General features: G+C 67.0%; 55 protein-coding genes (2 of these 55 only partly in view). 28 read left to right on the plus strand and 27 right to left on the minus strand.

From position 1 onward, the window contains the following. Positions 1-1,326 carry the 3' portion of a HAMP domain-containing sensor histidine kinase gene (locus tag CHRYSEO8AT_RS02975; RefSeq protein ID WP_236547402.1) on the plus strand. 390 nt of this gene lie to the left of the window's left edge, so 1,326 of the gene's 1,716 nt are visible here — the last part of the coding sequence; its start codon lies off the left edge, out of view; it ends in the stop codon at positions 1,324-1,326. Positions 1,327-1,342: 16 nt separating this feature from the next. On the opposite strand, the gene CHRYSEO8AT_RS02980 is transcribed toward CHRYSEO8AT_RS02975, so the two are convergent. Beyond that, complete coding sequence (locus CHRYSEO8AT_RS02980) at positions 1,343-1,897, minus strand: hypothetical protein (RefSeq protein ID WP_159846044.1); 555 nt, start codon at positions 1,895-1,897, stop codon at positions 1,343-1,345. 159 nt (positions 1,898-2,056) lie between these two features. Then, the gene (locus tag CHRYSEO8AT_RS02985) at positions 2,057-2,878 is read right to left on the minus strand and encodes a hypothetical protein (RefSeq protein ID WP_236547403.1); all 822 of its coding nucleotides are present in this window, start codon (positions 2,876-2,878) and stop codon (positions 2,057-2,059) included. A gap of 94 nt (positions 2,879-2,972) precedes the next feature. Here CHRYSEO8AT_RS02985 and CHRYSEO8AT_RS02990 point away from each other — a divergent pair, with 94 nt between their 5' ends. After that, positions 2,973-3,302, plus strand: coding sequence for a DUF1491 family protein (locus tag CHRYSEO8AT_RS02990; protein WP_159846047.1), 330 nt, complete (start codon positions 2,973-2,975; stop codon positions 3,300-3,302). A 36-nt stretch (positions 3,303-3,338) separates the two neighbouring features. Here CHRYSEO8AT_RS02990 and CHRYSEO8AT_RS02995 read toward each other — a convergent pair whose 3' ends face one another. From CHRYSEO8AT_RS02995 to CHRYSEO8AT_RS03005, 3 genes are all read right to left on the minus strand, one after another. After that, positions 3,339-4,340, minus strand: a complete 1,002-nt coding sequence (locus CHRYSEO8AT_RS02995) for a hypothetical protein (RefSeq protein WP_159846050.1) — start codon at positions 4,338-4,340, stop codon at positions 3,339-3,341. 51 nt (positions 4,341-4,391) lie between these two features. Continuing rightward, positions 4,392-4,910 (minus strand): GbsR/MarR family transcriptional regulator, encoded by a 519-nt coding sequence (locus CHRYSEO8AT_RS03000; protein WP_201304340.1) that lies wholly within the window; start codon positions 4,908-4,910, stop codon positions 4,392-4,394. A gap of 104 nt (positions 4,911-5,014) precedes the next feature. Beyond that, positions 5,015-5,419 carry a helix-turn-helix domain-containing protein gene (locus tag CHRYSEO8AT_RS03005; RefSeq protein WP_159846056.1) on the minus strand — a complete coding sequence of 135 codons (405 nt, stop codon included), beginning with the start codon at positions 5,417-5,419 and terminating at the stop codon, positions 5,015-5,017. A 114-nt stretch (positions 5,420-5,533) separates the two neighbouring features. Here CHRYSEO8AT_RS03005 and CHRYSEO8AT_RS03010 point away from each other — a divergent pair, with 114 nt between their 5' ends. Next, positions 5,534-6,286 carry an SDR family oxidoreductase gene (locus CHRYSEO8AT_RS03010; protein WP_159846060.1) on the plus strand — a complete coding sequence of 251 codons (753 nt, stop codon included), beginning with the start codon at positions 5,534-5,536 and terminating at the stop codon, positions 6,284-6,286. Positions 6,287-6,464: 178 nt separating this feature from the next. On the opposite strand, the gene lepA is transcribed toward CHRYSEO8AT_RS03010, so the two are convergent. Beyond that, the gene (gene lepA / locus CHRYSEO8AT_RS03015) at positions 6,465-8,273 is read right to left on the minus strand and encodes a translation elongation factor 4 (protein ID WP_159846063.1); all 1,809 of its coding nucleotides are present in this window, start codon (positions 8,271-8,273) and stop codon (positions 6,465-6,467) included. A gap of 196 nt (positions 8,274-8,469) precedes the next feature. On the opposite strand from lepA, the gene CHRYSEO8AT_RS03020 reads away from it, so the two are divergent. Together CHRYSEO8AT_RS03020 and CHRYSEO8AT_RS03025 are read left to right on the plus strand one after the other, a co-directional pair. Continuing rightward, entirely contained in the window at positions 8,470-9,627 is a 1,158-nt protein-coding gene (locus CHRYSEO8AT_RS03020) for an efflux RND transporter periplasmic adaptor subunit (RefSeq protein ID WP_236547404.1), read from the plus strand. A 10-nt stretch (positions 9,628-9,637) separates the two neighbouring features. Next, the gene (locus tag CHRYSEO8AT_RS03025) at positions 9,638-12,730 is read left to right on the plus strand and encodes an efflux RND transporter permease subunit (protein WP_159846066.1); all 3,093 of its coding nucleotides are present in this window, start codon (positions 9,638-9,640) and stop codon (positions 12,728-12,730) included. 10 nt (positions 12,731-12,740) lie between these two features. On the opposite strand, the gene CHRYSEO8AT_RS03030 is transcribed toward CHRYSEO8AT_RS03025, so the two are convergent. Continuing rightward, entirely contained in the window at positions 12,741-13,640 is a 900-nt protein-coding gene (locus tag CHRYSEO8AT_RS03030) for a LysR family transcriptional regulator (RefSeq protein WP_159846069.1), read from the minus strand. 97 nt (positions 13,641-13,737) lie between these two features. Here CHRYSEO8AT_RS03030 and CHRYSEO8AT_RS03035 point away from each other — a divergent pair, with 97 nt between their 5' ends. Then, positions 13,738-14,844 carry an aldo/keto reductase gene (locus CHRYSEO8AT_RS03035; protein ID WP_159846072.1) on the plus strand — a complete coding sequence of 369 codons (1,107 nt, stop codon included), beginning with the start codon at positions 13,738-13,740 and terminating at the stop codon, positions 14,842-14,844. Positions 14,845-14,928: 84 nt separating this feature from the next. On the opposite strand, the gene CHRYSEO8AT_RS03040 is transcribed toward CHRYSEO8AT_RS03035, so the two are convergent. Together CHRYSEO8AT_RS03040 and nhaA are read right to left on the minus strand one after the other, a co-directional pair. Further along, positions 14,929-17,568 (minus strand): TonB-dependent receptor, encoded by a 2,640-nt coding sequence (locus CHRYSEO8AT_RS03040; RefSeq protein ID WP_159846075.1) that lies wholly within the window; start codon positions 17,566-17,568, stop codon positions 14,929-14,931. 204 nt (positions 17,569-17,772) lie between these two features. Beyond that, the gene (nhaA, locus tag CHRYSEO8AT_RS03045) at positions 17,773-19,017 is read right to left on the minus strand and encodes a Na+/H+ antiporter NhaA (RefSeq protein ID WP_236547405.1); all 1,245 of its coding nucleotides are present in this window, start codon (positions 19,015-19,017) and stop codon (positions 17,773-17,775) included. 262 nt (positions 19,018-19,279) lie between these two features. Here nhaA and CHRYSEO8AT_RS03050 point away from each other — a divergent pair, with 262 nt between their 5' ends. The 4 genes from CHRYSEO8AT_RS03050 (at position 19,280) to CHRYSEO8AT_RS03065 (ending at position 22,982) form a co-directional block, all read left to right on the plus strand. Then, a complete protein-coding gene (locus CHRYSEO8AT_RS03050; protein WP_159846081.1) occupies positions 19,280-20,563 on the plus strand; it encodes a hypothetical protein in 1,284 nt (427 codons plus the stop codon). Positions 20,564-20,637: 74 nt separating this feature from the next. Next, the gene (locus tag CHRYSEO8AT_RS03055) at positions 20,638-22,098 is read left to right on the plus strand and encodes a protein adenylyltransferase SelO (protein WP_159846084.1); all 1,461 of its coding nucleotides are present in this window, start codon (positions 20,638-20,640) and stop codon (positions 22,096-22,098) included. Between the two features lie 123 nt (positions 22,099-22,221). Further along, a complete protein-coding gene (locus CHRYSEO8AT_RS03060) occupies positions 22,222-22,749 on the plus strand; it encodes a DUF2975 domain-containing protein (protein ID WP_159846087.1) in 528 nt (175 codons plus the stop codon). Between the two features lie 14 nt (positions 22,750-22,763). Next, a complete protein-coding gene (locus CHRYSEO8AT_RS03065; protein WP_159846090.1) occupies positions 22,764-22,982 on the plus strand; it encodes a helix-turn-helix transcriptional regulator in 219 nt (72 codons plus the stop codon). Between the two features lie 22 nt (positions 22,983-23,004). On the opposite strand, the gene CHRYSEO8AT_RS03070 is transcribed toward CHRYSEO8AT_RS03065, so the two are convergent. The 8 genes from CHRYSEO8AT_RS03070 to CHRYSEO8AT_RS03105 form a co-directional block, all read right to left on the minus strand. Then, positions 23,005-23,346, minus strand: coding sequence for a hypothetical protein (locus CHRYSEO8AT_RS03070; RefSeq protein WP_159846093.1), 342 nt, complete (start codon positions 23,344-23,346; stop codon positions 23,005-23,007). Positions 23,347-23,361: 15 nt separating this feature from the next. Then, on the minus strand, positions 23,362-24,525 hold the full coding sequence (locus CHRYSEO8AT_RS03075) for an acyl-CoA dehydrogenase family protein (protein ID WP_159846096.1): 1,164 nt from the start codon (positions 24,523-24,525) through the stop codon (positions 23,362-23,364). Positions 24,526-24,708: 183 nt separating this feature from the next. After that, on the minus strand, positions 24,709-26,493 hold the full coding sequence (locus tag CHRYSEO8AT_RS03080; RefSeq protein WP_159846099.1) for an acyl-CoA dehydrogenase C-terminal domain-containing protein: 1,785 nt from the start codon (positions 26,491-26,493) through the stop codon (positions 24,709-24,711). A gap of 3 nt (positions 26,494-26,496) precedes the next feature. After that, complete coding sequence (locus CHRYSEO8AT_RS03085) at positions 26,497-26,979, minus strand: MerR family DNA-binding transcriptional regulator (protein WP_159846102.1); 483 nt, start codon at positions 26,977-26,979, stop codon at positions 26,497-26,499. A 181-nt stretch (positions 26,980-27,160) separates the two neighbouring features. Continuing rightward, positions 27,161-27,580, minus strand: coding sequence for a DoxX family protein (locus CHRYSEO8AT_RS03090; RefSeq protein WP_159846106.1), 420 nt, complete (start codon positions 27,578-27,580; stop codon positions 27,161-27,163). Positions 27,581-27,778: 198 nt separating this feature from the next. Further along, positions 27,779-28,750 carry a TraB/GumN family protein gene (locus tag CHRYSEO8AT_RS03095; RefSeq protein WP_159846109.1) on the minus strand — a complete coding sequence of 324 codons (972 nt, stop codon included), beginning with the start codon at positions 28,748-28,750 and terminating at the stop codon, positions 27,779-27,781. Positions 28,751-28,805: 55 nt separating this feature from the next. After that, positions 28,806-29,003, minus strand: coding sequence for a helix-turn-helix transcriptional regulator (locus CHRYSEO8AT_RS03100; protein ID WP_159846112.1), 198 nt, complete (start codon positions 29,001-29,003; stop codon positions 28,806-28,808). Next, positions 29,000-29,221: a hypothetical protein gene (locus tag CHRYSEO8AT_RS03105; RefSeq protein ID WP_159846115.1), complete on the minus strand. Its 222-nt coding sequence runs from the start codon at positions 29,219-29,221 to the stop codon at positions 29,000-29,002. Before CHRYSEO8AT_RS03105 ends, CHRYSEO8AT_RS03100 begins: the two co-directional genes overlap by 4 nt. A 235-nt stretch (positions 29,222-29,456) precedes the next feature. Between CHRYSEO8AT_RS03105 and CHRYSEO8AT_RS03110 the strand changes: the two genes are divergently transcribed. After that, entirely contained in the window at positions 29,457-30,176 is a 720-nt protein-coding gene (locus tag CHRYSEO8AT_RS03110) for a 16S rRNA (uracil(1498)-N(3))-methyltransferase (RefSeq protein ID WP_159846118.1), read from the plus strand. Positions 30,177-30,310: 134 nt separating this feature from the next. Further along, complete coding sequence (locus CHRYSEO8AT_RS03115) at positions 30,311-31,672, plus strand: glutamate--cysteine ligase (protein ID WP_159846121.1); 1,362 nt, start codon at positions 30,311-30,313, stop codon at positions 31,670-31,672. On the opposite strand, the gene CHRYSEO8AT_RS03120 is transcribed toward CHRYSEO8AT_RS03115, so the two are convergent. Then, positions 31,669-32,412: a hypothetical protein gene (locus tag CHRYSEO8AT_RS03120; protein WP_159846124.1), complete on the minus strand. Its 744-nt coding sequence runs from the start codon at positions 32,410-32,412 to the stop codon at positions 31,669-31,671. The genes CHRYSEO8AT_RS03115 and CHRYSEO8AT_RS03120 overlap by 4 nt on opposite strands. Before the next feature lie 110 nt (positions 32,413-32,522). On the opposite strand from CHRYSEO8AT_RS03120, the gene CHRYSEO8AT_RS03125 reads away from it, so the two are divergent. The 7 genes from CHRYSEO8AT_RS03125 (at position 32,523) to CHRYSEO8AT_RS03155 (ending at position 38,274) form a co-directional block, all read left to right on the plus strand. Continuing rightward, positions 32,523-34,094 (plus strand): ATP-binding protein, encoded by a 1,572-nt coding sequence (locus CHRYSEO8AT_RS03125; RefSeq protein WP_159846127.1) that lies wholly within the window; start codon positions 32,523-32,525, stop codon positions 34,092-34,094. Between the two features lie 53 nt (positions 34,095-34,147). Continuing rightward, positions 34,148-34,405 (plus strand): type II toxin-antitoxin system ParD family antitoxin, encoded by a 258-nt coding sequence (locus CHRYSEO8AT_RS03130; RefSeq protein ID WP_159846131.1) that lies wholly within the window; start codon positions 34,148-34,150, stop codon positions 34,403-34,405. Positions 34,406-34,412: 7 nt separating this feature from the next. Continuing rightward, positions 34,413-34,730, plus strand: coding sequence for a type II toxin-antitoxin system RelE/ParE family toxin (locus CHRYSEO8AT_RS03135; RefSeq protein ID WP_159846134.1), 318 nt, complete (start codon positions 34,413-34,415; stop codon positions 34,728-34,730). Next, positions 34,727-35,476, plus strand: coding sequence for a DUF72 domain-containing protein (locus CHRYSEO8AT_RS03140; protein ID WP_159846137.1), 750 nt, complete (start codon positions 34,727-34,729; stop codon positions 35,474-35,476). Before CHRYSEO8AT_RS03135 ends, CHRYSEO8AT_RS03140 begins: the two co-directional genes overlap by 4 nt. A 76-nt stretch (positions 35,477-35,552) precedes the next feature. After that, positions 35,553-36,614, plus strand: a complete 1,062-nt coding sequence (locus CHRYSEO8AT_RS03145; RefSeq protein WP_159846140.1) for an NAD(P)-dependent alcohol dehydrogenase — start codon at positions 35,553-35,555, stop codon at positions 36,612-36,614. 130 nt (positions 36,615-36,744) lie between these two features. After that, the gene (gene phbB / locus CHRYSEO8AT_RS03150; RefSeq protein WP_159846143.1) at positions 36,745-37,470 is read left to right on the plus strand and encodes an acetoacetyl-CoA reductase; all 726 of its coding nucleotides are present in this window, start codon (positions 36,745-36,747) and stop codon (positions 37,468-37,470) included. Positions 37,471-37,569: 99 nt separating this feature from the next. After that, positions 37,570-38,274, plus strand: coding sequence for a DUF4908 domain-containing protein (locus CHRYSEO8AT_RS03155; protein ID WP_236547591.1), 705 nt, complete (start codon positions 37,570-37,572; stop codon positions 38,272-38,274). Between the two features lie 6 nt (positions 38,275-38,280). On the opposite strand, the gene gloB is transcribed toward CHRYSEO8AT_RS03155, so the two are convergent. Further along, positions 38,281-39,003 (minus strand): hydroxyacylglutathione hydrolase, encoded by a 723-nt coding sequence (gloB, locus tag CHRYSEO8AT_RS03160; RefSeq protein ID WP_159846149.1) that lies wholly within the window; start codon positions 39,001-39,003, stop codon positions 38,281-38,283. Between the two features lie 46 nt (positions 39,004-39,049). Between gloB and CHRYSEO8AT_RS03165 the strand changes: the two genes are divergently transcribed. The 5 genes from CHRYSEO8AT_RS03165 (at position 39,050) to CHRYSEO8AT_RS03185 (ending at position 43,731) form a co-directional block, all read left to right on the plus strand. Continuing rightward, positions 39,050-39,790, plus strand: coding sequence for a class I SAM-dependent methyltransferase (locus CHRYSEO8AT_RS03165; protein ID WP_159846152.1), 741 nt, complete (start codon positions 39,050-39,052; stop codon positions 39,788-39,790). A 48-nt stretch (positions 39,791-39,838) separates the two neighbouring features. Next, positions 39,839-40,363: a histidine phosphatase family protein gene (locus CHRYSEO8AT_RS03170; protein WP_236547406.1), complete on the plus strand. Its 525-nt coding sequence runs from the start codon at positions 39,839-39,841 to the stop codon at positions 40,361-40,363. Then, the gene (locus CHRYSEO8AT_RS03175) at positions 40,360-40,719 is read left to right on the plus strand and encodes a DUF952 domain-containing protein (protein WP_236547407.1); all 360 of its coding nucleotides are present in this window, start codon (positions 40,360-40,362) and stop codon (positions 40,717-40,719) included. The genes CHRYSEO8AT_RS03170 and CHRYSEO8AT_RS03175 overlap by 4 nt, the downstream gene beginning before the upstream one ends. Then, positions 40,716-41,774: a quinone-dependent dihydroorotate dehydrogenase gene (locus tag CHRYSEO8AT_RS03180; protein WP_159846155.1), complete on the plus strand. Its 1,059-nt coding sequence runs from the start codon at positions 40,716-40,718 to the stop codon at positions 41,772-41,774. Before CHRYSEO8AT_RS03175 ends, CHRYSEO8AT_RS03180 begins: the two co-directional genes overlap by 4 nt. Positions 41,775-41,844: 70 nt before the next feature. Further along, complete coding sequence (locus CHRYSEO8AT_RS03185) at positions 41,845-43,731, plus strand: ATP-binding protein (RefSeq protein ID WP_159846158.1); 1,887 nt, start codon at positions 41,845-41,847, stop codon at positions 43,729-43,731. On the opposite strand, the gene CHRYSEO8AT_RS03190 is transcribed toward CHRYSEO8AT_RS03185, so the two are convergent. Both CHRYSEO8AT_RS03190 and CHRYSEO8AT_RS03195 read right to left on the minus strand, forming a co-directional pair. Further along, positions 43,707-44,138 carry a very short patch repair endonuclease gene (locus CHRYSEO8AT_RS03190; RefSeq protein ID WP_159846161.1) on the minus strand — a complete coding sequence of 144 codons (432 nt, stop codon included), beginning with the start codon at positions 44,136-44,138 and terminating at the stop codon, positions 43,707-43,709. The genes CHRYSEO8AT_RS03185 and CHRYSEO8AT_RS03190 overlap by 25 nt on opposite strands. A 52-nt stretch (positions 44,139-44,190) precedes the next feature. After that, complete coding sequence (locus CHRYSEO8AT_RS03195; RefSeq protein WP_159846164.1) at positions 44,191-44,676, minus strand: peroxiredoxin; 486 nt, start codon at positions 44,674-44,676, stop codon at positions 44,191-44,193. Between the two features lie 126 nt (positions 44,677-44,802). Between CHRYSEO8AT_RS03195 and CHRYSEO8AT_RS03200 the strand changes: the two genes are divergently transcribed. Beyond that, positions 44,803-45,372 carry a YqgE/AlgH family protein gene (locus CHRYSEO8AT_RS03200; protein WP_159846169.1) on the plus strand — a complete coding sequence of 190 codons (570 nt, stop codon included), beginning with the start codon at positions 44,803-44,805 and terminating at the stop codon, positions 45,370-45,372. A gap of 23 nt (positions 45,373-45,395) precedes the next feature. On the opposite strand, the gene CHRYSEO8AT_RS03205 is transcribed toward CHRYSEO8AT_RS03200, so the two are convergent. The 3 genes from CHRYSEO8AT_RS03205 to CHRYSEO8AT_RS03215 all read right to left on the minus strand — a co-directional run bounded on the left by CHRYSEO8AT_RS03205 (position 45,396) and on the right by CHRYSEO8AT_RS03215 (position 48,678). After that, a complete protein-coding gene (locus CHRYSEO8AT_RS03205; protein ID WP_159846172.1) occupies positions 45,396-46,232 on the minus strand; it encodes an outer membrane protein in 837 nt (278 codons plus the stop codon). A gap of 136 nt (positions 46,233-46,368) precedes the next feature. After that, entirely contained in the window at positions 46,369-48,069 is a 1,701-nt protein-coding gene (locus CHRYSEO8AT_RS03210) for a bifunctional protein-serine/threonine kinase/phosphatase (RefSeq protein WP_159846175.1), read from the minus strand. 48 nt (positions 48,070-48,117) lie between these two features. Then, positions 48,118-48,678 (minus strand): TetR/AcrR family transcriptional regulator, encoded by a 561-nt coding sequence (locus CHRYSEO8AT_RS03215; protein WP_201304341.1) that lies wholly within the window; start codon positions 48,676-48,678, stop codon positions 48,118-48,120. Positions 48,679-48,827: 149 nt separating this feature from the next. Here CHRYSEO8AT_RS03215 and CHRYSEO8AT_RS03220 point away from each other — a divergent pair, with 149 nt between their 5' ends. After that, positions 48,828-50,057 carry an MFS transporter gene (locus CHRYSEO8AT_RS03220; protein ID WP_159846181.1) on the plus strand — a complete coding sequence of 410 codons (1,230 nt, stop codon included), beginning with the start codon at positions 48,828-48,830 and terminating at the stop codon, positions 50,055-50,057. Positions 50,058-50,110: 53 nt separating this feature from the next. Here the strand turns inward: CHRYSEO8AT_RS03220 and CHRYSEO8AT_RS03225 are convergent, their stop codons facing one another. Genes CHRYSEO8AT_RS03225 through CHRYSEO8AT_RS03235 form a run of 3 tightly spaced genes read right to left on the minus strand, consistent with a single transcriptional unit; the run spans position 50,111 to position 53,020 of the window. Then, the gene (locus CHRYSEO8AT_RS03225; RefSeq protein ID WP_159846184.1) at positions 50,111-51,778 is read right to left on the minus strand and encodes a bifunctional diguanylate cyclase/phosphodiesterase; all 1,668 of its coding nucleotides are present in this window, start codon (positions 51,776-51,778) and stop codon (positions 50,111-50,113) included. 31 nt (positions 51,779-51,809) lie between these two features. Continuing rightward, entirely contained in the window at positions 51,810-52,388 is a 579-nt protein-coding gene (locus tag CHRYSEO8AT_RS03230) for a GNAT family N-acetyltransferase (protein ID WP_159846187.1), read from the minus strand. 35 nt (positions 52,389-52,423) lie between these two features. Beyond that, positions 52,424-53,020 (minus strand): TetR/AcrR family transcriptional regulator, encoded by a 597-nt coding sequence (locus tag CHRYSEO8AT_RS03235; protein WP_159846190.1) that lies wholly within the window; start codon positions 53,018-53,020, stop codon positions 52,424-52,426. Positions 53,021-53,081: 61 nt separating this feature from the next. Between CHRYSEO8AT_RS03235 and CHRYSEO8AT_RS03240 the strand changes: the two genes are divergently transcribed. Next, positions 53,082-53,918, plus strand: a complete 837-nt coding sequence (locus tag CHRYSEO8AT_RS03240; RefSeq protein ID WP_159846193.1) for a metal-dependent hydrolase — start codon at positions 53,082-53,084, stop codon at positions 53,916-53,918. A 75-nt stretch (positions 53,919-53,993) separates the two neighbouring features. Continuing rightward, positions 53,994-54,978 carry the 5' portion of a DUF1800 family protein gene (locus CHRYSEO8AT_RS03245; RefSeq protein WP_159846196.1) on the plus strand. It continues 518 nt past the right edge of the window, so only the first 985 of its 1,503 coding nucleotides appear in the window; its start codon is at positions 53,994-53,996; the stop codon falls past the right edge of the window.

Below are 54,978 nucleotides of genomic sequence, written 5' to 3' on the forward strand. Positions count from 1 at the left end.
GGCGCCGACCGGCTGACGCGGCTGGGCGCCTTCGCCGTGGTCCTGCCGCTGCTGGCGGGCCTGATCTCGACCTGGCTGAACGGGCCGGAGGCGCAAGGCCCCCTGCTGGCGGCCGTCTCAGGCCTGCTGGCCATGGGCGCCATCATCGCCGCCATGCGCCTGACCTGGAGCGAGCGTCAAAGCCGCCTGGCCGACGCGGAAGGACAGGCCGCCCGCATCGCCGCCCTGCTGGAAGACCAGCCGGCCCTGACCCTGCTGCTCGATCCGTCCGGCCGCGCCGTAGCGACCTGGGGCAATCCGCCGCCCGCCCTGTCGGTGCTGGCGCTCAGCGAGCAGGGGCTGATCTCGGCCGTCCATGCGCCCGATCGTCCGGCCGTGTCCGCTGCGCTTGCCCGCGCCCTGTCGGGTCAGCAGATCGAGGTTCAGTTCACCCCGCGCATCGCTCTGGATCGGCGCGTGGTCATGATCCTGGGGCCGTTCCACAACGACGGCGACCGGCCCCGCCTGATCGCCCAGGCCTTCGACGGCACGGCCCAGTTCGCCCGCGAACTCGGCCTTGAGACCGCCCGCGTCGAGGCCGAGGCCCAGTCCGCCGGCAAGACCCGCTTCCTGGCCAACATGAGCCACGAGCTGCGCACCCCCCTGAACGCCGTCATCGGGTTCGCCGACATCATGCGCCAGAAGCTGTTCGGCCCCCTGCCCGAACGCTACGCCGGCTACGCCGACGCCATCCACCAGGCGGGCGGCCACCTGCTGGACCTGATCAACGACGTGCTGGACCTGTCCAAGATCGAGGCCGAACGCTACCAGCTGGTCATGGAGGCGTTCGACGCCCGCGACGCCGTGTCCGCCGCTGTCGCCCTGGTCCGGCTCCAGGCCGACGACAAGGGCGTGGACCTGGCCGCCGTCCTGCCGTCCGAGCCGGTCAAAGTCCGCGCCGACGCCCGCGCCCTGAAGCAGATGGCGCTGAACCTGCTGTCCAATGCGGTCAAGTTCACCCCCGCCGGCGGCTCGGTCACCATAACCCTGGACGCGGACGGCCCCGACCTGGACCTCGCCGTGTCCGACACCGGCGTCGGCATCGCGCCGCAAGACCTCAAACGCCTGGGCCGCCCCTTCGAACAGGCCGGCGGCGCGGATCAAAAGGCGCAAGGCACCGGCCTGGGCCTGTCCCTGGTCCGCAGCCTCACCGAACTGCACGGCGGCCGCATGACCATCGACAGCACCCTGGGCGAAGGCGCGGCGGTGATGATCCGGCTGCCGGTGATGGTGGTGGATAAGAGCGAGACGGTCGCCGAGGCGACGCCGGTTATGGTCGAGGCCTGACGGTTTCGCTTTGAAATCAGTTGCGTCGCAGGCGTCGCCTCAGAACCAGCAGACCGGAGACGATCACCGCCATACCTAGACCGACAGCGATCTCAGGCCGCAGCAGCCACAAGATATCAAGCCAGGCGGATAACCGTCGGGACCAACGCGTCGATGGCGGCCCCTCAGGGACGGGAGCAATCCCAAGGAAGCCTCTGACTTGATTGGCTGCAGGACCATTGCTGGCAAATAGGATTGAAGAGCTACAAGAGAACCCTGCCACCGAGTAAAGCCCCTTACCCGGGTAATCAGCCTCCCTATCGAACTTGTCCGGATTATCCAAAACGACGAGGTGCTCGCCGCTCATTCTTGGCGGTATGGGATAGCCATTTTCTTCAAGGATAAAGACTAGGCGGCGAGGCGACCGGCCCGATAGCCGCTCTTTGACGGTGAATGACACGAGGGCATAGTCGTGGCTTTGCATCAACTCCCGTCTCTTGAGCCACCCAAGGTCGGTAGCTTCCAGCCATCGTTGCTTTGTCTCATCGAACAATGGCGACGAAATAGGCTTATAAGCGGTGATATCACCCACAGCGACCAAATCCGCTGTCGCCACGTTTCTAGGCGCAAGGTCTGTCTCAGCAATACAGGCCAAAGATGAAGAAGCGGAGCCAGCCCAGATCAGTCCGGCAGTCAGAAGGGCGAGACGGGGTGGTGGTTTAACTGACCATAAGCTCACAAAAGCTGCCCCTTAAACCTGCCCCATCGCCAGGAAGGCCCGACCCGCCGCGAAATCCCCGGCCTCGAAGGTGGAGCGGGCGATGCTGCCGTCGCGGAACAGGAATTCGACGGTGAAGACCTCGCGCGGGTCCAGCGCCGACAGGCTGTCGGCGGCGGCGGCGGGGAACAGCCAGGCCTGACCGGCCGGACGGCCTTCAGACAGCAGCATGGCGTCCGCGCTGGTCACCCCGGCGGCCCAGAAGGCGCGGCGCTGGGCGACCGGCGGCAGGTCGTGCGCCAGCCACGGACGCGGCGCCACCGTATGGTCGCGCATCACCACCCGCACCCCGGTCGGACGCGACCTCCCCTGCCAGGACACGACGGCCGCCAGTTGATCCGGCCGGTCCATGCCGCCCACGACTCCGAACCGCACGGGCGAGGCGCCGGTCACGGTCGCCTGCATCAGCCGCCAGGTCGGGCGGGCGTAGGCGGCGCGGTCCGCGCTCCAGCGCCGGCGCTCGCCGGGAAACTCCATCTTCGTCACGCGCGACCAGCCGGAAAAGGCGGTCTGGACCCGGCCGCTGACCGTCTTCAGATCGGCGGAACCGCACGGCGTCGATCCCGCCCGCGCCCGCGCCCGCTGCGCCGTCTCGGCCAGCTGCCGGTCGTTGGCGCCCGCACGCAGAGCCGCGCCCCGCGCCTGATAGGCGGCGGCGGTCAGGGCGGCGGTCAGTTGCGGGTCGAACAGGCCGCAGCGGTCGTTGGCGGCCAGCACGAAGCTGCGCTCATAGAAGCGGTCCTGCGGCGCGGCGAGCGCGACCACGGGCGTCGCCGCGATCAGCACGGCGGACATCAAGGCTCTGGCGCGCCGGGGGGAAAGGCCTATCCTCATGAGCCAACCCTAGCCCGCCAGGGTTGGGGTTCCGTGTTCGAGCAGGGTTAGCGAATTGCTTCTTTCCAGCGACCTGTGGGTCAGCGCCCTGATCCGCCGCGCCCAGATCGAGGGCGCCTATGCGACCGTGGTCAAGAAGGGCGACGAGCGCGCCGGCTCGGTCATCGTCAAGGCCTATGACACCTCCACCCGCACCGCCCGCCTCTACACCGAGGCCTTCGGAACCGACGGCGATCGCCTGTGGATCCAGCCGGTGACAAGCGACAGCGAAAGCGAACTGGACGCCTACATCGCCCGCCAGCGGGGGTATGACCCGGATCTTTGGGTGGTCGAGATCGAGGACCGGCAGGGCCGGCACTTCATCACGGAGAAGGTGCAGGCCTGACGCTGGCCCGCCCTCGGCTGGCCCATGTGCGGGCGTTCAGGTCCGGCGCAGGGCCGCGTCGCGCTCGGCTCGCGTCTTGATGATCGTCAGCACATTGTCCTGAATATCGCCCATCATCAGTTCGCCCCACAGCTTGGCGTACAGATTGACGTGGGTCTTGGCGACATACCGGGTCGTCAGAGTCACTTCGGTCAGGTCCGGTGAGATCGGACGCAGAACATAATCGCCGGAATCGATCTTCAGGAACTCGCCATCCGGCGAAATATGCTTGTCCGTGTAATCCTGAACCGAGCTGTTGGTGAAGTTGAAGTCCCAACCCAGCTTGCGGCCGGGCGCCCAGGTGACGATCCGTTCCTCGAAATTGATGTGATCGCCCCAATAGGCCGTCCGAACCGCACCCACGCCGGAACCCACGACGCTGGACTCCCGGGGCCGGGGAATGCCGATCATGTTGTGGCTGATGGTCCAGCGCCCCTCATGGTGGCCTATGTCGCGGCTGGACACGGCATAGGGCCAGATGTCCGCGGGGGCGGCGCGGACCACGATGGTTCGGCTGAGCGAGACGGTTTCATGCGGCGTGGGTAGCTGCGCCTCGACCATGGCGGCCACCAGGGGAATGATCAGGAAGCTGGATTGCAGGGTCCGGCCCTGGCGATGACGCTGTGAGCGCATCACGAATGCGCCTGCCCAGCCGCTTGCAAGCCAGACGGGCGACAGCATGACGATGCAGATGACGCCCTCATGCAGAACATAAAACGACGCCAGGCAGACGATGAGGCCCAGGACGATAGGCATCAGCCAATAGAAACCGACCGTTCGCGTTCGATCCGGATCGCCGATGTAGCAGATCAGCGCGCACAGGGCGGCGGGGAGCAGGGCTAAAAACCAGAGGCTGGCGAACCAGATCGAACCCGTTCGGGACGCCGAGAATAGAAGAAAGGCGCTAAACGCAATCGCCAGCGCCAGGGCGAACCCCGACAGGAGACGCTTGCGCAGGTAATTGCGCGTTCTGACAGCCTGGATGTCTTGCTCGGTCATGGCAATCTCGTCAGTTGTTTCTGCAATAAGAGAAATCCGAGGGTAAATGAATCAGGCCCCGCGATCCCGTGGGCCGACGAACTTGAGCAGGCCGACGACCTTGGACCCCATGCGGATCAGCCGCATCAGCGTGTCGGGGGGGACGCCAAGCATCTGTTGATACCAACCGTCGACGGTGTTGACGAAGCCTTGCAGGCGCTCCAGCCGTGCGCGGACCTCGGGGCTGACACCCGATCCATGAGCATCGACGCCGGCGACGGCTTCATTGATGGCCACGACCATGGGGTCGATCTCGCGCGCCTTTCGCCCCTGTGCGACCTTTGTGGCCATCTGCCAGAGGTCGGTTTCCGCCTGATAATGATCCCGACGATCACCCAGCACCGGCACGCGGTGGATCAGCTTCCAGGTCAGCAGTTCCTTGAGGCTGTTCGAAACGTTGGACCGCGCCAGCCCCAATGTCGTGGCGATGTCCTCGGCCGTCAGTGGACGTTCGCTGAGATACAGAAGCGCCTGGATCTGAGCCACCGAACGGTTGACCCCCCATTGCCCGCCAAGATCGCCCCAGCGCAACACAATCTGTTCGACAGCGAGTGGAAGCGGCCTGTCGTTCGTTTCTGTCATGACAGAAATAAACGACAACCACCGTCTTGAGTCAAGAGGGCGACTGCCCCGCCCTACCCCTTGCGCCCATCGAACTCGGCCCGCGCCGTCTCGATACGGTCGATGTTCTTCTCGGCCCAGGTCCAGACGCCGCAGAAGGCTTCGGCCAGGGTGACGCCCAGGTCGGTCAGGCGGTATTCGACCTTGGGCGGAATGACCGGGTGGACGGTGCGGACCACCAGGCCGTCGCGCTCCATCTGACGCAGAGTCTGGGTCAGCATCTTCTGACTGATCCCGCCGACCAACTCGCCGACGCGGGTGAAGCGCTGTTCGCCATGTTCGGCCAGGACCTCCAGGATCAGCATCGTCCACTTGTCCGCCACCCGGCCGATCACGTCGTTGACCAGGGCCTCGACGCGGGGATCGGCGTGCTCGCCAGTCTCAGGGTGGGCGATTCTTGCAGGCGGAACGGCCGTCATGTCCAAATCTTTCGCTCGGGTAAGTATGGCGACTTTTAGTGCCTACTTTCCAATGGAGAGCGTCAGGCATACCTCGTCTGTCGCAATGACGCACCCCCGTCAGGAGAGACACCCATGAACACCACCGGCAACACCATCCTGATCACCGGCGGCGGATCCGGCATCGGCCGCGCACTGGCCGAGGCCCTGCACGCACGCGGAAACCAGGTCGTCATCACCGGCCGCCGCGAAGCCGCGCTGAAAGCGGTGGTCGAGGCCAATCCGGGCATGGCCTGGGCCGCGCTGGACGTCGCTGATCCGGCCGCGATCCGCGCCTTCGCCGCCCAGGTCGTGCGCGATCACCCCGCCCTGAACGTGGTGATCAACAACGCCGGCATCATGCAGGCCGAAGACCTGAAGGCCGAACCGTTCGACCTGGATGTGGTCGACGCGACCGTCACGACGAACCTGCTGGGCCCTATCCGCCTGACGGCGGCGCTGCTGCCGCATCTGCGGGCTCAGGCGGCGTCCACGGTGATCAACGTGACCTCGGGCCTGGCCTTCATCCCGCTGACGGCGACCCCGACCTACAACGCCACCAAGGCGGCGATCCATTCCTGGACCCAGTCCCTGCGGCATCAGCTGGCCGACACATCGGTCGAGGTGCTGGAACTGGCCCCGCCCGCCGTCGCCACCGACCTGATGCCGGGCCATGCGGAGAACCCCAACTCCATGCCGCTGGCCGACTATACGGCCGAGGTGATCGGCCTGATCGAACGCGGCGAGACCCCGCGCGGCGAGATTCTGGTCGAACGGGTCAAGCCGCTGCGGTTCGCGGAGGTGAATGGCTATGAGGCGGTTTTCGAGCGTCTGAACGGCGGCGCGTAAAAACTCTCCCTCCCCGTCCCGGGGAGGGTGGTCGCGCAGCGACCGGGTGGGGGCGGCCAGGCAAGGCATCTCAGATTTCGTTTGAAGTCAGATCGGTGCGCCGTCGCCTGGCCGCCCCCACCCGGCTTCGCCTGCGGCTCAGCCCCCCTCCCCCGCAGGGGGAGGGAAAATTATGAGATCAATCGTCGTCCATCTTCAGGGCGGCGATGAAGGCTTCCTGCGGGATTTCGACCTTGCCGAACTGGCGCATCTTCTTCTTGCCGGCCTTCTGCTTCTCCAGCAGCTTCTTCTTGCGGGTGGCGTCGCCGCCGTAGCATTTGGAGGTCACGTCCTTGCGCAGGGCGCGGACGGTCTCGCGGGCGATGATCTTGCCGCCGATGGCCGCCTGGATCGGGATGACGAACAGGTGGGGCGGGATCAGTTCCTTCATCTTCTCGACCATACCCCGGCCGCGCGTCTCGGCGCGGGCGCGGTGTACCAGCATGGACAGGGCGTCCACCGGCTCGGCGTTGACCAGGATGTTCATCTTGACCAGGTCGCCGACCTTGTACTCGGTGATCTCGTAGTCGAACGAGGCGTATCCCTTCGAGATCGACTTCAGCCGGTCGTAGAAGTCGAACACCACCTCGTTCAGCGGCAGCTCATAGACCACCATGGCGCGGCTGCCGACGTAGGACAGTTCGATCTGCTGGCCGCGTCGGTCCTGACACAGCTTGATCACGCTGCCGAGGTATTCGTCGGGGGTCAGGATGGTGGCCTTGATCCACGGCTCGGAGATGGTCTCGATCTGCATCACGTCGGGCAGGTCGGCGGGGTTGTGCAGGTCCAGTTCAGACCCGTCGCGCAGGCCGATCTTGTAGACCACCGACGGCGCCGTCGCGATCAGGTCGAGGTTGAACTCGCGGCTGAGCCGCTCCTGAATGATCTCCAGGTGCAGCAAACCGAGGAAGCCGCAGCGGAAGCCGAAGCCCAGGGCGGCCGAGCTTTCCATCTCGTAGGTGAAGGAGGCGTCGTTCAGGCGCAGCTTGCCGATGGCGGCGCGCAGGTCCTCGAAGTCGGCGGCGTCCACCGGGAACAGGCCGCAGAAGACCACCGACTGGACCTCCTTGAAGCCGCGCAGCGGTTCGGCGGTCGGCTTCTTTTCATCGGTGATGGTGTCGCCGACGGCGGCGTGGGCCACTTCCTTGATCTGGGCGGTGATGAAGCCGACCTCGCCGGGGCCGAGCTGGTCCACCGGGGTGTTCTTGGGCAGGAAGACGCCGACGCGGTCGATCAGGTGGGTCGAGCCGTTGCGCATCATCTTGACCCGCATGCCGGTCTTCAGCACGCCGTCGAACACCCGCACCAGCACGACGACGCCCAGGTAGGGGTCGTACCAGGCGTCCACCAGCATGGCCTTCAGCGGCGCGTTCACGTCCCCCTTGGGCGCCGGCAGTTTGGTGACGATGGCTTCCAGCACGTCCTCGATGCCGATGCCGGACTTGGCGCTGCACAGGACGGCTTCGGAGGCGTCGATGCCGATGACGTCCTCGATCTGGGCGCGGACCCGCTCGGGCTCGGCGGCCGGCAGATCGACCTTGTTCAGGACCGGGACGATCTCGTGATTGTTGTCGATGGCCTGATAGACGTTGGCCAGGGTCTGGGCCTCGACGCCTTGCGAGGCGTCCACCACCAGCAGCGAGCCCTCGCAGGCGGCCAGCGAGCGGCTGACCTCATAGGCGAAGTCCACGTGGCCGGGCGTGTCCATCAGGTTCAGGACATAGTCCTGGCCGTCCTTGGCCCGGTAGTTCAGGCGCACGGTCTGCGCCTTGATGGTGATGCCCCGTTCCTTCTCGATGTCCATGTTGTCGAGCACCTGCTCGGACATCTCGCGCGCGGTCAGGCCGCCGGTGTGCTGGATCAGGCGGTCGGACAGGGTCGACTTGCCATGGTCGATGTGCGCGACCACGCTGAAGTTCCGAATGTTCGAGATAGGGGGAGTCGTCATCCGCGCGCCCCTATCACGCGTAGAGGGCGGGGGCCAGCCGCACGGCCGATCCAGCCCGCGCCTTGCGTCACATTAAGCCTTGGCAATAAACCGTTTCGGCGTTTGAGAACGGCTCGCGGACGCGGTATGCAGCAGGCCTTCTTCCCCACCGGCGCGAGCCGGCGATCCGCTTCGCCAGCAACCGAGGATTTCCCCCGTGTCCAAGACGACCCGAACCGCTTTTAATGTCAGCGCCATGGCCCTGTCGGCCTTCCTGCTGGCGAGCTGCGGCGGACATGGCGACGAAAAGAAGGACGAAAAGGCCGGCGGCGGCTCGCGCCAGACCATCAGCGCGGCGACCGTGGCCCAGACCAACCTGAACCGCACCGTGACCGCATCGGGCACCGTCTCGGCCTGGGAAGAGGTGCCGGTGGCGGCCGAGACCGGCGGCCTGACCGCCGTCGCCGTCTATGTGGACGAAGGCTCCTACGTCCGTCAGGGCCAGCCCCTAGTGCAGATGAACGACGTCCTGCTGCGCGCCCAGCTTCAGCAGCAGCAGGCCCAGGTCCAGCTGGCCCAGGCCAATGTGTCGCGTGACGACGCCGCGCTGGATCGCGCCCAGCAGCTGAAGGAACGCGGCTTCCTCAGCCAGGCGTCGCTGGACACGGCGCTCGCCAACCAGCGCGCCTCCAACGCCAATCTGGCGGCCGCGCGCGCGACCCTGGCCCAGACCCAGACCCAGCTTTCGCAGGCCACCATCCGCGCGCCCGTCGGCGGCCTGATCATCAGCCGCAGCGTGACCAAGGGTCAGATCATCTCGGCCGGGACCGAACTGTTCCGCATGGTGCGTGACGGCCGGCTGGAACTGGACGCCCAGGTGCCCGAGACCGAATTGGCCCTGATCCGCGCCGGACAGTCGGCGACCGTCTCCTCCAGCGAGGCCGGTCAGACGACCGGATCGGTCCGCATCGTCACGCCCGAGGTGAACGCCACCACCCGCCTAGGCCTGGCGCGCATCTCGCTGGCGCCCGGCGCCCAACTTCGTCCCGGCATGTTCGCCCGCGCCGACATCGCCGTCGGCGACCAGCCGGCGACCACCGTGCCGACCGGCGCGGTGCTGTATCGCGAGAACAAGCCGGGCGTCTTCGTCGTCAACGGCGACAGCACGGTCCACTTCCAGCCCGTGACCGTTCTGTCGCGCACCGAGGCCCAGACGGCGGTCAGCGGCGTCGCCGTCGGCGTCCGCGTCGCCGTGGACGGCGCCGGCTTCTTGAACGAAGGCGACCGCGTCAACGTGGCCCAGGCTGTTGGCAATACGCAGGCCGCGCCTGCCGCCCAGCCTGCGGCCCCGGCGGCCCCGGCGGCCAAGAAGTAGGACCGACGCCATGAACCAGATGTCGTCCTGGGCGATCAAGAACCCGATTCCGATCATCCTGCTGTTCCTGCTGCTGACGCTCGGCGGCGTGGTCGGCTTCATGGGGATGCGGATCAACTCCAACCCCGACATTGACTTCCCCCTGGTCGCCGTCACGGCCGCCCGCCCCGGCTCGGCGCCGGCGGAGATGGAGGTCCAGGTCACGCGCCTGATCGAGGATTCGCTGGCCGGCCTGTCGGGCGTGCGCCACATCACGTCCAACATCACCGACGGCGTGTCCTCCACGACGATCGAGTTCGAGCTGGGCACCGACACCGACCGCGCCACCAACGACGTGCGCAACGCCATGACCGGCCTGCGCGCCAGCCTGCCCCAGGACATGCAGGAACCGGCGGTCCAGCGCATCGACATCACCGGCGACGCCCTGATCACCTACGTCGTCCGTTCGCCGACCATGACGCCGGAAGAGATCAGCTGGTTCATCGACAACGAGGTCAGCCGCAGCCTGCTGGCCCTGGGCGGCGTGGGCGAGGTCAACCGCTCCGGCGGTGTGGACCGCGAAATCCGCGTCGAGCTGGATCCGCAACGGCTGGCCGCCTATGGCGTCACCGCCGCCGAGGTCAGCCAGGCGCTGAACAACGTCAACAACAACCTGCCGGGCGGCCGCGTCACCATCGCCGGGTCCGAGCGCGCCGTGCGCACCCTTGGCGCCGCGACCTCGGTCGAGCAGCTCAGCGGCACCCTGATCCCGCTGGGCGACGGCAAGACGGTGCGCCTGGATAATCTGGGCAAGGTCGAGGACAAGTGGAGCGAACCGCGCCGCCTGGCCCGCTACAACGGCCAGGAGGCCGTCACCTTCAACTTCCTGCGCTCGCGCACCGCCTCCGAGGTCAAGGTCGCCGAACGGGTCCGCGAAGAGGTCAAGAAGCTCGACGACGCCCACCCCGAACTGACGATCAGCCAGGTCACCGCCAGCGTCGAACAGATCGAGGAAAGCTACCTCGCCTCGCTGGAGGCTCTGCTGCTGGGCGCCGTGCTGGCGGTCATCATCGTCTTCATCTTCCTGCGCGACTGGCGGGCCACCTTCATCGCGGCCATGGCCATGCCGATGTCGCTGATCCCGACCTTCGCCATCCTGGGTCCGCTGGATCAGTCGCTGAACGTGGTGACCCTGCTGGCCCTGTCGCTGACCATCGGCATCCTGGTCGACGACGCCATCGTGGAGATCGAGAACATCGTCCGCCACATGCGCGACGGCAAGCCGCCCTATGACGCCTCGCTGGAGGCGGCCGACGAGATCGGCCTGGCGGTCGTGGCCACCACGGCGACCATCATCGCCGTCTTTGCGCCGGTCGGGTTCATGCCCGGCATCATCGGTCAGTTCTTCAAGGCCTTCGCCCTGGCGGCCTGCGTCTCAGTGGCCTTCTCGCTGCTGGTCGCGCGGACCCTGACGCCGCTGATGGCGGCCTTCATCCTGAAACACACCAACCACGAGGACCGCGATCCCTTCTGGATGTCGGGCTATCTGAAGGCGTTGCGCTGGTCGTTGGGCAACCGCTGGAAGGTGTTGATCCTCGGCGTGCTGTTCTTGGTCGGCTCCGTCGCCACGGCCGTTGTGGCCAAGATGTCGTTCGAGTTCATGTCGCCCGGCGACGTGGCCCGCGCCGCCTTCCAGGTCGAACTGCCGCCCGGCTCGACCCTGCGCCAGACCGACGCCGTGGTTCAGCAGGTCACCAAACGGCTGGAAGCCCGCCCCGAGGTCACCTCGGTCTACGCCGCCGTCGGCGGTCAGGACGTGACCCAGGCCAATGTCTATGCCGACATGGTGCCCAAGGGCGACCGCGACCTGAGCCAGCAGGCCTTCGCCCGCGTCATGGTGGACGAGCTGAAACAAATTCCCGGCGCCCGTATCCGCGCCGGCATCGCCCAGTCGGGCGGTGGTCCAGGCGACGGCACCAGCTACACCTTCTCGATCCTGAGCGATAATCCCGACGCCCTGAACGCCGCGGCGCGCAAGGTCGAAGAGGAGATGCGCGGCGTTCCCGGCCTGGCCAATATCGTCAACTCGGCCGCCATCGCCCGTCCCGAAATCCTGGTCACGCCGCGTCCCGACGAGGCGGCTTTAGCCGGCGTCTCGGCCGGCGCCATCTCCCAGGCCGTGCGGGTCGCCACCATCGGCGACGTGGATCAGAACCTGCCCAAATATAACCTGGGCGACCGCCAGATCCCGATCCGCCTGCAACTGACGGAAGGCGCGCGCGAGGATCTGACCGTGCTGGAGAACCTGCGCGTGCCGGGCAACGGCGGAAACTCCGTGCCGCTGAGCGCCGTCGCCGACATCCAGTTCGGCGCCGGCCCCGCCACCGTCACCCGCCAGGATCGCTCGCGGATCGCCTCGATCAGCGCCGAGCTGGACGGCATCGCCACCGGCGCGGCGGGCGCAGCGGTCAACCGCCTGCCCTCGGTCCAGAACCTGCCCGCCGGCGTGCGCCAGGTGCCGGCCGGCGACGCCGAGTTCATTCAGGAAATGCTGACCGGCTTCGCCATCGCCTTCGCCTCAGGCATCCTGCTGATGTATGCGGTTCTGACGCTGCTGTTCAAAAGCTTCGCCTATCCGATCACCATCATGGCGGCCCTGCCGCTGGCTATCGGCGGCGCCTTCATCGCCTTGGCCATCGGCGGCGCCAACTTCTCCATGTCGGCCCTGATCGGGGTGCTGATGCTGATGGGGATCGCGGCCAAGAACTCCATCCTGCTGGTCGATTACGTCATCATGGCCGAGCGGGACGGCATGCCGCGCCACGAGGCCATCATGGACGCGGCGCACAAGCGCGCCCGCCCCATCCTGATGACCACCTTCGCCATGGGGGCGGGCATGGTGCCCATCGCCATGGGGGTCGGGGCCGATGTCCAGTTCCGCTCGCCCATGGCCATCGCCGTGCTGGGCGGACTGATCTCCTCGACCTTCCTGTCCCTGCTCTACATCCCCGCCATCTTCACCATCGTAGACGACATCGCCGGCTGGGGCCGCCGCATCCTGCACCGCAAGACGGCCGGGCAGCGCGAGCTGGCCAAGCCGAGGCAGGATCCCTTGGTGGAGTAAGGGCTGGGGCTCAGCCAGGCGCTGCGGTCTTCATCGCGTCGATGAAGACCCGCAGCGCGGGCGGCAGATTTCGGTGCCCGGCGTAGTAGAGATAGTTGGACGGAAGCTGCGGCCGCCAGTCGTCCAGCACGCTGATCAGCGCGCCGGACGCGAGCCAGGGCGCCGCCTGGGTCTCGATCACGCAGGCGACGCCCAGCCCCGCCATCGCGCCCTCGCACAGCATGTCGATGTCGTTGGTGACGAAGCCGCCAGGGACATCCATCGTCGTCGTCTGGCCGTCTCGCTCGAAGGTCCACCGATAGATCGAACCCGCCGTCGGGAGGCGATAGTTCAGGCAACGATGGCGCTCCAGATCGGTCGGGCTCATCGGGACGCCGGCGGCGTCAAGGTAAGCCGGCGAAGCGACCATGATGATCCGCACGCCGTCGTCCAGCCGCACCGAGACCATGTCCTGTTCCAGCGACGGCAACCGCCGAATCCCGGCGTCGAACCCGCCCTTCACGATATCGACCAGACCGTCGTCCACGACCAGTTCGACGGTGATCTCTGGATAGACCTCGGCCAGTCCCCTCAGGCGAGGCAGCACGAGGCCGAACGCCGCCGACCTGTGGGCCGTCACCCTGACGCGCCCGGCGGGTTTGGCCCGGTCTGCGTTCAAGGCGACCAGCGCGTCGGTCACCTCGGCTATGGCGGGCCGCAGGCTGGCCAGCAGCCGGTCGCCGGCCTCGGTCGGCGCCACGCTGCGGGTGGTGCGGTTGAGCAGACGCAGGCCCATGCGCGCCTCCATCAGCCGCATGCGGTGGCTCAACGCCGACGCCGTCACGCCAAGAGCGACGCCGGCCTTCGTAAAGCTGCCGGCCTCGACGATGGCCGCGAAGACCGCCAGATCGTTCCAGGTATCGCGATCCATTGATGAGCATCACTCAAAGGGGTTCGTAGCTGACCGATACTACCGCTCAACCATGGCACGGTCCAACTTAGGCGGGCAATCCGACAGGAGCCTTTACGTGAGCCTTGCCCAATACCGTCCCCTCGGCCGTTCCGGCCTTATCGTCAGCCCGCTCGCGCTCGGCACGATGACATTCGGCGTGGCGCGCTGGGGCATGGGCCGCCCCGCCGCCGAAGCCGTGTTCGACGCCTATGTCGAGGCGGGCGGCAATCTGATCGACACCGCAGACGTCTATGCGGGCGGCGCGGGCGAAACGATGCTGGGCGAGATCATCGCGGATCGCGGCGTCCGGGATCAACTCGTCATCGCCACCAAGTCAGGATTCGCCGCAGGCCATGGCCCCCATGCGGGCGGCAACGGCGCCAAACACATCCATGCGGCGCTGGAGGGCTCGCTGCGCCGGCTGAAGACCGACTATATCGACCTGTACTGGATCCACGTCTGGGACTCGGTCACGCCGCCCGAAGAGCTGCTGGAAACGATGTCGGCGCTCGTGAGGTCTGGCAAGATCAGATACTGGGGCATGTCGAACACCCCGGCTTGGTACGTCGCGCGGGTCGTCACCCTGGCCGCCGCCAGCGGACGGCCCGGCCCCATCGCGCTGCAGTATTTCTACTCCCTGGTCAGCCGCGAGATCGAGGCCGAACACGTGCCGCTGGCCAAAGATACGGGCCTGGGCGTCATGCCATGGAGCCCCCTCGCCTACGGCCTGCTGACCGGAAAATACGACCGGGCGACCGTCGAGGCGGCGCCGTCACGAAGCGGCGGCTTGCCGAACGAAGCGGCGAACCCTGACGGCGTAACACAGGGCGGCGCCCGTCTGGATGGCGCCAATCCGTTCGGCGACACTCTCTTCACCGACCGCAATTGGAAGATCGTCGATGTGCTCAAGAGCGTCGCCTCCGAGATCGGGGAGCCGCCCGCCAAGGTCGCCCTCGCCTGGGCGCTGTCGCGTCCGACCGTCGACACGGTCCTGATCGGCGTCAGCCGTGTCAGCCAGCTTCAGGACAACATCGGCGCCGTCGGCCTTCGCCTGTCCGAGACGCATCTGGACACCCTGAACAAGGCCAGCAGGCCGGACCTTCCCATGCTGTACGGCCTGTTCAGCGACGAGATGCGGCGACAGGTCGTCTTCGGCGGCGCCGAGGTGTCGGCGCGCGCTTAATCGCTTCAAGCGAGGCGACCGCAAACAAAAGGGCCCGCCGGTTTCCCGGTCGGCCCTTCGTCGTTCAGCCTCGTGGGCTGACGATCAGTATTTGACCTTCAGCGTCACGCCGTAGGTGCGCGGGGCGCCGAGGTAGGCGTTATAGGTCGCCGTGTCGGTGGCCATATTGTAGAAGGTGCCGTCCGCCTGGGGTGTCGTCGTGTTGGCGAAGGCCGTGCCTTGCAGCGGGGCGGCGAAGCCGACCTGGGTGTATTCTTCCTGCAGCAGGTTCTGGGCCCACAGGTCCACGGTCCAGCGTTCGTCTTCCGAGCCGATCGAGATGCGGCCGTTGACGACGGTGAAGGCGTCCTGGTTCTTGTAGGGCAGCAGGTCGGAGCCGGTGTTGTATTCGGTCGAGTATTTGGCCGACAGGTTGAACCCGCCGCGCAGGCCGCCGCCCAGCGAGCGGTCGAAGGCCAGGGCGCCGGTGACCGACCATTCCGGGGCGAACGAGGCGCGCGCGCCCGGCAGCAGCGACAGCTGCGGGAAGCGGCCGGGGCTGGACAGGTCGCCGGCGCCGAACACGCCGTATTTGGCGTCCGTGTAGGTCACGCCGCCCTGGAACGACAGGCCCTCGACCGGGGTGAACCAGACCATGTCGGCATCGACGCCGCGCGACTTCAGCTCGGGGATGGATTCCACCACGAAGGCGGTGCCCAGGAAGGTGTTGAGCTGGAAGTTCTCGAACTTCTGATCGAAGTAGGTGAGGTTCAGCAGCATGGTGCGGTTGAACAGGGTCGTCTTGACCCCCGCCTCATAGCTGTCGACCGTCTCGGCGGCGAAGAACAGCGAGGCGTCCGGCGTCACGCCCGTCTGCACCCGATCCATATTGTAGCCCGCGCCCTTGTAGCCGCGCGCATACGAGCCATAGACCATGATCGACGGGTTGAACCGGTAGGACGCCTTGATGGTGCCCGACAGATCGGTGTCGCTGAACTTCTCCTGGATCCGGCGATTGTCGTACAGCGGGTTGGACCAGGGCAGGCACAGCAGGCCCAGCGCGGCGGCCGGGGTGGCGATATTGGCCGTGCCGGGGATCGGCGAAACCGTGCGGTTGGCCGGGTTCTGGTTGGCCAGGGCGCCGCCGCAGGCCGCGCCGTTGCTGCCCAGATTGTCCTGAACGCCCAGCAGGCGCTTGCTGTCGTAGGTGTAGCGAAGGCCCAGGTTGATATCGAACCCTTCGCTCACCTTCCAGGTGTTGTTGGTGAACAGGGCCACCGATTCCGAACGCTGCGAATAGTGGTCTTCATACGCCTTGCCGGCCGAGAAGGTCGGGGCGGCGGCGCTGGGCGGCACCGCGCCGATGACGCACAGCGGCTGGCCCGCGGCCGCGCCGGCCGTGCCGACAAGGAAGCCGTTCGGGTTGGTGAAGCAGCCCAGGCGCGACGGGCTGGGACCGCCGACGGCGGCCGGCAAGGACGCCGTCAGCAGGAACGACGCGAAGGCGTTGTAGTCGGAGCCATAGACATAGCTGTCGTCGCGATAGACGCCTTCCTTGGTGGCGAACAGGCCGACCAGCCAGTCGAACTTGTCCGTCGAGCCCGCCAGGCGGAACTCCTGCGTCAGGTTATCGACGCCATAGCCGTTGGAGCCGTCGTTGGCGCGGTACAGGATGTCGGCGCCGGTGTAGTCGAGGTCCATCCCCTGCTGGAACGACCAGTCGCGGAACGAGGTCTGGGACGTCAGGGTGGCGTTGATGCTGGGGAAGTCGATGGTAGCTTCCGCCGACAGACCCATGTCCTCGATCTCTTGCGGGGTCTCGCGGTTGGAATAGGCCAGACGCGAGAAGGGCACCGTGCCGAAGCCGGCGACGGGCGGACGCTGGCCGGGGCCGTTGGGCGCGGTCAGGGCGGCGATGAAGGCCTGCGACGGGCCGACGCGCGTCTGCACGGCGACGCAGCAGTATTCCTCGCGCTTGGTGTAGTCCGCGATCAGGCGGATCGAGGTGTTGTCGTTGGGCAGGATCAGCAGCTGACCGCGCGTGGTCCAGTAATCCTGGGTCTGGTCGTCGCTCTTGCTGTTGGGACCGTCGCCGGTGTTGACGTCATAGAAGCCGTCACGCTCGCGGTGGGCGACGAACAGGCGACCGGCGATCTGGTCGGTCAGGCCGCCCGTGACGGAAACCGAACCGCCGATGGCGCCGAAGTTGCCGCCGGTCAGTTCCGCCGAGATCGACGGGTCGAACGACGGACGCTCGGTGATGATGTTGATGACGCCGGCCGAGGTGTTCTTGCCGAACAGGGTGCCTTGCGGACCCTTCAGGACCTCGATGCGGCTCAGTTCGCCCAGGTCACCGAAACCAACCGAGTTGCGCGAGCGATAGACGCCGTCGATCACCACGCCGACCGAGCTTTCCAGGCCGGGGTTGTCGCCCACGGTGCCGGCGCCGCGGATACGGACGGTGGTCGATGCTTCCGACTGGGTCGAGGTGACGGTCATGCCGGGGGTCAGGATCTGCAGATCCTTGATGTCCTGGACCCCTGCGCCATCCAGCAGTTCCTGCGACAGGGTCGTGACCACGATCGGCACGTCCTGCAGGCTCTGTTCGCGCTTCTGGGCGGTGACGATGATGTCGTCGACGGTCGCCGGGGCGTCCTGCGCGGCGGCGACGCCGGCGAAGCCCATAACGGCGGCGCCCATGACGGCGGCGGACACGGTGGTCCTGAGTTGAAGATTGCGGCGCATAGGCGTCCTCCCGGCTGAAGCCGCGACGCCAGTGGCGATCGCAGCGTTTCCTGTTCCCATCGACGTCCCCTTCTTGGGGGATCGTTCGTTATCGCTAGGCTAAGCGCGCTTCGGCCCCACCGACAAGCGAGCGTTGTTACCCGCGACGATTTTTCGCCGTGGATTCGCCTTTGTGTGTCAGGGAAGAGACATAAAACGCTGACGTTAGGTCAGTTTTTGCCCATTTTTCGGCCTCATGGGCTCGACCTCAGGCTGCAGGGCGACGGGATCGACCTGGCGGCGACGGCCGGCGAAACCCAGCACGACGGCCGCCGCGATCGCCGACAGGATCGAGCCGCCGATGACGCCCAACTTGACCTCGACCTGTTCGGGCGAATCCACCGCGCCGGGGAAGGCCAGCACGCCGATGAACAGGCTCATGGTGAAGCCGACGCCGCACAGCAGAGAAACCCCATAGACCTGAAGCCAGCTGGCGCCCGTCGGCCGCGCCCCGATTTTCAGCGCCGAGGCCAGCCAGGCCGCGCCCATGACGCCGATCTGCTTGCCGAAGAACAGGCCCAGGGCGATGGCGATGACCAGGGGCGCGAACGCCTGCTCCATCGACAGGCCGGCGAAGGAGACGCCCGCCTTGGCGAAGGCGAACAGCGGCAGGACGAGGAAGGCGTTCCACGGATGCAGGTCGTGCATCGCCTCCTTCAGCGGGCTCTGGCCGTCTTCGGCCCGGCCCTTAATCGGCACGATCATGGCGAAGGCCACGGCGGTCATGGAGGTGCTGAGCCCAGACAGCACCGTCAGATACCAGACGAGGCCGAAGCCCAGCACCCAGAAGGGCGCCGGAATGCGGATGCGGTGGGCAGCGACGGCCCCGACGGCCAGGGCGCCCAGGGCCCAGAACAAGGGCGTCCAGTTCGCCCCCTCGCTGAACAGGACCGCGATCAGGGCGATGGCGCCCAGGTCGTCGACGATGGCGAGGGTCAGCAAGAAGACCCGCAGCGACGACGGCAACCCCTTGCCCACGAAACCGAAGATGGCCAGCGCGAAGGCGATGTCGGTCGCCAGCGGAATGGGCCAACCAGCGTGGGGCGCTCCGATGGTCGCGGACAGCAACAGATAGACCGCCGCCGGCCCCGCCATCCCGCCCAGGGCCGCGAGCACCGGCGTCGCCAGCTTGCGCGGATCGCTGAGCTCGCCGCGCACGATCTCGTATTTGATCTCCAGCCCCACCACGAGGAAGAAGATCGCCATCAGACCTTCCTTGATCCAGTCGGAGATCGTCTCCTCCAGCCGGATCGGGCCGATCTGAAGCACGTGATAGCTCTTGAGCCAGGTGAAATAGTCCGCCGACCAGGGCGAGTTGGCGACCAGCACGGCGGCGATGGCCGCCAGCGCCAGGGCCGAGCCGGACGCGGCCTCGGTCTTGAGGAAATCGAGTGTCAGTTTGCGCGCCACGGCGGCCTCCAATCGGAATACTGAAGCTGTCGTGACGCCAGGTTATCGACGGGCGTCGGACCGGATTCGTCACCCCCCTCGGAGCGCGCCGGCCTGGCCGCGCGAGGCGACCTGATGGCTAAAGGCAGAATAGAGGACGGGGAGCCTCACGCCAAGCCCGACGCGGGTGGCAGATTGCGACAGGGCTCTTTCGTGACCTCGATTTAACTTGCGGTTTTGGGGGATCGCCGCGACGACGCCTCACATAGCGGGGGTGCTTGATATGAGTTTGAAATCGATTGCGGCGGCGTTGTCGCTTGCGGGCCTGTGCGCGGGTTCCGCTCATGCCGAGACCCTTGCACCGCTCACGTTCGCCGAGCGTCTGGCGCAGGCAGGGTCGCCGCTGATCCTCCGACCGGAGGGCTTTTCGGGTCCGGGCGCGGCGATACTGTCGGAGGCCATAGACGCCAGCCGCTACGTCCTCATCGGCGAGAGCCATTTTTCGCGCGAGATCCCCGCCTTCACCACGAACGTGTGCCGATTGATGGCGGCTGGCGGCCCGGAGACTGGCGGCCTGACGGCTATGGCCGTCGAGACCGGGCCAGAGGCCGCCGTAGCGGTCAACGCACGGCTTAGAGCGCCGGACCGGGAACAGCAGATTTCCGACTTCATGACCGCCCATCCCGACGCCATGGCCTTCCTCAACGGCCGCGACGAGGGTCAGACCGCCGCCGATTGCGCGGGCGTCGCGGGGCCGGACTTCGAGCTGTGGGGACTGGATCAGGAGTTCCTGGGAGCAAGCGGTTATCTGATCGAACAGATGCTGACGGCCGGTCCGGGACCGCTCGCCCGTGCTCAGATCGAGGCGCTGGCCGAGCAGGAGCGAACGGCGACACAGGCCGCGCTGGCCTCCGGTTCGCCCTTCGACTTTTTCCTTTTGAAGGCCACCGATGCGACGCTGGATCAGGCGGGGGCGGCCATCGATCAGGACGGCGGCGACCGGGTCAGGGCGTTGTTCGCGGCCCTGCGCGAAACCCGCGCCATCTATCAGGCGTCGCAGGCTCGCCGTGGCGATCCGAACGGGCGCAGGGCGCGGCTGATGAAACGGACGCTGGCGGCCCATTTCGCCGAGGCGCCGCAGGCGCGCGTGCTGATGAAGTTCGGCGCCTACCATCTCTACAAGGGCTACAATCCCCTCGGCCAGCGCGATGTGGGCAATTTCGTCGCTGAACACGCCGACGGAGAGGGCGTACAGTCCCTCCACATGATCGTCGTCGGCGCGAGAGGCACGGAGGCCGGCTACAACGGGGTCGGTCGCCCGATGAAGGTGCACGACTTCGACGTGATGACGGAAGAAGGCGGCGACTGGCGCAAGGATGTGACGCTGGCCCGTCCGTCGAACATGGCGCCGGGCGACTGGCTCCTGGTGGATCTGCGCACTCTGCGCAGCGCCGATCTGGACGCGCTGACGCCTGAATGGCGCGACATCATCCGCGGCTACGACCTGGCCGTCGTCGCGCCGGAACTGACAGCGTCCACCAAGCTGGGGGCGGATTACGTCCCTTAGACGCAGACCGCATTGATCAGCTTGGTTCAAGAAGGACGGTTGCACTTCGATCTCAGGGACCGCACCTAGCGGCCATGCCTGTCTTCCCCGCCTACCGCCCCGAACCGCGCTTCTTCGACCTGGGCGCCGACTATGCCGATGCGGTTCAGGCCGCCGACTTCCCGCAGACGACCTTGCGGTTCCGCAACGACCGCGCCACCGCCGAGGTCGGGCTGGAGGGGCTGGACGACGCCGAATGGATCGCCGCCTTCGGCCGGTTCGAACCCCTGCCTGGCCAGCCCGGCCCCCTCGCCATGCGCTATCACGGGCATCAGTTCCGCCACTACAATCCCGACCTGGGCGACGGGCGCGGCTTCCTGGCGGCGCAGATGCGCGAAACGCCTCAAACAGCCGCGCTCCGCGAGCGCGGCGATAGGCAAGGAAAGCCCTCGGGTCGGTTGCTCGATCTGGGGACGAAAGGCTCTGGCACGACGCCTTGGTCGCGCAGCGGCGACGGGCGGCTGACGCTGAAGGGCGGCGTGCGCGAGGTGCTGGCGTCGACGATGCTGGAGGCCCAGGGTGTTCCCACCAGCCGGGCGTTTTCTTTGATCGAGACGGGCGAGGCGCTGGAGCGCGGGGACGAGCCGTCGCCGACGCGGTCCGCCGTCCTGGTCCGCCTGTCGCACTCGCATGTCCGGTTCGGGACGTTCCAGCGCGCGGCCTATCTGGGTCGCCGCGACCAGATCGAGGCGCTGATCGAACATGTTCGCACCCTGTATCACCCCGGCGTGGCCGCCGGGGATGCGCCCGGCCTGCTGACCGCCATCGTCGAGGCCTCGGCGAAGCTGACGGCGCGGTGGATTGCGGCGGGCTTCGTGCACGGGGTGCTGAACACCGACAATCTGAACGTCACGGGCGAGAGTTTCGACTATGGCCCCTGGCGGTTCCTGCCCGAATACGACCCGGCCTTCACCGCCGCCTATTTCGACCAGACCGGCCTTTACGCCTTCGCGCGTCAGCCCGAGGCGGTGTTCTGGAACCTGACGCAGTTGGCGGGCTGTCTGAAGCTGGTCGCCGACGTCGAGCCGTTGACGGCGGCGTTGAACGGGTTCGGCCCGGCCTATATCCGCGAACTGCGCGCCGCCTTCCTGATGAGGCTGGGCGTGCTCAGCCTGGGCGAGGCGGCGGATCAGCGGCTGGTGGATGCGACCCTGGCCCTGTTGCGTGAGGGCGGCGCGGCGATGCGGTGGGAGCCGCTGTTCTTCGACTGGTTCGGCGGCTTCGCCTCCTCAGCCCGCGCCCTGTCGGGACCGCGCGCGAAACTCTATCAGGGCGAGGCCTTCGACGCCTTCCGCTTCGCCCTGATGGAGCATGAACCCGACCGGATCGAACGGCTGGAGCACCCGATGTTCGCCGCCCGCGAGCCCGAGGAGATGCTGATCGACGAGGTCGAGGCGATCTGGGCCGCCATCGCCACCGACGACGACTGGGCGCCCTTCCAGGCCAAGCTGGACCGACTGGAAGCCGCCCGCGTCGCCTGGGACTTCAGCGCCTGACGCCGAACCTTACGAAAGCTTCATCTCGTTTATCGATAATTTTCTTGTTCGTTTATCGATAAATCCATATCGATAGTCACCAAGGCGGTCGCGGAGGGCGACCCGATTGGAAGGGCTATCAAGATGAAACTCGTCGGCAAGCGGTCGGCCGCCAGCGCTCTGCGGTGGCTGCTGGGCTTTCTCAATGTCTTCGTGATGATCGGCGCGGTGGGCATAGGCGTCGTGTTCCTGCTGACCCTGGTTATTCCCAGCTTCGGCGCAGGCGTCATAGATGCCCTGAAAGGCGCCCCGAGCGACCCCGGCCATGCTTTCGAAATCACCGGCCGCCTGACATTGCTCGGCGCCGTCATGGCCTGCGGCTTCACCTGGTGGATACTCAACCGACTGCGGCGCATCCTGTTGTCGGTGAACCTGGGCGACGCCTTCGAGTTCGCCAATGTCAAACGGCTCCAGGCCGTGGGCTTCGGCCTGATCGGCATCCAGCTGACGGCCTTGCTGCTGGCCTTCGTCGCGCCCCAGGCCATCGGCCAGTCCGTGTCCGACTACGACTTCAACCTCGGTTCGTGGTTGGGCATTCTGGTGGTCTTCATCCTGGCCGAGGTGTTCCGGCAGGGGTCGGCCATGCGCGACGAACAGATGACCACGGTCTGAGAGAGGGGCGCGCCATGATCATGATCCAACTGGACCGCCTGCTGCTCGAACGCCGCATGTCCCTGACCGAACTGTCCGACCGCGTCGGCGTCACCCTGGCCAATCTGTCGATCCTCAAGACCGGCAAGGCCCGCGCCGTCCGCTTCTCCACCCTGGACGCCCTGTGCCGCGAACTGGACTGCCAGCCCGGCGACCTGATCGTCCAGACGCCGGGGGTGCAGCCGGAGGATTGACGCAAGTCTGATGAGGGTGCGCTCATGTCGAGAGTTCCGCCGACCGCTCGACATGATCGATCATCGCCTGTCGCGCTTCATCCTCGGCCCCATACAGGCCGGACTCAAAGACGGGAAACTCCGTCTCCCAAGGCGCGATCCCTGGTGCAGACACGGTCTGTCGCTTCCATTCGGCGAAGCTGTAGAGGCCGTCGGTGCGGCGAACCAGTTCGGTCCATTCACCCGGCCCCACGCCCTCCTGCCGCCAGACGATGTCTCTGGGCGGGTGGACGAAGGGCGCGACAACGGGTTTGGCGACGGGCTTCAGTCGCTGACCCAGCCAATCGCGAAAGCGTTCGAACGGCCCCTTTTCGATCAGCGCCATCGTGCCGTCGTCGCCTTAAAGCGTGCGCGCGATCAACAGCTTCATGATCTCGTTGGTGCCGCCGTAGATGCGCTGCACCCGCGCGTCCTTGTACAGCTGCGCGATGGCATATTCGTTCATGTAGCCATAGCCGCCGTGCAGTTGCAGCATCTCGTCCAGGGTCTCGCCCTGGATGTCCGTCACCCAGTATTTGGCCATCGAGGCCGTGGCGGCGTCGAGTTTGCCCTCAAGGTGCAGGCCGATGCAGTGGTCGACGAAGACCTTCGCAACAGTGAGCTTGGTCTTGACCTCGGCCAATTTGAACTGGGTGTTCTGGAAGTCGAGGATCCGCTTGCCGAAGGCCTTGCGTTCCTTGACGTAGGCGATCGTCGCCTCCAGCCCGCGCTCGGCGGCGGCGACGCCCTGGACGGCGATGTTCAGCCGTTCCTGCGGCAGTTGCTGCATCAGCTGGACGAAGCCCTGGCCCTCGCCGCCGCCGATGATGTTGTCGCCCGGAACCTTGACCTCGTTGAAGAACAGTTCGGAGGTGTCGTTCCCCTCCATGCCGATCTTGTGCAGGTTGCGGCCGCGTTCGAAGCCTTCCGCGCCGTCGGTTTCAACGACGATAAGACTGGTGCCCTTGGCGCCCTCGGCCGGGTCGGTCTTGGCCACCACGATGATGAAGTTCGCCAGCTGGCCGTTGGTGATGAAGGTCTTGGAGCCGTTGACGACATAGCCGTTGCCGGACTTGACCGCCGTGGTCTTGATGCCTTGCAGGTCCGAGCCGGCGCCTGGTTCGGTCATGGCGATGGCGCCGACCAGCTCCCCCGAGGCCAGACGCGGCAGCCAGCGCGCCTTCTGCTCCTCGGTGCCGTAGTGCCAGATGTAGGGGGCGACGATGGCGTTGTGCAGCGAGATGCCGAAATGGTCCGCGCCCTTCCAGCCCAGCTGCCGCATCAGCACGACCTCATGCCGATAGTCGCCGCCCATGCCGCCGTCTTCTTCGGGCATGGACAGGCCCAGCAGGCCGTCGGTCCCGGCCTGGGTCCACAGGTCGCGCGGCACGCTGGAGTTGGCGATCCAGGACTGGACCTGTTCCGGCGGCGCGTGCTCGTCGATCCATTTGCCGACGCTGTCGGAGAAGAGGACGATCTCCTCTTCACGCATGAAATCGGGGTCGGGGCTGTTGAGGATGTTCATGAGGTCACTCCAACATTCTCCCTCCCCGTCCGGGGAGGGTGGCCGCGCAGCGGCCGGGTGGGGGCGGCAAGGTGAAGCGGCCTAGATCGGAGTGCGTGTCGCCCTACCGCCCCCACCCGGTCTCCGCTTCGCTTCGACCACCCTCCCCCGCGGGGGGAGGGAGAGCCGTTAGGGCTTCGCTCCTCAGAACGCCTCGGCCGGCATGGCCATCAGCACGTCCGCGCCGGTCTTCATCTTCTTCAGGTGGGCGTCCGCGTCGGGCAGGATGCGCTCGACGAAGTAGCGGCCGGTCTGGAGCTTGGTGGCGTAATACGGATCGGTCGAACCGGCCTCGACCTGGGCTTGCGCCACCTTGGCCATCTGCGCCCACATATAGGCCAGCGCCGTTAGGCCGAAGACGTTCAGATAGTCGGTCGAGGCGGCGCCGGCGTTGTCCGGGTTGGCCATGCCGTTCTGCATCAGCCACATGGTGCCGTCCTGCAGCTTGGCCTTGGCGTCGGCCAAACCGTCGACGAAGGGCTTGATCGCTTCATTGCCGCTGTTCTCGGCGACGAAGGCGTCGATCTCGCCGAACCAGGTCATGATGGCGCGACCGCCTGCCGCGGGCAGCTTGCGCCCGACCAGGTCCAGCGCCTGGATGCCGTTGGTGCCCTCGTAGATCATGGTGATGCGGGCATCGCGCAGATACTGCGAGGCGGGGAAGTGTTCGGTGTAGCCCGATCCGCCGTGCACTTGCATGCCCAGCGAGGCGACATGGAAGCCCTTGTCGGTCAGATAGGCCTTCAGCACGGGCGTCAGCAGGCCCATGTAATCCTTGGCCTTGGTGGCGACGGCCTCGTCTTCCGACTTCTCCAGGTCGGCGTGCAGGGCGGTCCACAGGATGAAGGCCTGGCCGCCTTCGACGAAGGCGCGGGCTTCTAGAAGCATGCGGCGCACGTCTGGGTGGACCATGATGCTGTCGGCCGGGCCGTCCGGGTTCTTAGGGCCGGTCAGACTGCGGCCCTGCAGGCGGTCCTTGGCGAACTCGACGGCGGCCTGATAGGCGGCGTTGCCGATGGCCAGACCTTGCAGGCCGGTGCCCAGGCGGGCCTCGTTCATCACCACGAACATGTTGTTCATGCCCCGGCCTTCCTGGCCGATCAGCCAGCCCTTGGCGCCGTCGTACTGCATCACGGCCGTGGCGTTGCCGTGGATGCCCATCTTGTGCTCAAGCCCGGCGCATTCCAGCGTGTTGCGCTCGCCCAGCGACCCGTCCTCGTTGACCAGGAACTTTGGCACGACGAACAGCGACAGGCCCTTGATGCCTGGAACCGCGCCTTCGACGCGGGCCAGGACGGTGTGGATGATGTTGTCGGCGAAGTCGTGCTCGCCGGCCGAGATCCAGATCTTCTGGCCGGTGATCGAATACGACCCGTCGCCGTTCGGCACGGCCTTGGTGCGCACCATGCCCAGATCCGTACCGCACTGGGGCTCGGTCAGGTTCATCGTGCCCGACCATTCGCCGGTCGCCATCTTGGGCAGGTATTTCTGCTTCAGCTCATCGGATGCATTGGCGTGGATGCCGGCATAGGCGCCGGCCGTCAGGCCCGGGTACATCGAGAAGGCGGCGGATGCGCCGGCCGTCATCTGACCGAAGGCCGAGGCGACGACGCTGGGCATGCCCTGGCCGCCGTAGGCCGGGTCGGCGGCCAAGGCCATCCAGCCGGCTTCCGACATGGCCTTGTAGGCTTCCTTCCAGCCCTTGGGACCGGTCACCACGCCGCCCTCGGCCCAATGACAGCCTTCCTTGTCGCCCGGATTGTTGATCGGGGCGATGACCTCGTCGGCGAACTTGGCGCCCTCTTCCAGGATCTGGCCGACCAGATCCGAAGAAACGTCCTGGAAGCCCGGCTGGTTGGTGTAGCGGTCGATTTCCAGCACTTCATTCAGGATGAAGGTGAAGTCGCGGACAGGCGCCTTGTAGGCCATGGATTACGCTCTTGCTTTGAAGGGGTGGTGATGGTCGTGGTTGAGACGCGCGCGCAGCAGCTTCTCATAGTCTTCGGCGCCCGGCAGCAGGTCGGGGCGGTGTTCGGAAAGCTTGGATTCCATCCAGTCGCAGGCCTGTTCGGCCGTCTCGATGGCGCCTTCGATGTCTTCCAGCTGCTGCTTCAGCGCCGCGATCTGGGCGCGGTGCCGCACCAGGGCCACGGCCATCTGATGGACGTTGTGGTCCTTCTGATCATAGAGATCCATCATGTCCTGGATCTCCTGAAGGGTGAAGCCGATGCGGCGTCCCCTCAGGATCAGTTTCAGCCGGGCGCGGTCGCGGGCGTCATAGACGCGGGTCTGGCCCTTGCGCGCGGGGGTCAGCAGGCCCTTGTCCTCATAGAATCGCAGGGCGCGCGCCGTGGCCCCGAACTCGCGGCAGAGCTGGCGGATGGAATAGGTGCGGTGGTCGTCGGCGGTGGCCATGCCCCAACATAACTTGACGTGCGCGTAAAGGAAAGCGCTTTACGCGCACGTAAGGGTAAGCTTTTCGTGTGGTGAACCGACAAGCCAAGTCGCAGGCATGAAAAAGCCCGGAACCTGGGGGGAGGTTCCGGGCGCAAACGCCGGACTGCAGGGGGGAGAGGGGTCCGACGTTCGATCTCTTTCAGAAGGCCTTGCGACGACCCAGCAGGACCGGGATGGTGAAGGCCAGAAGGATGGCGTTGACCACGGCCAAACCCAAGTCCTGGCTCATCGCGTGGATGACCAGCATGGTCGATTCCAGCACCACCAGGCCGGTCGCCGCCGTCATCAGCAGCGGGCGGCCGATGCGCCACGAGATCAGCGGGCTGAGCACGCCCATGGCCAGCACGATCTCGACCACGCCCAGGCCGCGCACCATGTTCTCGGGCGCAACCGCAGGCCAACCCATCAGATTGATGAGGTTGGTCATCGGCTCGGTCAGCTTGGCATAGCCGGCGGCGATGAAGAACATCGCGATCCAGCCCTGCAGCGTCCAAAGGGCGATGTTGGCGTAGGCGGCGCGGCTGCGCGAGGGGGCGGTGGTGAAGGTGGAGGTGGTCATCGGGGGAGGAACCTGATTTCGTAACAGTCGCGATATCGGATTGGGGATCGCCGTTCGCAAGAGGGGATATAGCGGCGCTTTCGATATTTGTCATCAGGCGATGACATCAGCGGATGACATCAGTTGATGACTTTGTGTTACAGGCCGGGGCGTCTGGTCCGATTCCCGACGCCCCACAACCCCGATACGCTCGGCGCCCTATTGTCGGATCACCGATATTCCGCGCGCGGCCAACAGATCCTGCACGGTGTCGTCCCCGGCGAGGTGACCGAGACCCACGGCGATGAAGCTGGTTCCTGATCCCGCGAGCAGGGTCTCGATCTGGTCGGCCCAGTCGGCGTTGCGGCTCGCCATGAAGATCTGGTGCGTCTCTTCGGAGATGGCGCGGCCGTTCTCGTGCGCATACTGCGCCATTGCGGCCGGGTCGTTTGCGATCCAGCCGGCCACGACGCGGTCCAGATCGGCGGCGGCCGTGCCGTAGGTCTTCAGATAATGCCGCAGATAGGTCTTCTGGCCGTCGTCGCTCATCCGCGCCAGGCCGCCGATCTGCTGGTCGATAGTCTCGAAGCCGTGGATGGTCTTGCCGGCCGCCAGCGCTCGGGTCCGCAGGTTCATCTCGACGCCCAGCTTGGGGTCGTATCCCGCCGCCGTCAGTGGGCCGGTGGCGATCATCAGCGCGGCGAACCAGGGCCGGAACGGATCGATCTGCTGCGCGGTCAGACCGGCCGCCGGGGCGGCGATGGCCAAGGTCGCCAGTTCGTCGGGCGTCAGCCAACTGGACAGGGGGCGTTCCGGCGACAAGCCATATTGCTGGATTATCGGCATGATGGCGGCCTGGTCGTCCGGGCTGGTGACCTCGAACCAGACATCCGAGGCGCTGTCGAAGGCGGCGTCCACCTTGTCCGATCCCCAGGCCGTGCCGGGCTTCAGCAGATGGATCGTGCCATAGAGATAGACGGTGGAATCCGCGTCCCGGATGACCCAGAGGGGCGGGCCGTCGCCAGCGGCGCGGGCGATGGGGGCCAAGGCGACGGGGGGAGGCGCAACGGGTGTCTCGGCATAGGCTTCGCCGGCGAAGATGGCCGCCCAGGCGGCGAGGCCCAGCGCCATGCCGGCGCCGACGGATTGGACGCGCGAAGCCGCGCGCCCCAGAACGATCTGGAGGTTCATGGTCGTATCCTTGGTTTGAAGGGGTGTGGCGCGACGCGGGATGCGTCGCCGCCGGTCAGACGGCGAAGAGGTCTTCGACCGGATGGTTCAGGGCGCGAGACAGGCGAAAAGCCAAGCTCAGCGAAGGCGCATAGAGGCCGGTCTCGATGGCCCGCAGCGTCAGGCGAGAGACGCCGATCCGACCGGCCAGTTCTGCGAGAGAAAGCCGGCGCCGGTCACGCACCGCGCGCACGCGGTTGGCGAGCCGGCTCATCGGGGTCTCCGCCGCGACCAGACGCTCGCGTAATGGATCACGGCCAGCGCCAAGCCGGTCAGCATGACGACCAGACCGAGAGACGGCGCGCCTCCGAGGGTGTTCGGCCAGAAGGGCGTCTCGACCTTGGCGGTCAGGCTGACGGCGGCCAGGGCCGCGGCGATGGAAATGACGGTCTTCTGGTCGTGTGTGTAGTCGGTGCGTTGGAAATGTTTCATGACAAGCTCCCCTGTCGTTGTGACAAGTTCGCTTTACGATCAAAGCCTCAGTTTAGTCAAGCTTCATTTACATCACGACAATGACACTTTCCTTTCTGACCGTCGCCGCGCGCGGCGACGGCGCCGGATCTCCACTGCGCCTCGGGGACGACAGGCGTTTATGCTGACGAAAGGCATGTGTGGCGCCTGTCTGCGCCAACCTTTATCGTTGGGAAATGGCCACTACAGACGACCAATGATCCGCCTCCACGTTACATCTCCCCTCGCGGCCGCCGCCGCCGTAGCCCCCACCCTCGACCAGTCCCGCTATTTGACCCAGGTCATGCGGTTGAAGATCGGCGACGACCTGCTGGTGTTCAACGGCCGCGACGGCGAGTGGCGGTGTTCGATCGCCGAAGTCCTGAAGAAGGGCGTCATCCTGCGCGCCGAGGAACAGGCCCGGCCCCAGGTCCATGGCCCGGACCTTGAGCTGATCGTCGCCGTGGTGAAGAAGGCGCGGGTCGAGACCATCGTCGAGAAGGCCGCCGAACTTGGCGCGCGCCGGGTGCGGCTGGTCCTGACCCATCGCACCAACGCCGACCGCATCCGTCTGGATCGGCTGGACGCCATCGCCGAGGAGGCCGCCGAACAGACCGGCCGCATGGACGTGCCCGCCGTCGACGATCCGGTGAAGCTGGACGCCCTGTTGGACGGCTGGGAGGCCGGGCGGCGGCTGATGTTCTGCGACGAGACTGGCGGCGCACCGGCCATGTCGGCGTTGCGCGACGCGGGAGAGGGTCCCTGGTCCATCCTGATCGGGCCGGAGGGCGGCTTTTCGCCCGAGGAGGGCGAGCGGCTGCGGTCGCTGCCCTTCGCCACCGCCGTTTCGCTCGGCCCGCGCATCCTGCGCGCCGACACCGCCGCCATCGCCGCCATGACCATGTGGCAGGCGGCTGTGGGCGATTGGGAACGATAAGTGCGCCCCTCAAGCAGCGAGCCGCCGCGCGGCGAGCGTCAGGGAAAGAACAAAGCCCTCTTGAGCCACGCGGCAATCTTGCCCATCTAGCCGCGACACACGGTCGCTTACGGCGCGCCGCAGGGGACTGACGCATGACCGACAACGCGCCGCTGACCCGGACCGTCCTCATTGAGGCCATGTCCAAGGGGGCCAAACCCAAGGACCAGTGGCGCATCGGCGCCGAGCACGAGAAGTTCGGCTTCGACAAGACCACCCTGGCTCGCCCCGGGTACGAAGGCCCGAACGGCATCAAGGCCATGCTGGAGGGCCTGCAACGGTTCGGCTGGTCGCCGGTCGAAGAGAATGGCTTCCTGATCGGGCTGGAGCGCCGCAACAACGAGGGCTTCATCGCTTCGGTCAGCCTGGAGCCGGGCGGTCAGTTCGAACTGTCGGGCGCGCCGCTTCTGACCATCCACGACATCTGCAACGAGACCGGCCAGCACCTGATGGAGGTCAAGCAGGTCGCCGATCAGATCGGCGTCGGCTTCCTGGGCGCCGGTTTCGACCCGCTGTGGACGCGCGAACAGGTCCCGGTCATGCCCAAGGGCCGCTACGACATCATGCGCGCCTATATGCCCAAGGTCGGGACCCTGGGCCTGGACATGATGCTGCGCACCTGCACCATCCAGGCGAACCTCGACTTCGACAGCGAGGCCGACATGGTGGCCAAGTTCCGCACCTCGCTGGCGCTGCAACCGATCGCCACCGCCCTGTTCGCCTGTTCGCCCTTCACCGAGGGCCGCCCCAACGGCTTCCTGTCGGCGCGCGCCAACGTCTGGACCGACACCGACGCCGACCGCACCGGCATGCTGGGCTTCGTGTTCGAGGACGGCTTCGGCTTCGAACGCTACGCCGACTATGCGCTGGACACGCCGATGTACTTCGCCAAGCGCGACGGTCATTACGTCGACGCCTCGGGCCAGTCGTTCCGCGATTTCCAGGCCGGAAAACTGCCCGCCCTGCCCGGCCAGTTCCCCACCATCAAGGACTGGAACGACCACCTGACCACCCTCTTCCCCGAGGTGCGGCTGAAGGCGTATCTGGAGATGCGCGGCGCCGACGGCGGTCCGTGGAGCCGCATCTGCGCCCTGCCCGCCCTGTGGGCCGGCATCCTGTACGACGCCCCGTCGCTGGCCGCCGCCTGGGACCTGGTCAAGGACTGGGACATCGCCGACCACGAGCGCCTTCGCCGTGACGTGACGCGCTTGGGCCTGAAGGCCGAGGTCGCGGGCCGCAGCGTGCGCGACATCGCCGTGGACCTGGTCAACATCGCCAAACAGGGCCTGAAGAACCGCGCCAAATTCTCGGGCGGCATGGTGGACGAGCGCGGCTATCTGTCGGAACTGGAAGACATCGCCGACAGCGGCGTCACCCCGGCCGAACGCCTGCTGGACCTGTATCACGGCGCCTGGCAGGGCGACGTGAAGCGCATCTACGCCGACTTCGCCTACTAGGGCACGGTATAGTCCGAGCAATCCGGTAGCTTGCTGTCCGGCCGGTATTCGCCCGCCGCCGCGTCGAAGGTGAACCGGCGGCTGTAGCTGCATTTCGGATCGCGCACGGTGACCAGGTCGGCGGGCTTGAGCGGCGGCTTCTCCAGCGAGTCCTCGGAGCGCGAAGAGCCGCGCGGATAGGCGGTTGCTGTGGTGACGTAGTCGAGCACGGGCATGGCGGCCGCCTCGCCCGTCGCCGTCAGCGTCGCCTCGAACCCGTATTCGTCGTGACAGGCGCCGGCCCGCTGCGTCATGTCGTCTTCGCTGAAACAGGCGCGGATCGTCAGCTCTGCGCGGATAGGGACGGCAAGCACGGGCGTTTCGCCCGCATCGCCGTTCGCGTCCAGCCTGTACAGACGCAGTTCCGTGGCCTGACCGCCGCCCCCGGAATACATGCTGCTGGTCTCGACCTTAACCCCAGTCAGGACACCGCCGTCGGGCAAGCGGACCAGGCCGGTCCAGGGCTGGAAATACTCGACTGCGGCGGCTCCGCCCCTGTCTGCTTGCGGAGGAAGGGCGCCCGCGGCGCGCAGGATCGGACGCACGATCGGTTCGCCGTCTTCTCCCGTGTCTTTCGTCAGACCCACGCACCACGCCCCATCGCTTGTGCAGGCGCGATCGTCTGTGAGGGTCAGAGTCTCCAGTCGATCCGCAGCGGGCGCGGACTGTAAGGCGGCGATCAGGGCAAGAGCGAAAATCATCGTCGCATCCTATCCAACGCGGCGCGCGACGCCATACCGCACTGGCACCCAATGCAAAGGCAAGCTTAACGGATATGGCCTAACGTGGGTCTCAGTTGAGGGAGTGCGCCATGACCTGTCTGCCCGTTGCGGCCCTGGCCTTCCCGACCACCGACGTCGACCTGGATACCTTCTTCGACGTATCGCTGGACCTGCTGGTGGTGCGCGAGTTGGATGGGCGGGTCGTCAAGGCCAGCGCTTCGTGGTTCACCGTGCTCGGCTATCGGCCCGAAGAGATCGAGGGCCGCGACCTGCCTCGGCTGGTTCATCCCGACGACCAGGCCGTCACCCGGCACAGCATCGTCGAGGTCGAAAGCCGTCGCCCCGGCGATCCCGTCCTGGGTCAGGTCAACCGTTACCGCCACAAGGCCGGCCATTACGTCACCGTGGAATGGCGCGCACATCGGCTGGGAAACCGTATCTATGGCATCGCCCGCGACGTGACGGAAAAGGTCGCGGCCGAACAGGCCCTGCGCGAGGCTACCGCCGCCGCCGAGGCCGCCAACCAGGCCAAGTCCGACTTCCTGGCCAATATGAGCCACGAAATCCGCACGCCTCTGAACGGCGTCATCGGCATCGTCGACGCCTTGTCACGCACCGATCTGACCCCCGAACAGGCCGAGATGGTCGCCCTGATCGGCAGTTCGGGCGTGACGCTGGAACGGCTGGTGTCGGACATTCTGGACGTATCCAAGATCGAGGCCGGCCATCTGGATCTGGAAAGCCGCCCCTTCGATCTGGACGAAGCCCTGGCCGCGCCGCTGGACGTCATGCGCCTGCGAGCCGAGGCCAAGGGCCTGGGCTTCGACATCCGCCGCGACGCCGACGCGCGCGGCCTGTTCGTCGGCGACAGCACCCGCATCCGCCAGGTGCTGGACAATCTGTTGTCCAATGCGATCAAATTCACACATCAGGGCTCGGTCGGCGTCGCCATCGCGATTGACGAGGATTCCGACGGCCTGACCCAGCTGACGCTGCGGATCGACGACACCGGCGTCGGCTTCTCGCCCGATCAGGCCGCCCGCCTTTTCGACCGGTTCAGCCAGGCGGATGCGACCATCACCCGCCGGTTCGGCGGCACGGGCCTGGGCCTGTCGATCTGCCGGTCTCTGGTCGAGCTGATGGGCGGGCGGATTTCCGCTGCCTCGACGCCGGGCGTGGGCAGCCGGTTCATGGTCGAAATCCCGCTGACGCGCGCCGCCTCCCTGACCGACCACGATGCGCGACAGCGCGCCCGCGCGGCCGAGGCCGAACGTCCCCTCACCGCCCTGCGCGTGTTGCTGGCCGAGGATCACCCCGTCAACCAGCGCGTGGTCCAGCTGATCCTGGCGGCCCATGCGATTCAGGTCGTCACCGTCGGCGACGGCGAACAGGCGTTAGCCGCCTTCCAGGCCGAGACCTTCGACCTGGTGTTGATGGACATGCAGATGCCGGGCATGGACGGCCTGACCGCCACCCGCGCCATCCGCCAGATGGAGGCCGAACGTCCCGCCCAGGCCCGCACCCCCATCGTCATGCTCAGCGCCAACGCCATGGCCGAACACCGCGACCAGGCCCAGGACGCCGGCGCCGACCTCCACGTCCCCAAACCCATCACCGCCGCCAGCCTGCTAGCCGGGATTCAGGCAGCCATGGCGGACTGACCAAAGGTTGACAAACCTTGCCAAGCGCCCATTCTCTTTAGAGGAGGCTCACAATGGCGACGATGAATATCTCCCTGCCCGATCCCATGAAGGCCTGGGTCGAGGAACAGGCGAAATCCGGCCGCTACGCCAATACGTCGGACGTGGTGCGCGACCTGATCCGTCGCGAGCAGGTCAAGGCTGAGAAGATCGCCCACTGGAACACCCTGATCGAAGAGGCCTACGCCTCTGGGATCAGCGAAATGACGTTTGAGGAGATCATCGCTGAGGCCCGCGCGGAAGCGCAGGCCCGCGCCTCTCGAGCGGCGTAGCGTATCCGTGAGCGCCAGATATTCCAATGCAGCAAAACGCGATCTGATCGCCATCTATCTTGATGGTGAGGCGATGTTTGGATCGCGGCAAGCCGAAGCTTACACCACAGGCCTCGGCGCCACCGTCCGAATGATCGGCGACTATCCTCTTGCCTCTCGCCTCAGGACCGAACTCGATCTGCCCGTCCGCGTGCGAACCTACAAAGCTCACGTCATCATCTACGTGATAGAAGAAGGTGGGGTTTTGGTGCTTCGGTTTCGTCACGGGCATGAAGATTGGCAGTCTGATCCGCTCGGTGGCGACGTGCACAAGGATACGCAATGACCTACCCCATATATATCGGCGTCGGCGGCTGGACGTTCGAGCCGTGGCGCGGTGTCTTCTATCCCGAGGGCCTGGTTCAGAAGCGCGAGCTGGAATATGCGGCGTCGAAACTGACCTCGATCGAGATCAACGGCACCTATTATTCGACCTTCAAGCCCGACAGCTGGCGCAAATGGCGCGACGAGACGCCCGCCGACTTCGTCTTCTCGGTCAAGGCCAGCCGCTACTGCACCAATCGCAAGGTGCTGTCCGAAGGCGGCGAGAGCTTCGACAAATTCCTCTCCCAAGGCCTGACCGAGCTGGGGGACAAGTTGGGGCCGATCAACTGGCAATTTATGGGTACGAAGAAGTTCGATCCCGAGGATTTCGAGGGCTTTCTGAAGCTGTTGCCCAAGGAGAAGGACGGGGTGCGGCTGCGCCATGCGCTGGAGGTTCGCAACCCGACCTTCGCCACCGAACAGTTCTATGACCTGGCCCGCCAATACGGCGCGGCCATCGTCTATGCCGTCGATGACGAGGAGCCGACCTGGCCTCAGATCGACGAGGCGACTGCCGACTTTACCTATGCCCGGCTGATGTCCAGCCGGGAGGACGAACCAACCGGCATGACGGCGACCGAGTTGGATGCGGTGGCCGACCAAGCCAAGGCCTGGGCGAAACGCGGCGAGGTGTTCGCCTATTTCATCTCGGGTGCGAAGGTGCGGAACCCGGCGGCGGCCCAAGCGCTGATCGGCAAGCTGAAATAGCCGTCCGCGCGCTTGCGGACCTGCGCCCGCCGCCTCATCTGAGGCCGGCTCACTGCAAAGCCTGAAGGACTTCCCCATGCCGATCGCCACACGCGCCTTCGCCGCGACCGCCGCCGACAAGCCGCTGACGCCCTATAGTTTCGACCGCCGCGATCCTGGCCCGGACGATGTGCTGATCGACGTCAAATACTGCGGCGTCTGCCACTCGGACCTTCATGCCGCGCGCAGTGAAAGCGGCCGTTCGACCTATCCGCTGGTGCCGGGTCACGAGATCGCCGGCTTGGTGAAGGCTGTGGGCGCCAATGTCACCCGCTTCAAGGAAGGCGACCGCGTCGGCGTCGGCTGCATGGTCGACAGCTGTCGCGAATGCGCCTCGTGCCAGGAAGGCGTCGAGCAATACTGCATCCCCGGCTTCACCGGCACCTATGGCGGCAAGGACAAGAAGGGTGGCACGAACGAAACCATCACCCAGGGCGGCTATTCCGACCACATCACGGTGGATCAGCATTTCGTCCTGTCCATCCCAGACAGCCTGGCGCTGGACGTCGCCGCCCCCCTGCTGTGCGCCGGCATCACCACCTATTCCCCGCTGAAGGAATGGGGCGTCGGACCGGGCTCCAAGGTGGCGGTGATCGGTCTGGGCGGCCTGGGCCATATGGCGGTCAAGCTGGCGGCGGCCATGGGGGCGGAGGTCACCGTCCTGTCCACCTCGGACCGCAAGAAGGCCGACGCCGAGCGGATGGGCGCCAAACACTTCCTGATCAACTCCGACAAGGACGCGATGAAGGCGGCGGCCGAGAAGTTCGACCTGATCATCAACACCGTCTCGGCCACGCACGAGATCGCCAGCCACGTCCAGCTTCTGGCGCGTGACGGGACGATGATCATGCTGGGCCTGACGACCGAGGGCCTGCCGGTGTTCGCCCTGCCGCTGCTGTGGCGTCGTCGCCGCATCGCCGGTTCGCTGATCGGCGGCATTAAGGAGACGCAGGAGATGCTCGACTTCTGCGCCGAGCACGGCATCGCCTGCGACATCGAGACCATCGCCCCGGATCAGATCAACGACGCCTATGAGCGGATGCTGAAGTCCGACGTGCGCTATCGCTTCGTGATCGACATGGAAAAGCTGGCGGCCTGATCCCTGAAAAGCGCGACGGAAGCATGAAACTTCCGTCGCGTCAGATTCACGCCTTGCGCGGTTTCGCTCCCTCGTTAATCCTGAACTCCGACAAGGCCTTCCAAGGGCCTGGATAGGGACAGGAGACGATATGACGCGCGTAGCTTTCGTGACGGGCGGGACCCGGGGCATCGGCAAGGCGATCGTTCAACGCCTCAACGAGGACGGCATCCGCGTCGCCGCCGGCTATTCCGGCAATGACGAGGCCGCCCAGGCCACGGCCAAGGCGCTGGGCGTCATGGTGGTCAAGGGCAACGTCGGCAGTTTCGACGACTGCGCCCGCGCGGTGCAGGACGTCGAGGCCGAACTGGGCCCGATCGACATCCTGATCAACAACGCCGGCATCACCCGCGACGGCTTCTTCCACAAGATGAGCCACGACCAGTGGTCCGACGTGATCCGCGTCAACATGGACAGCGTCTTCAACATGACGCGCCAGGTCATCAACGGCATGCGCGACCGGGGCCACGGCCGCATCGTCAACATCTCCTCGATCAACGGCCAGAAGGGTCAGATCGGCCAGACCAACTATTCCGCCGCCAAGGCCGGCATGATCGGCTTCACCAAGGCGCTGGCGCTGGAGAATGCGCGCAAGGGCGTGACCGTGAACTGTATCGCGCCCGGCTATATCGACACCGAAATGGTCGGCGCGATGGACCCCAAGGTGCTGGAAGGCATCATCAGCCACATCCCCGTCGGCCGCCTGGGCAAGGGCGAGGAGATCGCGGACATGGTGTCCTGGCTGGTCGGCGAGCGTGCCGGATATGTCACAGGCTGCACACTCTCGCTGAACGGCGGTCAGTACCTGGTGGGTTGAGGGGCCTTCGCCCAAAATCCGCCGCGCGGCGCTTTCATCAAGTCTCTCATGAAGTTGTTGGGATCGGTCACGGCGAAAAAATCGCCACGCGTGACTGCGATGGCGGTCGCCGCCATCGCAGTCATCGGCGTCAGCCTGACCGCGCCTGCCGTTTCCCACGCCCAGTCGGGCCGTTCGGTTCCGCCCACGGCCCGTTATGTCAGCAGCAACGGCCAGGGGTTCATTCTGGACACCTCGGGGTCGCGCGCCCTGATGCGGTTCGAACGGTCGACCGAGGTCTGGGTCCTGCGCGCCACGCCCGCGCCGCGCGGCGACATCATCTATCGCAACGACAACGGCGATCAGGTGCTGCGGGTCACACCCAATGGGGCCGTGACCCTCTATACGACCACCGCGCCCCAGGGCTCTCCCGCCTCGCGCGTCGGCGATGCGCAAGGCCTGGCCAATGCGGCCATGACCGGCGCCCAGCTGGTCGATTATTTCATGCGCCAGAGCTACCGCGCCAGCCAGGCGATGGGGCGGTTGATCGTGATCGACGTGGACATCCAGCCCGGCTCGGAACAGGTCGCCGCCGACACCGTCTCGGCCGCCAGCGACGCCATCGTCCGCATGGCGCGGTCGTCCAACCTGCGGTCTCAGGTCGAGCGGGTTCGCCGCGTCGTAGTCTCTGATCAGGGGCGTCCGTCAGTCACCCTGGTCCAGGGCACGTTGCGGATCGTCATCGACGCCGACGCCGGCATCGCCGGTCGCCCGTCCTCCGCCCGGATCGTCCGGGTCGTGGGCGGCGAGGCCCTCAACCGCTAAACGCCTTTAGAAGGCGTCCTTGCCCGCCCGCCGCGCGGCGAACTGATCCGCATCCGTTGCGGTCAGGAACGGATTGAACCGCTTCTCCGCCCCTATCGTCGTCGGCACGGTGGGTTCGCCCCGGTCCCGTGCGGCGAATATCGCCTCGGCATGCGCCAGGGTCTCGGGCCGGTCATCCAGGCTCAGGGTGAAGCGGGCGTTCGAGGCCGTATATTCGTGGGCGCACCAGATCACGGTCTGATCGGGCCAGGCCTTCAGGATTTGCAAGCTGGCGAACATCTGTTCGGGCGTGCCCTCGAACAACCGGCCGCAGCCCAGGGCGAACAGGGTGTCGCCGGTGAAGGCAAGTTCGTCCACCGGCGCATGAAACACGACATGGCCCAGGGTGTGACCCGGCGTCGCCGTGACCTCGAACCGCGTCTCGCCCACTATGACCACGTCGCCGTCCGCGATCACCCGGTCCAGCGGCGCGACCTTGCGCACCTCCTCAGGCCCCACGATCTCGCAGCCCGTTTCGGCCTTCAGCCGTTCATTGCCCTCGGTGTGGTCGGGGTGCCAGTGGGTGTTCAGGATCAGGTCCAGCCGTCCCCAGCCCAGTCCCTCCAGCTCTTCCAATATCCGCGCGGCATCGGGCGTATCGACCGCCGCGACCACGCCCGTCGCGGCGTCGCGGATCAGGAAGCCGTAGTTGTCGCTGCGGCAGGGGAACAGATGCACATCCAGGGTCATGCGCCCATCCTAGCAGCAGGGCCGCCGACAGGCCTATAGTGCGCCAATGCGGCGCAGCATCGACGAGCTTCGAACCTTCTACGGCGAGCCGACCGGGGCCTTGGCGCGACGGCTGGTGGCGCGACGGCTGGACGACGCATGGGGCGAGGCGGCCGATTGCGACGTGCTGGGCATCGGCTATGCGACGCCGTGGCTGGACGCCTTCGTCGGCGCCCGGCGCGTGGTCGCGGCCATGCCGGGCGGCCAGGGGGTCGAACACTGGCCGACGGTCGGGCGCAACCGCACCCTGCTGGTGGACGACCGCCGCCTGCCCTTCCCCGCCGGATCCTTCGACCGCATCCTGCTGGTCCATGCGCTGGAGGAGGCCGACGATCCCGCCGCCCTGCTGCTGGAAGCCGTCCGGGCGCTGGCCCCCACAGGGCGGATCATCCTGGCGGCGGCGGCGCGGGGCGGCCTGTGGGCCCGGGCCGACAACACCCCCTTCGGTCATGGGCGGCCCTTCACCCGGCGTCAGCTGGAAGGACTGGTGCGCGACGTGGGACTGGAGCCGATGGCCTGGTCCCAGACGCTGTATGCGCCGCCGTGGGGGCCGATGCTGCCGCTGGCCGAAGGGTTCGAACAGGTGGGCCGTCGCGTCTTTCCGGGAACCGCCGGCCTGATCCTGCTGGAGGCTTCGCGCCAGAGCTACGCCCGCATCCGACCCAGCGGCCATGCCCAGCGCGTCGCCGCCCCGGTCCTGACGCCCCAGCCCGCCGCCCTCTCGTCGCGGCGCAAAGGGCACGACTGACGCGGAGTTGACCCGGGCGCCATCTGGTCGGCGAGGGGAAACCGCCTTATGGCGAAGATCATGCACCGACTGATCCTGATGCGGCACGCCCAGGCCGAAACCTCCGCCCCCTCCGGCGGCGGCGACGAGGCCCGCCCCCTGTCCGCCGCCGGCCGCGCAGAGGCCCTGCTGATGGGCCGCGCCCTGGCAGAACGTGGGCTGAAGCCGGACCTGGCCCTGGTCTCCAGCGCCGTGCGCACGCGCCAGACATGGGAACAGATGCACGACGCCTTCGGCGATGTCGAAGTGCGCGACGAGGCGGCGCTCTACAACGCCGGTTCGGACGTGATCCGCCGCTTCGTCGAAAACAGCGAGGACGAGGCCGGCTGCCTGCTGATCCTGGCCCACAATCCGGGCGTCCATGTGCTGGCGGCCGAATATCTGATCGAGAGCGCCGCCTCACCGGCCGTGGTGGACAAGCTGTCGGGCGGTTTCCCGACCGGCGCGGCCGCCCTGTTCACCGTCGATGTCGCGGGCCGCTGCACCTACGAAGGCTTCCTGACGCCGCGTGCTTTGGGCGCGCCTTCGGCATGAGCCCCACACGCATGCCCGAAGCCGCCTACAAGATCGTCGACGCCGCCGAATGGCGCGCCGCAATCGCCGAGGGCCGCTATGACGGCGCGCCTGTCGATTTGGCCGACGGCTACATCCACATGTCCGCCGAGGCGCAACTCGCCGAGACCGCGCGGCGTCACTTCGCGGGGCGCAGCGACCTTCTGCTGCTGACGGTGGACCTGAGCCGGTTCGGCGACGACCTGGTGTGGGAGCCGTCGCGCGGCGCCGACCTGTTCCCGCATCTCTATGCCCCCCTGCCGGTCTCCGCCGTCACGGCGTCGCGCGCCTTCTCGGTCACCACCGACGGCGAGATGGCGTTCGAGGACGACCAATGAGCCTGACCGACTTCCTAGCGGGGGGGAGCGCCGCCCTGCTGCGACGGCTGGACCCGGAACAGGCGCACCAGTTGGCGATCAAGGGGCTGGCCTTGGCTCCGCTCCCCGCGCCGCCCGCCGACGATCCGATCCTGCATACGCGTCTGGCCGGTCTGGACCTGCCCAACCCGGTCGGTCTGGCGGCGGGTCTGGACAAGAACGGCGAGGCCCTGCGCGGCCTGTCGCGCCTGGGCTTCGGCTTCGTCGAATGCGGCTCGGTCACCCCGCGCGCCCAGGCCGGCAATCCCAAGCCCCGCCTGTTCCGCCTCAGCGAGGACCGGGCCATCATCAACCGGATGGGGTTCAACAACGCCGGACTGGGCGCCTTCGCCGCGCGGCTGGACCACCGTCCCTCGGGCGTGATCGTCGGCGCCAATCTGGGGGCCAACAAGGATACTGAGGACAAAGCGGCCGACTATGTGGCGGGGCTGGAGCGACTGGCCGGTCGCGCATCATACTTCACCGTCAACATATCCTCGCCTAATACGCCGGGCCTACGCGCGCTTCAGGGCCGCGAGCAGCTGGACGACCTGCTGGGTCGTATCGACGCCGCCCGCCCCGCCATGGGGCCCGAGCGCGTGCCGGTCTTCCTGAAGATCGCGCCCGACCTGATCGCCGACGAGATCGGCATGATCGTCGAGGCGTCGCTGGCGCACCGGATCGACGGCCTGATCGTGTCCAACACCACGCTGGAACGCCCCGACATGCTGCGCTCGCCCGACGCGTACGAGACCGGCGGCCTGTCAGGCGCCCCCATCCGTCCGTTCGCGGAAAAAGCCCTGCTCGCGGCGGCCGAGGCGGCGGGCGGTCGCCTGCCCCTGATCGCGGTCGGTGGCATCGACAGCGGGGCCGAGGCCTATGCCCGCATCCGCCTGGGCGCCACGGCGGTCCAGATCTATTCCGCCCTGATCTACGAGGGGCCGGGCCTGGTCGCCCGCATCAAGCGCGACCTGGCCGCACGCCTGCGCGCGGACGGCTTTTCCACAGTCGCGGAGGCGATCGGCTCACCCCGTTGACGGAGCGTTAGGCTCGATCGGCATAGTCTGGCCGACGCGAACGGCCTGCGTTCGTCATTCGAGGGCCTGCATGAAGTCGACCGTCGTCGATAAGGCTGAAAACGGCTGGACCGCCGCCGTGCGCCAACGTCGTGGCGCGCTGCTGCAACGTATCGCCTTGGGCTGCGCGGTCGCGCTGGTCGTCACGCCGATGGTGGGCGTCTGGTTCAGCCTGAGCTGGGTCGTGCTCTATGTCGCGTGCCAGGGCGTCGAACTGGTCGTCTTCGGTCCGGTCGCGCGCGGCGACAGGGGCGAGATGTCCACGGCGCGCAAGGTCGCCGGATGCATCGCCCTGGCCGTTAGCGCTACGGTGTTCGGCGGTCTCTCTCTTATCATGTGGCAGATCGGCGGCCCTTTGGGCGGGGTATGCGCCGCCTTGATGCTGCCGGCCATCATGCTGTCGTCCATGACGACCGCCGCCCGCTGCCAGCCGATGATGATCGCCAGCCTGGCGCCGCAGGTGCTGTATCTGCTGACGACCCCCTTCTTCGCCTATGCGTTCGGCGCGCCCGCACCCTTGGTGATGACAGCCGCGGCGACGGTGGTCCTGTATGCCTTCTACGTCGTCATCACCTGGCAGCGGATAAGCGACACGACCACGAACCTGAGCCGCGCCCATGCCGAGGCCGAGGACCTGCGCCTCAAGGCCGAACACAGCCTGGCCGATCACACTGCGTTCCTGGCCGCCGTGGGTCACGATCTACGCACGCCCATCGGCGCCATCCTGACCGGCGCCGCCGAACTGCGCGCACCCGATTCCCAGTCCCGCGCCAGCGCCAACCTGATCACCGACGCCGGTCTGATGATGAAGGCTTTGCTGGACGACCTGCTGGACCACAGCCGCATCGGCGCGGGTCGCATGACGGTCGAGGCCAACGACTTCGACCTGCGTCAGATGCTGGCCCAGACGCTTCAACTGTGGCGCGGCATGGCCGACGCCAAGGGCCTGAAGCTGCGTGTCGAGGGCGCCAATGGCGTCCCGCGCCGGGTCAAGGGCGACGTGATGCGTATCCGTCAGGTGCTCAACAACCTGATGTCGAACGCGATGAAGTTCACCGAGGAAGGCCAGATCACCCTGCGGGTCCAGGCCTGGTCCGAGGAACCGTCGGGCTACGCCCTGCTGTTCGAGATCGTCGACACCGGCCCCGGCATGACGACCGACCAGTTGGCGCGCCTGTTCACCCCCTTCGATCAGACGGCCGACGGCGTCGGCGCCCGCTATGGCGGCTCGGGCCTGGGCCTGGCGATCAGCCGCAATCTGGTCGATCTGATGGGCGGACGGCTGACGGTGCGCAGCGCGCCCGGCCAGGGGTCGCGCTTCACCGTCTCCTTGGTTTTGCCAAAGGGCGAGGACGCCGAGCCGCTCGTGGAGATCGTCGAGGAAAGCCGCCTGGACATCGCCCGGTCGCTGGTGCCCTTCATGCCCGCCGTCCAGCCCGTCGTTGCGGCGGCGCCCGAGCCGACGCCCGAACCTGTGAAGGCCGAAGCTGAGGTCGAACCCGACGACGCCGGCGACCAGCCTCTGCGTCTGCTGGTCGTGGACGATCACGACATCAACCGCCGCGCGGTGCAGTTGATCCTTCAGCCGCTGGGCTGCGAGATCACCACCGCCGCCGATGGTCTGATCGCCTTGCAGCGCTGCGAGGAAGCCGTCTTCGACGTCATCTTCATGGATGTGCGGATGCCCGAACTGGACGGGCGCGAGACCACGCGTCGCCTGCGCGCCGGCGGCGGCCCCAATGCCAGCACACCCGTCGTCGCCGTCACCGCCGACACCGCGCCCGAGGATGTCGCGGCGTGTCAGGCGGCCGGTATGGCCTATTTCGTCTCCAAGCCCCTGACGCCCACCGCCCTGATCGGCGCCCTGCAACACGTCCTGGACGAGACCGCCGCTCAGGCCCGGACCGAGGCCGCCTGATCCCTGACGGCGGCGACCAGGGTCGCGGCGAAACCGGGCTGCCGCATCTCGCATTCCCACACCGTCATGACGCGCCAGCCTGACGCCTCCAGCGCCTGAACGGCGGCGACGTCGCGGTTGCGATTTCGGGCGATCTTGGCGATCCAGTAGTCGGAGTTGGTCTTGGGCTGGCGCGCGCCGCGCGCACAGTCGTGGCCGTGCCAGAAACAGCCGTGGACGAACAGGGCGATCCGGCGACCCTTCATCGTCACATCCGGCCGACCGGGCAGACCTGCCCCACCCAGCCGATAACCGATCCCGGCCGTGCGCAGGATCCTGCGCACGGCCAGTTCCGGCGACGTGTCCTTGCCCTTCACGCGACGCATCACGGCGCTGCGCTTCTCGGGGCTGAACACATCGGTATTCATCTGATGTCGATCCAGGCTACCGCGTCGCTACTTGAGCCTGAACCGACGACCATCACAGCTGCGCGAGCAAATGCTCGGCGGAAGACACCTTGAACTCGCCGCCCTGTTCGATATTCAGCTGGGTGACGACGCCGTCCTTGACCAGCATCGAATAGCGCTGCGAACGCTCGCCCAGGCCGAAGCCCGACCCGTCCAGCACCAGGCCCAGGGCCTTGGTCAGTTCGCCGTTGCCGTCGGCCAGCATGACGATGCTGTCGTCGGTGATGTCCTGGCTGTCGGCCCAGGCCTTCATGACGAAGGCGTCGTTGACCGAGATGCAGGCGACCGTATCCACGCCCTTGCCCTGGATGTCGGCCAGGTGATCCTTGAAGCCCGGCAAATGGCGCGCCGAGCAGGTCGGGGTGAAGGCGCCGGGCACGGCGAACAGAGCCACGGTCTTGCCCGCGAAGATGTCGGCGGTGCTGACGGGCTTGGGCCCTTCGGCGGTCGCCTGGGCGAGGGTCGCGTTCGGGATGCGATCGCCGATCTGGATGGTCATGATTGTCTCGCTGAGGTTGGGGCTGACGGGTTAGGAAACACCGCCTGCGACACATAGAGAGCGCCGCCGGGACCGCAAGCGTCCGCTCGACTTGCAAGCGCCGCTTTCGCGACCGATGATCGGATCATGAGCCAAGCCTCCACCCTGACCGGCCGCCTGCTGGTCGCCATGCCCGGTATCGACGATCCCCGGTTCGAACACGCCGTCATCCTGATCTGCGCCCACGGCCCCGACCATGCGATGGGGCTGCGGCTGGACCGGCCGGCGCCGGGCGTGGATCTGAAGACGGTGCTGGACAAGCTGGAGGCCCCGGCCCCGGATCAGTCGATCGGCCGTGCGGTCCTTATGGGCGGGCCGGTCGAGCGCGAGCGCGGCTTCGTATTGCATACCGACGACTGGATGATCGGCGACGACAGCCTGCCGTTCGGCGACGGCCTGGCCATGACCGGCACGCGCGAGGCCCTGGCCGCCATGACCGATGCGGTTGCAGGACCAAGCCGTTCCGCCCTGCTGCTGGGCTATGCCGGCTGGGGCGAGGGGCAGTTGGAGGAGGAGTTGGCCGAGAACGTCTGGCTGACCGCCGACGCCGATCTCGATCTGATCTTCGACGGCGAACACACGTCGAAATGGACGCGCGCCCTGGCCCAGATGGGCGTGGACGCGGCCATGCTGTCCAGCCAGGGCGGCCGGGCCTAGAGCCCAACCGCCCGTTTCGGGGCTTAGAAGCGGTAGTTCATGCCAATGCGGAACATGTGGGTTCCGAACTTGCCGTTGCTGCGGATCATGTCGGTGCCCGTCGTGTTCGGGGCCGAGATGAACGGGTTGGCGGCCGGGGTCGTGCCGGTGTTGCCGACGCGGATCACCGGGCTTTCGACGTCCAGCGAGGTGTACAGGTATTCGCCGTTGACGGTCAGGCCGCGACCCAGGGCGTATTCCACGCCGCCGCCGGCCTGCCAGCCGTCGCCGTCATCGCTTTCACTGGTTTCGGTGAAGCTGTTGGCCTGGTTCGAGGTGCGGAACTTGTTCTCGAACTTGCCATAGGCGTAACCGCCGGTGCCGTAGATCAGGGCGGGGCCGTAGGCGTAGCCCAGCTTCAGACGGGCGGCCGCTGTGCTCTCCAGCTCGCGCGTGAAGGTGTAGAAGGCCGGGGTGGTCGAGAAGCCGGTCACCGAGTCCTGAACGTTGTTGACGCTGTATTCGGCCAGGGCGCCGACGACGAAGTTGCCGAACTGCATGTCGTAGCCGGCGCGGACGCCCGCTTCGACGCCGTCGTTGTCGTCACGGCAGCCGGTGCCGGGCGCGGTGCTGGTCGCCATGCCGCCGCAGTAGCCGGGGCTGAAGGCGTTGGCGCCGAGCGCGGTCGAAACCTGGTCGCCATAGCGGCCGTCCAGATTGCGGTCGAAGCCGAGGTTTTCGTCACCGTCGTCGTTCGACTGGTTGTAGCCGCCGAAGATGCCGACGTACGGGCCGGACCAGTCAGGGGCGACCGATTGCGCCAGGGCGGGAGTGGAGACCATGGCCAGCGCCAAGGCGCTGGAGGCGAGTGTTTTGATCATGGGGAGGCTTTCGTGCCAAAAGTGCGGGCGCGATATCCCCGCTCGCCGTCACAAAAGCCAAACTGGCCGAGGCGTTCCCGATAAATCCAGAGCTAAATGTCGCACATCCAAATGCTGCGTTGCGACGTATGGGGGCCTAACGCGTCGCCATCGACACCAGCAGCGCCAGCAACAGCAGCAGGCTGACCCCCTGCCAGAACCGCACCGGATCGCGCTCGATCAGGGACAGTTGGCGCGGCGACGGGGCGGCGACGGCGCTGCCGGTTTCCAGCACGTGGATCAGCTCCTCGACGTCTTCGAACCGTTCGTTCGGATCGACGGCTGCGGCGCGCATGATGGCCGCCTCCAGCCAGGCGGGCATGTCCGGCCGATGCCGCGTCGGGGCAACGGGCGCCCGGTCGAAACGCGGCGCATCGGCCGGATCGACCTCGCCCCACGGATAGGTGCGGGTGAACAGCCGATACAGCGTCACCCCCAGGGCGAACTGGTCGGTCGCGGCGTTCCCGCTCTCGCCCGCATACATTTCGGGGGCCTTGTAGCCTGCGGTGCCGGGCGCCTCGGCCTCGGCGAACTCCTCGGCCAGCCGCAGGCGCGCCACCCCCAGATCGACCAGCTTCAGCCCGCCGGTCGCCTCCAGGATCACATTGTCCGGCTTGATGTCGCGGTGAGTCACCCCCGCCCGGTGCAGGGCCGAAACGGCGCGTGACAGACGCAGGGCCACGCCGATCCCCTCTGCGATCTCGAACGGCCCCTCCTCCGCTAGCCGCGCATGCAGGGTCTGACCGGCATAAAAGGGCTGGGCGATATAGAGCCGGCTCTGGCGGCCCGCATCCAGGCTCAGAACCTTGCCGACGAACGGGCTGTCGATGCGCCGACCGATGAAGGCCTCGCGCAGGAAGGCGGTGCGCGCGCCGCGCTCGGACACCACGGCGGGCTTGGGGAACTTCAGCACCACCATGCCTCCGTCGCCCAACGTGTCCTTGCCCAGGAACAGCCGCGTATAGCGCCCGTCGGCGACCAGCCGCTGCAAGGCGAAGCCGTCGACATTGTCGCCCACGGCGGGCGGCGGCAGGATGGCTAGACCTTCCGCCTCGGCCGTGATCGCCTCCCAGTCGGGCGCGCCGGTGCGGACCACGTCGATGACGATGGCGGTGGCGTTGTCGCGCGCGCCCGTCGCCTCGACCTCGGCCAGGATCGCGTGTGCGTCGGCATCGGGCGAGCTGCGCCGTCTCAGCAGGCCCGCAATCACCGCATCGGCCAGCACCCCATGCACGCCGTCGGTAGTCAGCAGCAGCCGGTCGTGCGGCTCCAGCCGGACCTGACGCACGTCCAGCTTCACATCCGCCTCGATCCCCACCGCACGGTACAGCACATGGCTGAGCCCCTGCTGAGAACGCGTATGATCCTCGGTCAGCCGCGTCAGCACACCGTCGCGGAAATGCCAGGCCCGGCTGTCACCCACATGAAGCGCCGTCGCCTCGCGCCCGCGCAGGATGACCGCCGTGAACGTGGTCGCCGCCCCCTCCATCGCCGGATCGATCTTGCCACGCGAATGGAGCCAGCGGTTGAAGCCCCTCAGCGCCTTGATCCCGTTGGCGGCGATGCCGTTCAGCGGGTTCTGATCCAGATAGCCGTCGATGAAACTGCGCGTCGTCAGCTCCGCCGCCATCCGTCCGGCCTTCGACCCCGACACCCCGTCGGCGATGACCGCCACGACCCCATGCTCGCGCTGCTCGGCCGCCGTGCCGATATGGACGCCGCCAAAATCCTGATTGTCCGCCTTGGGCCCCTGCAAGGTCGCAAAGCCGGCGGCGATCTCCAGTCTGGCGTCGGTCATGGGCGCACTGTGTGGGATCGTGGCGCCCATGACTAGGCTGAAGCGCGATCAGGCGATGGACGCGGGCCAGAGGGTCATTACCTGCGATATGGCTGCATCCAAATCGGCCGAACCGCGCCCATCGCGCGCCTCGATGGCGATGCCTGCCAACACGGTGGACAACACAGTCGCCAGTGGTTTGGTATCAAACTCCAAAGGAAACTCGCCAGCGGCGCGGGCCTGCATCAAACGGGCTTCGATGCCCGCTCTGTCACGCCTGCGCACCTCTTCGAGCAATCGCGCGACATGGGCATTTTCCGGACTGCAGTTGTTGGCGCCCAGGGTAATGAAGCAACCGCGCGGATGCTCCCCGTCGCTCTGCATTCGCGCGGACTGCCGCAGTGCTGCTTCGACGGCCTGCCGCGGCGGCAGACTTTGGTCCTGAAGGCTCCGCGTCACCCGCCCGTAGGTGGCGAGATAGAGGTCGATCACCTCTCGGAAGAGGGCCTCTTTGGACGAGAAAGCGGCATAGAAGCTGGCCGTTGAAAGGTCGCCCATGACGGCCTTCAACTGGCTCAAGGATGTGGGCTCGTAACCCTGCGCCCAGAACAGGCGCATGGCGGCGTTCAAGGCCGCGTCCCTGTCGAACGCGCGGGGTCGTCCGGTCCTGGCCATCAGCATCTCCTCTCGATTTGTAGATTATTCGATCCAGAATTCGTTGACAATGCGCCGGCTCGTCTCATACATCCGGATCGATCGATCTATATATGGAGACGACGATGACAGCCGCAACGACAAGAGCATCACCGACAAACGACGAATTGCCGGAGAAGCTGCCGATGGCCGCGCTGCTGGCGCTGGCGATGACGGGCTTCATCTGCATTGCAACGGAGACCTTGCCTGCCGGCCTGCTGCCCCAGCTCGCCGCCGATCTGAACATTTCTCAGTCATTGGGCGGGCAGTTGGTGACGGCCTACGCGATCGGATCGCTGGTCGCCGTGATTCCGCTGACGATCGCTACGCAAGGCTGGAGGCGCCGTAACGTCCTGCTTTTGACCATCGGCGGATTTCTGATCTTCAACACCGCCACCGCCCTGTCCTCGCATATCGTGGTCACGCTGATCGCGCGCTTTCTTGCAGGTATGGCGGCGGGTCTGGCGTGGAGCCTTCTGGCCGGATACGCGCGCCGCATGGTGCCGCCTCATCTGCAAGGGCGCGCCATGGCCGTAGCCATGGTGGGAACCCCCGTGGCGCTTTCGCTTGGCGTGCCGTTGGGCACATGGCTGGGGACGACCGTCGGCTGGCGGCTTGCGTTCGCCCTCATGTCGGTGATGAGCGTGGCGCTGATCGCTTGGGTGATCGCCAAGGTGCCTGACTATCCGGGCCAGGCCGCGACCGCGCGAATGCCGCTGCGGCGCGTGCTGGTCACGCCCGGCGTGCGGTCCGTCCTTGCGGTCGTCATCACCTGGATGCTGGCCCACAACATCCTGTACACCTACGTCGCCCCGTTCGTCGTCCCGGCGGGTCTGGCGACACGGGTCGATCTCGTGCTGCTGGTTTTCGGCCTCGCCGCCCTGATCGGCATCGCTGTCACCGGACAGCTTGTGGATCGGTTCCTGAGACGAACGGTGCAGATCAGCCTCGTCACCTTCGCCCTGGCCACGCTGGGCTTGATTGTCTGGCAGGGGGACGCCCTGGCGACCCTCGTAGCGATCGCCATCTGGGGCTTGACCTTCGGCGGCGCCGCGACCTTGTTGCAGACTGCGCTGGCCGATACGGCGGGCGACGGCGCCGATGTCGCCCTGTCGATGAATGTCGTGGCATGGAACGGCGCTATCGCAGGCGCGGGGGTGATTGGCGGCGGTCTGCTCGACCGCTGGGGCGCAGCCTCCTTTCCCTGGGCCATGCTGGTCCTGTTGGGCGCGGCACTGACCATCGTCCAGTTTGCTCGCCATAGCGGCTTCACATCAGGACGTCGCTCCGTCACGACCCCTGTCACCGGACATTGAAGCAGAACAACGGAAGGGATGGAGAGCCGGGCTCTCCATCCCTTTGTCACCTCTTAAGCCGACCGCTGCTTCAACGGCGCGGTCCCGTCGGCCAGGCTCTCGGCCAGATAGACCTCGGCCTCCTGGGCCGGCAGGGCGGGGGCGTAGCCGAAGCCCTGGCCGTAGTGGCACTGGGCGTCCAGCAGCAGGCGGGCCAGTTCGGCGTTCTCCACCCCCTCGGCGACGACTTCCAGAGACAGGTCGCGGCCCAGGTTGACCACCGACTTGACGATCTTGGCCGAGCCTTCGTCCTTGTTCATCGTCAGCACGAAATAGCGGTCGATCTTCAGCGTATCGAACGGCAGGCGCGCCAGATAGGACAGGGACGAGAAGCCGGTGCCGAAGTCGTCCAGCGCCAGCGACGCCCCCACATCCTTCAGCGATTGCAGCACCTCGGCGGCGTGCGCGGTGTCGCGCATGATGTCGCCCTCGGTGACCTCCAGCTTCAGCGCGCCCTTGGGCAGTCCGGTTTCCTTGATGATGCGCGCCACATCCTCGCACAGGTGCGGGCGTTCGATCTCGCCGACCGACAGGTTGACGCTGCAGAACATCTTGCCCGCCAGCGGATGGCGTTCGATCCATTCGGCCAGTTGCCGCGCCGACTGGGTCATCATCAGCAAGCCCAGGTCGTTCATCATCCCCAGGTCGGCGGTCAGGCCCAGGAACTCGTCAGGCGGCACCAGGCCACGGCGCGGGTGACGCCAGCGCGCCAGGGCCTCGAAGCCCGCCACCGCCCCGGTATTCAGGTTCACGATGGGCTGGAAGAAGGGCACGATTTCGCCGCGGACGAAGGCGTTCCGCAGGTCCGCCTCCAGCGCCAGACGGCTCAAGGAATCGCTTTCCAGCGCCCGGCCATAGGCGGCCGACCCGCCGCGCCCGGCGCCCTTGGCCGATTCCACCGCCAGCTCGACCCGGCGCAACAGTTCGGCGGCGTCGGGCGCATCCGGCCCACCCTCCACCATCACCGCCCCGATGGAGACGGTCGGATAGATGTCGAAGCCCGCCACCCGCAGCGGCTGCTCCAGCGCGTCACGCACGCGGTAGCTGGTGTGAGAGGCGGTCTTGGGCACGATGATGGCGAACTCGTCCTCGCCGATCCGCGCCGCCGAGGCGTCCTTGTTGAAGGCGGCGGCCAGGCGCGAGCCCAGCGCCGACAGCACCAGGTCGGTCCGCTCATGCCCCAGCGCCTCGTTCAGGCGCCGCAGACGATCCACGTCGCCGACCACGATCTCGTATTCGCCCGGCTGGGTCAGCACTTCGCCCACGCGCGCGATGAAGGCGCGGCGGTCCAGCAGGCCCGTCAGCGTGTCGCGATCCGATCCGGCGAACTTGGTCTCCAGCGCCACGACGCCGGCGGCGCGCAGTCCGTCCTCCAGCCAGACGCCGCGCCACAGGCAGGTCTCGGACCCGCGCATCCGCAGACGCACGGCGACCTCGGCCCCCTCGTCCTGGGGTTTCAGCATGCGTTCGGCCAGGCTGCGATCCTGGGGCATGGCCAGGGCGACGAAGCCGGCGGCCGTGCATTCCGGCGCCAGCGGCCCCAGGCCCAGCGACCGCGTCGCGCCGGTGAAACGCAGTTCGTCCGTCGCCGGCGTCCAGACCCACAGCGCCGTATCGGCGGCGGCCAACGCCTCGATGGCGGTCGTGGCGTCCCAGGCCAGCGATCGGGATCGTGGTGTCACGCGTCTCGCCCTTCCAGACGGCCCCCGGCCGTCAACGCTCGTCCTCGACCAGGCCGAACAGCAGATGATCTGCCCACTCGCCGTTAATTTTCAAATAAGCGCGAGCCCGACCTTCGTTGCGAAAGCCCGATTTCTCCAGAACCCGACGCGAACCGTGGTTACTCGGCAGGCAGGCCGCCTCCAGCCGGTGCAGCTTCAGCTTCTCGAACGCATAGCCGACCACCGCCTGCACCGCCGCCGTCGCCACGCCCCGCCCGGAATGGGGCTGGCCGATCCAGTAGCCCAGCGTCCCGGTCTCGGCGACGCCGCGCCGCACGTTCGACAGGGTCACCGCCCCCGCCAGGGTCTTGCCGCCGTCCACCAGCACGAAGAAGGGCCAGGCGTGGCCCAGCTCCATCTCGCGCGCATAGATCGACAGCCTGCGCCGGAAGGCCGCCTTGGTCAGGTCGTCCTCGGGCCAGGCCGGCTCCCACGGCTGCAGATAGTCGCGGGACCCGTCACGCAGCGTGGACCAGGCGGCATAGTCGCCCACGCGCGGCGGCCGCAGCAGCACGCCGTCGCCCCGGACCACCGGCCCGGCCACATCGCTCATCCAGTCCAACAGGGCCATGACGCCTCATACAACAGGACGACTGTGGCCTGAACTCACGGTTCCGCCAAGACGGTCGCCGTCAGCTTCAACGCCAGTTCGCGACCCAGGCCGTCGGGCGCGCCCAGCATCGGCGTCAATATGTCTCCGATCAGCCCCTCGGCGAACGCCATATAGGCCGCCGTCATGACCAGGGACCGCGCCCGGTCCGCCGCACGGGGATCGTCGGGCGCCATGGCCGCCAGCCGGTCGGCCAGGTCCCGCACCACCCCGCCGAAACTTTCCGCCCGGCCCTGCTCGCGCGCCAGGGCCAGCCAGGCCGCCATCTGCGACGCCCCGCCCTTGCCGAAGGCGTCGAAGACGACGGTCATCAACCGATCCGGCTCCACCCCCTCGCCCGATCCCTCGTTAAGGCCCGCCTCAATCCGTTCGGCCAGATCGCGCACCATCGCGTCCATCAGGGCGCCCTGAAGCCCGGCGGCCGAGCCGAAATGGTGGATCAGGTTGGCGTGGCCCACACCCATCCGCTCGCCCACCGCCTTCAGCGTCACCGCCGCCGGGCCGCCGGACAGCAGAAGGTCGCGCGCCGCCTCCAGCGCCTCTTCGCGCGCCACCGCCCCGCGTCGCCGCTTCACCGGACCATTAGTTGACATTGATGTCAGTTAACTCCATATTCCACTCGAAATCGAGGGGCAGACCCCGAGGAGCCGTACCATGGCGAAATCCGCCACCCCCGCCGACCTTCAGATCAAGCCGCGCGACCTGCATATCGACCGCGAGGCCCCGACGCCACGCTGGTGGCTGAACGGCGACCCGTTCGGCACGGCCGTGATGAACGCCCTCAGCCTGACCTTCCCCGACGGCGAGCGGTTCTTCATCCAGTCGGTCAAACGGTTCGCCAAGGACACGCCCGCGAACCTGGCCGCCGACATCCGCGCCTTCACCGTTCAGGAAGGCGCCCACACGCGCGAACACATGGCCTTCAACGCCATCACCGCCCGCGCCGGCTACGAGACCGCCGAGATCGAGGCCTATGTCACGGCCCGCCTGGATCTCGCCCGCGCCCGCCCGGCCATCGCCCAGCTTGCCGCGACCATGGCGCTGGAGCATTTCACCGCCGCCTTCGCCCATCGGCTTCTGGCCGACCCGGACCTGCTGAAGGGCTCGCCCCACGACCTGGCCCGCCTGTGGCGCTGGCATTCCATCGAGGAGATCGAACACAAGGGCGTGGCCTATGACGTCTTCCTTCACGCCACCCGCCAGATGTCGCCGCTGAACCGCTGGCGGCTGCGGCGCTGGGCCATGTTCCTGACCACCCTGCTGTTCACCAAAACGGTGCGCGAGACGACCCTGATGCTGCTGAAACAGGACGGCATCGTCGGCTGGAAGGCGCGTTGGGGCCTGTTCCGCTGGCTGTGGCTGAAGCCGGGCCTGTATCGCCGCATGATCGGGGACTATGTCGCCTTCTACAAACCCGACTTCCACCCCTGGCAGGTGGACGACCGCGACCTGATCGCCGACGCCGAGGCAGGCCTGGCCCAGCCGGCCTGACCCTTTGATCCGATCTCGCGACGGAGTTTTCGCCTCGATGCGTTACACTCTGCGGGGACGGACGAGGAGAAGGCCATGGCTTCATCACCGACCGACGCCGCCATCGCCCTGACCCGCCTGGGTCTCGGCGCCAGTCCCGGCGAGATCGACCGCGTCGCCGCCGATCCGCGCGGCTGGGCCACGGCCCAGATCCGACCCCAGGGCGCGCCACAGCCGTCCGGCCAGTTCGCCGACACCGGCCAGCGCGTCGCCCAGTATGTCGACTATCAGAGCGACGCCGGTCAGGTCCGTCGCGATCGACGCGCCGCGCCACAGGTCGGCGCCACGCCCGCCTCCGTGGCGGCGGAAACGGCGCAAACCGCGCCCGCCCCCGATACCGATCCAGACGCCGTCGCCCGGCGCGAGGCGCGTCAGGCCGCGCGCCGCGAAATCACCCAGGACACAGCCCAGGAATTCCTCGCCCGCGCGCAGTTAAGCGCCACGACCGACGACGGGTTCGCCGAACGTTGGGCGCTGTTCTGGGCCAACGCCGTCACCGTCTCGGCCGTCAAGTTCGCCAGCGGCGCCTTCGTCGGCCAGTACGAGCGCGAGGCCATCCGCCCCCACGTCTTCGGCCGGTTCGAGGATCTGGTCCTGGCCGCCGAACAGCATCCCGCCATGCTGCTGTATCTCGATCAGGCCCGCTCGGTCGGTCCCGACAGCCTGGCCGGCGCCCGTCGCAACGCCGGGCTGAACGAGAACCTGGCCCGCGAGATGATGGAGTTGCACACCGTCGGCGCCGACGGCGGCTATACGCAGGCCGACGTGACCGAACTGGCCCGCGCCCTTACCGGCTGGTCGATCCCCACCGCGCGCGACCAGCGTCAGCCTAACCGCCCCCGCCGCGCTCGCCTGATGACCGCCCAGGCCGAACCCGGTCCCGACGGCTTCGTCTTCCGCGCCAATGTCCATGAACCGGGCGTCCGCACGGTGATGGGCAAGACCTATCCCGCCGCCGGCCTCGCCCAGGGTCAGGCCATCCTGCGCGACCTGGCCCGGCATCCGGCGACCGCCAAACGCC

The sequence above is a fragment of the Brevundimonas sp. G8 genome (assembly GCF_902506205.1).
In the GTDB taxonomy this organism is placed as follows: Bacteria; Pseudomonadota; Alphaproteobacteria; order Caulobacterales; family Caulobacteraceae; genus Brevundimonas.

Bases quoted from the DNA above. Each gene is read 5' to 3' on its own strand.
- CHRYSEO8AT_RS02985 (WP_236547403.1), bottom strand. From the start codon at position 2,878: ATGTCCGCCGTGCTGATCGCGGCGACGCCCGTGGTCGCGCTCGCCGCG.
- CHRYSEO8AT_RS02995 (WP_159846050.1), bottom strand. From the start codon at position 4,340: ATGACCGAGCAAGACATCCAGGCTGTCAGAACGCGCAATTACCTGCGC.
- CHRYSEO8AT_RS03005 (WP_159846056.1), bottom strand. From the start codon at position 5,419: ATGACGGCCGTTCCGCCTGCAAGAATCGCCCACCCTGAGACTGGCGAG.
- CHRYSEO8AT_RS03010 (WP_159846060.1), top strand. From the start codon at position 5,534: ATGAACACCACCGGCAACACCATCCTGATCACCGGCGGCGGATCCGGC.
- lepA (WP_159846063.1), bottom strand. From the start codon at position 8,273: ATGACGACTCCCCCTATCTCGAACATTCGGAACTTCAGCGTGGTCGCG.
- CHRYSEO8AT_RS03025 (WP_159846066.1), top strand. From the start codon at position 9,638: ATGAACCAGATGTCGTCCTGGGCGATCAAGAACCCGATTCCGATCATC.
- CHRYSEO8AT_RS03030 (WP_159846069.1), bottom strand. From the start codon at position 13,640: ATGGATCGCGATACCTGGAACGATCTGGCGGTCTTCGCGGCCATCGTC.
- CHRYSEO8AT_RS03040 (WP_159846075.1), bottom strand. From the start codon at position 17,568: ATGCGCCGCAATCTTCAACTCAGGACCACCGTGTCCGCCGCCGTCATG.
- CHRYSEO8AT_RS03050 (WP_159846081.1), top strand. From the start codon at position 19,280: ATGAGTTTGAAATCGATTGCGGCGGCGTTGTCGCTTGCGGGCCTGTGC.
- CHRYSEO8AT_RS03055 (WP_159846084.1), top strand. From the start codon at position 20,638: ATGCCTGTCTTCCCCGCCTACCGCCCCGAACCGCGCTTCTTCGACCTG.
- CHRYSEO8AT_RS03060 (WP_159846087.1), top strand. From the start codon at position 22,222: ATGAAACTCGTCGGCAAGCGGTCGGCCGCCAGCGCTCTGCGGTGGCTG.
- CHRYSEO8AT_RS03065 (WP_159846090.1), top strand. From the start codon at position 22,764: ATGATCATGATCCAACTGGACCGCCTGCTGCTCGAACGCCGCATGTCC.
- CHRYSEO8AT_RS03070 (WP_159846093.1), bottom strand. From the start codon at position 23,346: ATGGCGCTGATCGAAAAGGGGCCGTTCGAACGCTTTCGCGATTGGCTG.
- CHRYSEO8AT_RS03075 (WP_159846096.1), bottom strand. From the start codon at position 24,525: ATGAACATCCTCAACAGCCCCGACCCCGATTTCATGCGTGAAGAGGAG.
- CHRYSEO8AT_RS03080 (WP_159846099.1), bottom strand. From the start codon at position 26,493: ATGGCCTACAAGGCGCCTGTCCGCGACTTCACCTTCATCCTGAATGAA.
- CHRYSEO8AT_RS03085 (WP_159846102.1), bottom strand. From the start codon at position 26,979: ATGGCCACCGCCGACGACCACCGCACCTATTCCATCCGCCAGCTCTGC.
- CHRYSEO8AT_RS03090 (WP_159846106.1), bottom strand. From the start codon at position 27,580: ATGACCACCTCCACCTTCACCACCGCCCCCTCGCGCAGCCGCGCCGCC.
- CHRYSEO8AT_RS03095 (WP_159846109.1), bottom strand. From the start codon at position 28,750: ATGAACCTCCAGATCGTTCTGGGGCGCGCGGCTTCGCGCGTCCAATCC.
- CHRYSEO8AT_RS03100 (WP_159846112.1), bottom strand. From the start codon at position 29,003: ATGAGCCGGCTCGCCAACCGCGTGCGCGCGGTGCGTGACCGGCGCCGG.
- CHRYSEO8AT_RS03105 (WP_159846115.1), bottom strand. From the start codon at position 29,221: ATGAAACATTTCCAACGCACCGACTACACACACGACCAGAAGACCGTC.
- CHRYSEO8AT_RS03110 (WP_159846118.1), top strand. From the start codon at position 29,457: ATGATCCGCCTCCACGTTACATCTCCCCTCGCGGCCGCCGCCGCCGTA.
- CHRYSEO8AT_RS03115 (WP_159846121.1), top strand. From the start codon at position 30,311: ATGACCGACAACGCGCCGCTGACCCGGACCGTCCTCATTGAGGCCATG.
- CHRYSEO8AT_RS03120 (WP_159846124.1), bottom strand. From the start codon at position 32,412: ATGATTTTCGCTCTTGCCCTGATCGCCGCCTTACAGTCCGCGCCCGCT.
- CHRYSEO8AT_RS03125 (WP_159846127.1), top strand. From the start codon at position 32,523: ATGACCTGTCTGCCCGTTGCGGCCCTGGCCTTCCCGACCACCGACGTC.
- CHRYSEO8AT_RS03130 (WP_159846131.1), top strand. From the start codon at position 34,148: ATGGCGACGATGAATATCTCCCTGCCCGATCCCATGAAGGCCTGGGTC.
- CHRYSEO8AT_RS03140 (WP_159846137.1), top strand. From the start codon at position 34,727: ATGACCTACCCCATATATATCGGCGTCGGCGGCTGGACGTTCGAGCCG.
- CHRYSEO8AT_RS03145 (WP_159846140.1), top strand. From the start codon at position 35,553: ATGCCGATCGCCACACGCGCCTTCGCCGCGACCGCCGCCGACAAGCCG.
- phbB (WP_159846143.1), top strand. From the start codon at position 36,745: ATGACGCGCGTAGCTTTCGTGACGGGCGGGACCCGGGGCATCGGCAAG.
- CHRYSEO8AT_RS03155 (WP_236547591.1), top strand. From the start codon at position 37,570: ATGGCGGTCGCCGCCATCGCAGTCATCGGCGTCAGCCTGACCGCGCCT.
- gloB (WP_159846149.1), bottom strand. From the start codon at position 39,003: ATGACCCTGGATGTGCATCTGTTCCCCTGCCGCAGCGACAACTACGGC.
- CHRYSEO8AT_RS03165 (WP_159846152.1), top strand. From the start codon at position 39,050: ATGCGGCGCAGCATCGACGAGCTTCGAACCTTCTACGGCGAGCCGACC.
- CHRYSEO8AT_RS03170 (WP_236547406.1), top strand. From the start codon at position 39,839: ATGGCGAAGATCATGCACCGACTGATCCTGATGCGGCACGCCCAGGCC.
- CHRYSEO8AT_RS03175 (WP_236547407.1), top strand. From the start codon at position 40,360: ATGAGCCCCACACGCATGCCCGAAGCCGCCTACAAGATCGTCGACGCC.
- CHRYSEO8AT_RS03180 (WP_159846155.1), top strand. From the start codon at position 40,716: ATGAGCCTGACCGACTTCCTAGCGGGGGGGAGCGCCGCCCTGCTGCGA.
- CHRYSEO8AT_RS03185 (WP_159846158.1), top strand. From the start codon at position 41,845: ATGAAGTCGACCGTCGTCGATAAGGCTGAAAACGGCTGGACCGCCGCC.
- CHRYSEO8AT_RS03190 (WP_159846161.1), bottom strand. From the start codon at position 44,138: ATGAATACCGATGTGTTCAGCCCCGAGAAGCGCAGCGCCGTGATGCGT.
- CHRYSEO8AT_RS03195 (WP_159846164.1), bottom strand. From the start codon at position 44,676: ATGACCATCCAGATCGGCGATCGCATCCCGAACGCGACCCTCGCCCAG.
- CHRYSEO8AT_RS03200 (WP_159846169.1), top strand. From the start codon at position 44,803: ATGAGCCAAGCCTCCACCCTGACCGGCCGCCTGCTGGTCGCCATGCCC.
- CHRYSEO8AT_RS03205 (WP_159846172.1), bottom strand. From the start codon at position 46,232: ATGATCAAAACACTCGCCTCCAGCGCCTTGGCGCTGGCCATGGTCTCC.
- CHRYSEO8AT_RS03210 (WP_159846175.1), bottom strand. From the start codon at position 48,069: ATGACCGACGCCAGACTGGAGATCGCCGCCGGCTTTGCGACCTTGCAG.
- CHRYSEO8AT_RS03220 (WP_159846181.1), top strand. From the start codon at position 48,828: ATGACAGCCGCAACGACAAGAGCATCACCGACAAACGACGAATTGCCG.
- CHRYSEO8AT_RS03230 (WP_159846187.1), bottom strand. From the start codon at position 52,388: ATGGCCCTGTTGGACTGGATGAGCGATGTGGCCGGGCCGGTGGTCCGG.
- CHRYSEO8AT_RS03235 (WP_159846190.1), bottom strand. From the start codon at position 53,020: ATGTCAACTAATGGTCCGGTGAAGCGGCGACGCGGGGCGGTGGCGCGC.
- CHRYSEO8AT_RS03240 (WP_159846193.1), top strand. From the start codon at position 53,082: ATGGCGAAATCCGCCACCCCCGCCGACCTTCAGATCAAGCCGCGCGAC.